Genomic DNA, 56,217 nt, shown 5'->3' with positions numbered 1-56,217 from the left:
CAAGCCGCGATCATCGCGCGGTCGGTGGCCGGTCCGCCCAGCTCCAGCAGCGCGCCGACGCGCGGCGGGGGAGCGGCCGTGGTCGGCGCGAGGACCACGTCGTACGAGGTGAAGAGGGCGCCGATCCGCCGGTGCAGGGCGGACTCCGCACGCCGGGCCAGTCGCAGCGGAGGCCCGCCGAGCAGCCGGCCCAGGCGGGCCGAGTCCCGGGTGCGCCGGTCGAGCAGCGCGGGATACGGAGCCTCGCGGACCCGCTCGGCGATACCGGCGGTGGCGCGCGGGACGAAGCTGAGCCCGATCTGCCCGTACGCCGGGTCGGCCTCCTCGACGGTGTGCCCCAACGAGGCGAGTTTCCCGGCGAGTTGGACGACCCGTGCCCGTACGTCGGGCTGGAGCCGTGCGGGCAGCGCGGTGAACGGCGGTCTGAGCGAGAGCGCGATGCGCAGCCGCCCGGGGTCGCGGCGGGCGGCCTCGGAGGCGCTGATCGTCGGCGGCCGGTGCGGGTCCCGTACGTGGTTGCCGCTCGCCGCGTCCAGGAGGAGGGCCGCGTCCGCGACCGTACGGGCCAGGGTGCCGTTGACCGTGATGCCCTGGAAGGACTCGGGGCGCGGCCAGGTCGAGATACGACCGCGCTGCGGTTTGATGCCGATCAGGTGAGTCCAGGACGCCGGGATGCGCACCGAGCCGGCGCCGTCCGAGCCGAGGGCGGCGGGGACCAGACCCGCGGCGACGGCGGCGGCCGAACCGCCGGACGAGCCGCCCGGGGTGTGGCCGGGGTGCCAGGGGTTGCGGGTCGCGCCGAAGGCGGGCCCCTCGGTGAACGGCCACTGGCCGAACTCGCAGGTGTTGGTCTTGCCGACGACGATCGCGCCGGCCGCCCGCAGCCGCCGTACCGCCTCGCCGTCCTCGGCCACCGGCGGGTGCTCGCCCCGGCAGCCGAACGCGGTCGGCTCGCCCGCCACGTCCATGTCGTCCTTCACGGCCACCGGCACACCGAGCAACGGCCGGCGCCCGCCCGCCGCCAGTTCCCGGTCGGCCGCGTCGGCCTCGGCGAGCGCGGCCACGGCCCGCACGATCCGGAAGGCGTTGAGGGTGCCCTGTGTGGCCGCGATCCGGGCGAGGGTCTGCTCGACGAGCGTCCGTGAGGTCACCTCGCCGTCGGCCAGCGCACGGGCGCACTCCACGAGCCCGGCGGCACGCTCGGCAGTCATACGGACACCCCTCCGTCGCACACGTCGCGCCGCGCCGGCGCGTTCCCCATAGCGATTTCACAGCTTCACTACCGCACGGTAACCGCTGCCGGGGCGGTGTGGTGCGAGATGTCGAATGTGCTGCGTCCTGATGGAAGTTCACAGGTCCGGAGCATGTCCGAACTATTGACGTGCGCACGCCTCGGATTTACGGTCTGACCGATTTACCGAACCGCGTTCGCAATGCCGAACACGGAGAGCCGTCGGTTGGATCACCAAGGAGCCGCACGTGACCAGTCCCCGCCCCACGCCCTCCCGTCGCAGCCTGCTGCGCGCGCTGGCCGCCCTGCCCGCCTCGGCGCTCGTCCTGGGCGAACTGCCCGGACTGCTCGGCACCGCCGCGGCAGCGGCACCGCCCAGCGGCTCCGCGACGCGCTACACCATCGTGCCGTTCCTCAACAGCAACGACGGCACGGTGAACGTCTACCAGTCCGACGACGCCACCGACTTCCGGCTCGTGCAGTCCTCGGCCTACACCCCGCCGAGCAACCGCATCCGTGACGCGAGCGTCCTCAAGCACACCAACGGCTACTACTACGTCACCTACACCACGCACACCTGGCAGGACACCAGCACCACCATCGGCTTCGCCCGCAGCTCGGACCGCGTCAACTGGACCTTCCTGTACGACTACACGGTCCCGATCGCCAACCTGTCGCGCGCATGGGCACCCGAGTGGTTCGTCGACAGCGACGGCAGCGTGAACATCATCGTGTCCTGCTCCGTCACCAGCGACGAGTGGATCTTCACCCCGTATCTGCTGAAGGCGACCAACTCCGCTCTCACGGCGTGGAGTTCACCGGTCGCGCTGTCCGGCATCGGGTCGAACCACATCGACACGTGCATCGTGAAGATCGGTTCGACCTATCACGCCTTCCCGAAGAACGAGACGACGAAGTACATCGAGTACGCCACCGCCACCAGCCTCGCCGGCCCCTACACCATCTCGAAGACGGGCGACTGGGCAGGCTGGGGCAGCTACCGCGAAGGCCCGTCCGTGATCCAGCTCGACAACGGCGGCTGGCGGATCTTCTTCGACGGCTACGGCGACGGGAAGTACTACTACAGCGACAGCTACGACACCTTCGCCACCTGGACCACGGCGAAGGCCCTGCCCTCGATCTCCGGAACCGCCCGTCACTTCACGGTGGTCAAGGAGACGGTCAGCGGCGGCCCGACCCTGTCGAAGAACGTCACCCGCTCCTTCCAGTCGGTCAACTACCCGACGCGGTACTGGCAGGTGCAGTCCTCACTGCTCAACCTCCCCGTGGTCAGCAGCTCCAGCACCACCGCGCTCAAGCAGGCGTCCACCTTCACGGTCGTCGCCGGACTGGCCGACGCCAACGGCTACTCGTTCCGCGACAGCTCCGGCAACTACCTCCGCCACTGGGACTTCCGGGCCCGCTTCGACGCCAACGACGGTACGTCGACCTTCGCGAAGGACGCCACCTTCATCGCCCGGACGGGCACGGCGTCGGGCTCGATCCGCTTCGAGTCGTACAACTACCCGGGCTACTTCCTGCGCCACTACAACTACCAGCTGCGCGTGGACGTGACCGACGGCACGGACACCTTCCGGCAGGACAGCTCCTTCGTCCCGGTGACGGCCTGGGCGTAGTCACTGTCCCCCTACGCGCGCCCCAGATGCCGCATGGTCAGGGCCAGTTGCAGCCTGAGCCGGCCCTGCGGGGTACGGACGGGCCACCCGAGCAGCGCCTCGGCGTGGCCCAACCGGTCCTGGAGCGTGGAGTGATGGACGCCGACCTCGACGGCGGCACCCCGCAGGCTCGCCGTCGAGGCGACGGCGTGCAACGTCGTCAGCATCCAGGGCGCGTCCGCGACCGCCGCCTCCAGCGCCTGCACATCGGGCGGCGGATCCGCCCCCGGTACGACGAGCTCGGCGAGCAGCCCGATACCGCCGAGCTCATCGGCGTACACGACCCGTGGTCCGGGGGAGTGCGAGGTGCCGTCGGCGGTGAAACGGAGCGCGGTGCGGGCGGCGGCCCAGGACCCCGGCAGTCCGAGCACGGGCACGGCGGGGCCGACACCGACCCGACCGGACGGAAGAGCGGGGCCGGCGGATCCGGTGTCGGCGCCGGCCGGCTTGCCGCGGGCCGCGCCCTCCGGGGCCGGGAGCCGGCCTTCGACGGGGGCCGGCCCGCGCAGGGCCGAGGCGGCGAGGACGCGGGGCGGGCCGTCGAACGGGGCGACCGCGTGAGCCCGGGCGGCCGGGGCCAGACCCAGCCGGCGCGCGGCGTGCAGCCGTACCTGCTCGGGGACGGTGGCGTCCAGAAGGGTCTCGACGAGTGCCGGGTCGTCGGCTGCCGCCGACGGCGCGCGACCTCGGGTGCGGTCGAGGACCAGGCGGATGGCAGCCGCCGCCCGCTCCAGGATGACCGCGTCGACGACACTGGGCGCACCGGCCCGCTCCAGCCACAGTGCCGGGGCACCGTCCGGCGACAGCGCGGCGGACGGCCAGGCCGGGTCCGGCGGCTGCTCCGTGTCCCGGCGGCGCCCGTCGGTCTCGACGCGCAGATGCACCCGCCGCCCGGCGTCGGCGAGCCGGGCCGGACACCCGGCCAGCACGGCGACACCACGCACCAGCGCCTCAAGACCGGCCCGGTGCTCGGCCAGCCGATCGAAGTAGGCGATGACCCGGACGGCGGCGCCGGCATCCGGATCCAGCGCGGTCAGTCGCCCCGCGAGCTCTTTCATGGCCCCATGGTGCCAGTTGCTCCGCAGGTTGTGCGGTTCCTTGGCCGCGGGCCGGGTGGGGGCTGGTCGCTCGGTTCCTCGCGCCCCTCCGGGGCTGCGCCCCCGGTCCCGGCCGGTTCCTTGGGGGCTGGGGGCTCGCGTTCCTCTGCGGGTCCGGTGGGGGCTGGCCGCGCGGTTCCTCGCACCCCTTTGGGGGCTGCGCCCCAGCGGGGCGCAGCCCTGTGCGGCCTACTCCGCGAGGAGCCTGCGCAGCCACTTCAGTTGGGCCGTCTGGCAGGCCTGGGAGAGGGATGCCTGGGGGGCGAAGCCGTCGAAGCCGTGGAAGCCGCCCGGCCATACGTGCAGCTCGGCGGTTCCGCCGGCCTGCCACAGGCGGGTGGCGTAGGCGACGACCTCGTCGCGGAACGTCTCGGCGGAGCCGACGTCGAGGAAGGCGGGGGGAAGGCCGGACAGGTCCGTCGCGCGGGCCGGGGCGGCGTACGGGGAGACGTCCGGGCCGCCGCGCCGTTCGCCGAGCAGCGCCGTCCATCCCGTGTCGTTCGCCGTGCGGTCCCATACACCGAGGCCCGCCATCTGGTGCGTGGACGGGGTGTCGTTGCGGTCGTCGAGCATCGGGCACATCAGCAGCTGGCCGATGGGCCGCGGACCCTTGCGGTCCCTGAGGAGCAGTGCCAGCGCTGCCGTCAGGCCGCCGCCCGCGCTGGCCCCCGCGATGACGATCCGCCCGGGGTCGGCGCCGATCTCCCCGGCGTGCTCGGCGGTCCACAGCAGCCCGGCGTACACGTCGTCGATGGGTGCCGGGTACGGGTGCTCCGGCGCCAGCCGGTACTCCACGGACACCACGACCGCGCCCAGCTCCCCGGCCCACCGCAGCGCGGCGTCCACGCCGACGCGGTTGTTGCCGAGGACCATGCCGCCGCCGTGGACGTGGTAGATCACCGGCAGCGGACCGTCCGTCGCCGGAGCGGCCGGGCGGCAGATCAGCAGCGAGATGTCCGGCGCGTGCTCGGGGCCCGGCACGATCCGGTCCTCGACCTCGAAGACCCCGCCCAGCGTCAGGTCCATGTCCGCCAGCATCGCTATGCCGGGTCCGTTGCGAGTGGCCTCGATCTCGTCCATGGTCAGTTTGGGCGGCAACGTGTCCTTGATCATCTCCAGGACGGCGGCGAGTTCCGGGTCGAACGGGGGCGGCGTAAGCGTCATTGCCTCTGCTCCTCTAGCTGCGTGCGGCGGCTCGTACGGCGATGATCCGGGCGTCCGCCCCCTTCCGGCACACCGCCGTACGGCGGGACTTGCCCGCCATCCGGCGGGTAGCCCGGTCGGCCCCGTCGCGGCCGGAACGGCAACCGCGTCACTGACCTGGGGATTTTGCCAGGTGATGAATCGTTGTTCACCGCATTGGGGTGGAAATGATCACGGGTGATGACAACGCTGCCATTGCCCCCCTTCCTCTGGAGTACCTGTGAACGTCTCATTCGCCGTCTGGACGCTGACAGTCGTCGGCCTGTGCGTCCTCGTAGCCGCCGACTTCTTCATCGGCCGCAAACCCCACGACGTGTCCCTGAAGGAGGCCGGCACCTGGACCGTGGTGTGGGTCGTCCTCGCCTGTCTGTTCGGACTCGGGCTGGCGGTCTACGGCGGGTCCAAGCCCACCGGTGAGTTCTTCGCCGGGTACATCACCGAGAAGTCGCTGAGCGTCGACAACCTCTTCGTCTTCGTGCTGATCATGGGCAAGTTCGCGGTGCCCTCGCAATACCAGCAGCGGGTGCTGATGGTCGGCGTCCTGGTCGCCCTCGTGCTGCGTGCCGGGTTCATCGCGGCGGGCGCGGCGATCATCTCCACGTTCTCGTGGGTGTTCTACATCTTCGGCGCCTTCCTCATCTGGACCGCCTGGAAACTGGTCCAGGACGCGAAGAAGGGCTCGCACGGGGAGGGGGCCGAGGAGTATGAGGAGAACAAGCTGCTCAAGATGGCCGAGAAACGGTTCGGCGTCGCGGACAGGTACCACGGCACCAAGCTGTTCGTCGTGGAGAACGGCAAGCGCATCATGACGCCGATGATGGTCGTCATGCTCGCGATCGGCTCCACGGACGTGCTGTTCGCGCTCGACTCCATCCCCGCCATCTACGGGCTCACCCAGGACCCGTACATCGTCTTCACCGCCAACGCCTTCGCCCTGATGGGCCTGCGCCAGCTGTACTTCCTCATCGGCGGCCTGCTGAAGAAGCTGGTGCACCTCAGCTACGGCCTGTCGATCATCCTCGGGTTCATCGGCGTGAAACTGGTGCTGCACGCGCTGCACGAGTCCGGCGTCCACGTCCCGGAGATCTCCATCCCCTTCTCGCTCGGCTTCATCGTCCTCGTCCTGGCCGTCACGACCGTGACGAGCCTGCGGGCGTCGAAGAAGCAGGAGGCGGCCGAGGCGGCCCAGCCCCGGGCTTGACTTCGCGTGCGCTCCAAGAACTAGCGTCGTTCCTGGAACACCGCTGGATGCAGGCGAACGGAGACGGACATGCGGCTCGGCGTGCACATCAACCGGTTCAACCACCCCGGAGGCGGGCCCGCGCTCGGCCCCGAGCTGGCGGCGGCCGGTGCCGCGGCCGAGGCGGCCGGTGTCCACCGGCTCACGGTCATGGACCACTACTTCCAGATGGAGTTCAACGGCGGCGCCGAGGACCCCATGCTGGAGGCCTACACGACCCTCGGCTTCCTCGCCGCCCACACCTCCACGGTCCGCCTCGGCGCGCTGGTGACCGGCGTGACGTACCGCCACCCCGGACTGCTCGCCAAGATCGCCACCACGCTCGACGTCCTCTCCGGCGGGCGGGCCACCCTCGGCATCGGGGCTGCCTGGTACGACCGGGAGCACGAGGGACTCGGGGTGCCGTACCCGGCGACGGCCGAGCGGTTCGAGCGGCTGGAGGAGACCCTGCGGATCTGCCTCCAGATGTGGGACCCGGACACCAACGGCCCCTTCGAGGGCACGCACTACCGGCTCGCCGAGACCCTCTGCGTCCCGGCGCCCGTCAGTTCACCGCGCCCGGAGATCATGATCGGTGGCGGGGGAGAGCGGAAGACCCTGCGCCTGGTCGCCCAGTACGCGGACGCATGCAACCTGTTCGCCAGTACCCCGGAGGAGGTCGGGCACAAGCTCGACGTCCTGCGCGGCCACTGCGACAGCGTGGGACGCCCGTACGACGACATCACCAGGACGCTTCTCTACATGGGCGACGCGCCCGAGAAGAACGACGTCGACGCCTTCGTCCGGGACATCGAGGGCTACGCCGGGTTCGGCATCGAGACGGTCATGCTGGGACCGCGTACGGGTGAACCGGCGGCGTGGATCGAGCAGTTCGTGGCCCCGGCGGTGCGGCGCGCGGCCGAGCTGGGCTGAGGCAGGGGGGTGCGGCGGAGGGCCGGAGCCTGTGTGGCTCCGGCCCTCCGCCGTGCGTACGTACGTCGGTCGATCAGGCGGCGGCGGACGTGGCCTCGCCGTGGACCAGGCCGATGACCTCGGTCAGCTGGGCGACGACCTCGGCGTCGTCGGAGGGGTGCGTCTCGGCGAAGCGGACCAGCGAGCCGGGGATGGCGAGCTTGACGTCGAGAACCTTGGCACCGGCGATGCCCGCGGCCTTGCGGGCCTCGTCCTGCGCCCAGACGCCGCCGAACTGGCCGTACGCGGTGCCGACCACGGCGAGCGGCTTGTCGGTGAGGGCGCCGGCGCCGTACGGGCGGGACAGCCAGTCGATGGCGTTCTTCAGGACGGCCGGAATCGTGCCGTTGTACTCGGGCGAGAAGAGCAGCAGCGCGTCGGCCGAGTTGGCGGCCTCGCGCAGTGCGACGACGGAGGGCGCCAGGCTGCCCTCCACGTCGATGTCCTCGTTGTAGAACGGAACGTCGGCGAGGCCTTCGAACAGCACGACCTCGGTGCCTTCGGGGGCGAGCTTCACGGCCGCCTCGGCGAGCTGGCGGTTGGTGGAACCGGCGCGAAGGCTGCCGACGAGGGCGAGGATGCGAACAGACATGGGTGACTCCACAGAGGGTTGAAACATTGCCGTGACGATCCGGACCGAGGTCCGTTTAGAGTTGTACCAGTGAAACGGACCGTGGTCCAGTTTTCTTCCGAGGCGTTACGCTGGCTTCATGTCCGACTCCCTGCCGCCCTTCCCGGCGCCCCAGCGGCGGCCCGGCGAGCACCTGCTCCTGGAACTGGGTGCCGGTATCGGCGCCGGCGTCGAGGCCGATGAGCCGTGCCTGCGTGCCGACGCCGCGCGCAACCGCGCCCGCCTGCTGGAGGCCGCCGCACGGCTGGTGGAACAGTTCGGCGCGGCCGGCCTGACGATGGAGGCGGTGGCCGCCGCGGCCCAGGTCGGCAAGGGGACCGTGTTCCGCCGCTTCGGGGACCGCACCGGCCTGCTGATGGCCCTGCTCGACCGTTCGGAGCGGAAACTCCAGGCCGCGTTCCTGACCGGTCCGCCTCCCCTCGGACCCGGGGCGCCGCCGGTGGAGCGGCTGCGCGCGTTCGGAGTCGCGGTGCTGCGCCGGGCCGTCGACGAACTGGAACTGCAACTGGCCGCCGAGGGCGAACCGGGCCGCCGCTTCGCTTCCGCACCGCGCCTGGTGCTGTCCGCCCACGTCACCATGCTGCTGCGCCAGGTGATTCCGGGCGCAGACTGCGAACTCCTCGCGAAAACGCTGATGGGATATCTGGATCCGGCCCTCATCCACCACCTGACCAAGCAGTGCGGGATGGCACCTGAGCGGCTGGAGGCGGGCTGGATCGACCTCGTCGACCGGATCACGGGCGGTACGCCTTCGTGTTGAGAGCGAGTTTCGGCCAACTGCACCGGTCGCACTCCGGCGTGCGGGGGTGGTCAACCGGTCGTACCCGAAAGGGACTTGACTCCGGGTGTCCGGAAAGCGCGTTCAGTGTGCGGCAGTGCCGGGTGCGGCCGTGAAGTGGTTGGACAACGGGTCCGCGGCGGCCGGGAATGATCTTTAAAGGCGTTTCGCTAAAGCGCTTTCCTGAAGCGCTTTCGTCAACCGCCTTTGCTATCGGGTCGATTGCGAAGTTCCCCCGGTCAAAACTGTGCCCCGAGCTTCTGCAAAGATGCCGTACGTCATGGTGCAGATACCGAATTCGGCCGTCCCGGCGACGCCCCAGCCGCGCTCCGTGCCCACGAGCGCGGATGTGGCACGCCTGGCCGGCGTCTCGCGCGCAACCGTCTCCTACGTCCTCAACAACACGAGTGCCGTCCGGATCAGCGAACCAACCCGCCGTCGCGTCCACGAGGCCGCGAAGGAACTCGGGTACGTTCCGCACGCGGCGGCCCGCAGCCTGCGGGCCGGACACAGCCGCCTGGTCCTGATGCCCGCGCCGAGCGTGCCGATCGGCCCGCTCTACAGCCAGTTCATCAACGAACTCCAGTGGGCGCTCAGCCGCCTCGACTACACGGTCGTCCAGTACGCCTCCGTCGGCCTGCGCGGCGACGAGGCCGCCCGGGCCTGGGCCGAGCTGCGGCCCGCCGCCGTCCTCGTGCCCGTCGGCGGGATCGGACCGGAGGGCGTGGCCGTCCTCAAGCGCTCCGGCGCCCGGGCCGTCGTCACCCTCGGTTCGGAGCGCATCGAGGGCGCGCACAGCCTGCTCGTCGACCACATGGGCGTCGGCCGCGTCGCGGGCGCGCACCTGTACGCCCGTGGCCGCCGCCGGATCGGCGTCGTGGTGCCCGAGGAGCCGGGCCTGAAGGTCTTCTCCAAGCCCCGCCTCGACGGGGTGCGCAGCGCAGTGGAGGGCACGGACGCCTCGGTGACCGTGCTGCCGCTCGCGTACGAGGAGGAGTCCGCGGCCCGTCTCGCCACCCGCTGGCCCGAACTCGGCCTGGACGGCGTCTTCGCGTTCAACGACGAGTACGCGATGCTCCTGATGCGGGCCCTGCGGGACGCGGGCGTCACCGTGCCGGACGACACCGCGCTGGTCGGCGCCGACGACCTGCTCCTCGGCCGGCTGCTGCGGCCCAGGCTGAGCACGGTGCACATCGAACTCCCGGCCGGCCGGGATCTCGCGGAACTCGTCGACCGCGCCGTGCGCAACCCCGGTGCCGACGCCGAGACCCACCACGTCCACGGAGCGACGCTCGTCCACCGCGACTCCAGCTGAACCGCCGTCCGCGCGCGTCGACTTGGGCGGCGCGGTTCTCCTACGGCGTGACTAGGATGTTGCACGCTCAACCAGTGGGGATGCCGTCGACCACCGGACGCCGCGTGCTGCTCTGCCGCGCACCGGATCACCGCATCCCGCCCCGCGGCTGACGAACGGCCGCGAACCACACGGGACCCGCGTCGCTCCGCGCGTCCCGCCGGTGACGAAACGGAGAGCCGCAATGCCGTTGCTCGACCCCAAGACCTGGCAGTCCCATTCCGCCCGTCCCCTCTCGGGCCCCGAGTACACCGTCACCGAGCCCGCCACCGGCGAGGCGCTCGGCACGGTCGTGCTCGCCACCGGCGAGGACGTCGGACCGGCCGCGCAGGCCGCCCGTGCCGCGCAGGCGGCCTGGGCGCGCACCCCGCACTTCGTGCGTGCCGGAGTGCTCCGCAGGGCGGGAGACCTGTTCGCCGCGCACACCGACGAACTGCGCGACTGGATCGTCCGCGAGTCCGGCTCGATACCCGGCAAGGCCGAGTTCGAACTGCATGTCGCCGCCCAGGAGTGCTACGAGGCCGCCGCCCTCGCCTCCCGCCCGGCCGGCCAGGTGCTGCCCTCCGAGGCGCCCAGGCTGTCCTACACCCGGCGGGTGCCCGTCGGGGTGGTCGGCGTCATCTCGCCGTTCAACGCCCCGCTGATCCTCTCCATCCGCTCCGTCGCCCCGGCCCTCGCGCTGGGCAACGCGGTCGTCCTGAAGCCGGACCCGCGCACGGCGGTCTGCGGCGGGCTCTCCCTCGCGGCGGTCTTCGCCGAGGCGGGCCTGCCCGAGGACCTGCTGCACGTCCTGCCGGGCGGCCCGGACGCCGGCCAGGCGCTGGTCGCCGACCCGCTGGTGCCCGTCATCTCCTTCACCGGCTCCACGGCGGCGGGCCGGGCCGTCGGCGAGGCGGCCGGCCGTCACCTCAAGCGCGCCCACCTCGAACTCGGCGGCAACTCCGCCATGATCGTCCTGGAGGACGCCGACCTCGACGCGGTGATCTCCACCGCCGCCTGGGGCTCCTTCTTCCACCAGGGCCAGATCTGCATGACGACCGGCCGCCACCTCGTCCACCAGTCGCTGTACGGGGAGTACGTCGAGCGGCTCGCCGCCAAGGCCGACTCCCTCGCCGTCGGCGACCCGCACCGCGCGCAGGTCCACCTCGGCCCGATCATCGACGGCTCCCAGCTCGCCAAGATCCACGGCCTGGTGGAGGCCAGTACGGCGAGCGGCGCGAGGCTCGCCGCCGGTGGCACGCACGAGGAGCTGTTCTACCGGCCGACGGTTCTCGCCGAGGTCGACGACAGCACCCCCGCGTACGCGGAGGAGGTCTTCGGGCCCGTCGCGCCCGTACGCTCGTTCGCCACCGCCGACGAGGCCGCCGCCCTCGCCGCGGTCGGCCCCTACGGGCTCTCCCTCGGCATCGTCACCCGTGACACGGCACGCGGGCTCGACCTCGCCGAACGCATCCCGACCGGGATCGTCCACATCAACGACCAGACGGTCAACGACGAGGCCGTGGCGCCCTTCGGCGGGGTCGCCGCGTCCGGCACGGGTGCGCGGTTCGGTGGGGAGTCCAACCTGGAGGCCTTCACCGACGTCCGCTGGACGACCGTGCGCGGAGACGTGGCGCCGTACCCCTTCTAGAACGCTGCGGTGCGTTGTCGACTGCGCGTCCGTCGTGGCTGGTCGCGCAGTTCCCCGCGCCCCTGAGGGGGCGCGGCCCGGCCTGGCTACTCGCCCTGCTGGGCCTGCTGTTCGGCGACCGACTTGCGGACCTCGTCCATGTCCAGCTTCCGGGCCTGCCCGATGACGTCCGTCAGGGCGGCCTCGGGCAGGGCGCCCGGCTGTGCGAACACGGCGACCTGGTCCCGGACGATCATCAGCGTCGGGATCGACTGGATACCGAAGGCCTGCGCGAGCTCCGGCTGCGCCTCCGTGTCGATCTTGCCGAACACCAGGTCGGGGTTGTCCTCGGCGGCCTTCTCGTACACCGGGGCGAACTGACGGCACGGCCCGCACCAGGACGCCCAGAAGTCGATCAGCACGAACTCGTTCTCCGTGACCGTCTGGTCGAAGTTCTCCTTGGTCAGCTCCACGGTGCTGCTCATGACCTGATTCCCCTTCTTCCCGCTGTCGCGTCATTGCCGGTGGCGCTCGCACAACACGGCCCGGCCACCGCGTATTCCGCGCCCATACCCGTGTGGCCACGGGCCACGCCACCTACCAGACTGACCCCATGACGGAAACGGAAACCAACGTGTACGACGTCGTGGTGCTCGGTGCCGGACCCGTGGGGGAGAACGTCGCCGACCGCACCCGTGCGGCCGGCCTCTCCACCGCGGTCGTGGAGAGCGAGTTGGTCGGCGGCGAGTGCTCCTACTGGGCCTGTATGCCCAGCAAGGCACTCCTGCGCCCGGTCATCGCCCGCGCCGACGCCCGACGGGTGCCCGGCCTGCGCCACCTCGTCCAGGGCCCACTGGACGCCGAAGCGGTCCTCGCCCATCGCGACTACGAGACCTCGAACTGGCAGGACGACGGACAGATCGGCTGGCTGGAGAGCATCGGCGCCGACCTCTACCGGGGCGAGGGACGCCTGGCCGGCCCGCGCACGGTGACGGTGACGGGCGAGGACGGCTCGACGCGGACGCTGACCGCCCGGCACGCGGTCGCCGTGTGCACGGGCACCAGCGCCCGACTGCCCGACCTGCCGGGCCTCGCCGAGGTCGGGCCCTGGACGAGCCGGGAGGCGACCAGCGCCAAGTCGGTGCCCGGCAGCCTGATCGTGGTCGGCGGCGGTGTCGTCGCCGTCGAGATGGCCACCGCCTGGCAGGCGCTCGGCTCGCGGGTCACCCTGCTCGTCCGCGGCAAGGGACTGCTGCCCCGCATGGAGCCGTTCGCGGGCGAACTGGTCGCCGAGGCACTGTCGGAGGCGGGCACCGATGTCCGTACCGGCACCTCGGTCGAGTCGGTGACCAGGGAGAACGGCACCGTCGTGGCGGTCACGGACACCGGTGACCGGATCGAGGCGGACGAGATCCTCTTCGCCACCGGACGCGCCCCGCGCACCGACGACATCGGCCTCGACACGGTCGGCCTGGAGCCGGGCTCCTGGCTGTCGGTCGACGACAGCCTCCGGGTCACCGGCAGCGAGTGGCTGTACGCGGTCGGCGACGTCAACCACCGCGCCCTCCTCACCCACCAGGGCAAGTACCAGGCCCGGATCGCGGGCGGCGCGATCGCCGCCCGCGCGGCCGGCGCACCCCTACTGGAGCCCGCCCCCTGGGGCGCCCACGCGGCCACCGCCGACCACGGCGCCGTGCCGCAGGTCGTCTTCACCGACCCGGAGGCGGCGTCCGTCGGCCTCTCCCTCGCCGAGGCGGAACAGGCGGGCCGCCGGGTGCACGCCGTCGACGTGGAGTTCTCCTCGGTGGCGGGCGCCGGCCTGTACGCCGACGGTTACCGGGGCCGCGCCCGCATGGTCGTCGACCTGGACCGCGAGACCCTGCTCGGCGTGACCTTCGTCGGCCCCGGCGTGGGCGAGCTGATCCACTCGGCGACCATTGCCGTCGCCGGCGAGGTGCCGCTGGGACGGCTGTGGCACGCGGTGCCGTCGTATCCGACGATCAGTGAGGTCTGGCTGCGGCTGCTTGAGGCCTACCGGGACGGGAAGTAGGACCGGCGGCCGACGGGGGCGGGTGGTCGCAGGAGGCGGGTGGTCGGAGGAGGCGGGTGGTCAGAGGGGGAACCCGAGCTCCTCGGCCGCCCGTGCCGGGGACGGCTGCGCCCACCGCTCCGCCATGGCCGCGCCGGAGGACAGTGAGCGCAGCTCGGCACGGTCGAGGTAGAGCGTGCCGTCGAGATGGTCGGTCTCGTGCTGGACGATCCGGGCCGGCCACCCCGTGAACACCTCGTCCACCGCGTGCCCGTACTCGTCCTGGCACGTGAGCCGCACCGCCGCGGGCCGGGACACCACGGCCTGCCAGCCCGGGACGCTCAGACAGCCCTCGAAGAACGCGGCCCGGTCGGCGTCGACCGCCTCGTACGACGGATTCACCAGCACCCGGAACGGCAGCGGCACGCGCCCGCGCACCAGCCGCACCTCCTCCGGCACCGGTGCCGGGTCCTCGACGACCGCGATCCGCAGTCCCACCCCGACCTGAGGTGCCGCCAGACCGACGCCCGGGGCGGCGTGCATGGTCTCGCGCAGTGCCTCGACGAAGCGGGCCAGCAGTTCAGGGGCGAGCTGCCCGTCGAAGGGCACGGTGCCCCGGCGGAGCACCGGGTCGCCGGCGGAGAAGATCGGCAAGGGGCCGCCGACGGCGAGGAGTCGTTCGACCCGGTCGGCAAGGGCGCTCGGGTCATGGGGAGTTGCCATGGCGTCAGGATGCCATGCGCCTCCGACCTCCAGTGGCCGCCGATGTGACCCACATCACTTACGGGGCCGGGAACTCGACGGTCCGGCGGCCCGACTACTGAACCGTCCCCACAGTCGTACCGCCCACCGACGCCCACCCCTACCGCCGTGCGCCCCCACAGCCGTCTTCCCCGCTCATCCTCCCCAGCCCACCGGAGAAGCCCGCCGATGTCCACCGCTCCCACGACCACGACGGACGAAGTCCCGGACGCACCGGACTCGTCGAAACCCTCCGCCCCGGCGAAACCGTCCGCAGCCGCCACACTCCGGCCGCTCGTCCTGCGGCTGCACTTCTACGCCGGCCTGCTCGTCGCCCCGTTCCTGCTGGTCGCCGCCCTGAGCGGTGCCCTGTACGCGGCCTCCTTCCAGGCCGAGAAGATCATCTACGCCGACGAGTTCACCGTCTCCGTGGGGGACACCAAGCTGCCGATCTCCGAGCAGGTGGCCGCGGCCCGCAAGGCCCATCCCGAGGGCACCGTCGCGGCCGTGCGCCCGTCGCCCGAGGACGACGCCACGACGAGGGTCATGCTGTCCGGTGTCGCCGGTGTCGGCGCGGACCACACGCTCGCCGTGTTCGTCGACCCGTACACCGCGAAGGTGGAGGGCGCGCTCGAACAGTACGGTTCGACGGGAGCGCTGCCGCTGCGAACCTGGCTCAGCGAGTTCCACCGCAATCTGCACCTCGGTGAGAACGGCCGCCTCTACAGCGAACTCGCCGCGAGCTGGCTGTGGGTGATAGCGGGCGGTGGTCTGGTGCTGTGGTTCGCCCGCCGCCGTAGCCGGCGCAAGGTGCGCGGCACCAGCGGACGGCGCCGCACCCTCGGTCTGCACGGCACCGTCGGCGTCTGGGCCTCGGCCGGCTTCATCTTCCTCTCCGCCACCGGCCTGACCTGGTCGACGTACGCGGGTGCCAACATCGACGTCCTGCGCACCTCCCTCGGCCAGTCCACCCCGTCCGTCTCGGCGGCGGCGGGCGGCGAGCACACGGGCCATGGCGCGGCGGCCGGTGCCGGGAGCACCGGTGAGCACGGCGTCGGGCTCGACAAGGTGCTGGCCGCGGCCCGCGCCGAGGGCCTGAGCGACCCCGTCGAGATCGTCCCGCCCGCGGACGAGTCCTCCGCGTACGTCGTCAAGCAGGTCCAGCGCAGCTGGCCCACCAAGCAGGACGCGGTCGCCGTGGACCCGTCGACCGGCGAGGTCCTGGACGTCCTCCGGTTCGCGGACTACCCGGTGCTCGCGAAACTGACCCGCTGGGGCATCGACGCGCACACCGGCGTCCTGTTCGGGATCGTCAACCAGCTCGTGCTGATGGCCCTCGCGCTCTCCCTCGTCCTGCTGATCCTGTGGGGCTACCGCATGTGGTGGCAGCGCGGCCGGGCCTCCGCCTTCGGCCGCCCGATCCCGCGCGGTGCCTGGCAGCAGGTGCCCCCGCTGCTCCTCGTGACGCTGATGGCGGGCGTGGCCGTCGTGGGCTACTACGTTCCGCTGCTCGGCATTCCGCTGGCCGCGTTCATCGCCGTCGACGTGATCCTGGGCGAGATCGACCACCGGCGCGGCAACGGCACGCGCGGGGAGCGGGTCGGCGCGCAGTAGGAACGTGAGACGGCCCGGCTCCCCTCCCAGGAGGGTGAGCCGGGCCGTGCTGTGTCCCGCCGGTCCTGTCCGTCGTACGGAGACCTACTCGAAGTCGCCCGCGAGGGCCGAGGCCAGCTTGATGTGCGGTGCGGCCTCCTCGTGGCGGCCCTGGCGCTGGAGGGTGCGCCCGAGCATCAGCCGGGCGTACTGCTCCACCGGGTCGCGCTCGACGAGGACACGCAACTCGGCCTCGGCGCGCTGGAGTTGGGCCGAGTGGTAGTAGGCGCGGGCCAGCAGCAGCCGGGGCGCGGTCTGCTCCGGCACCTCCTTGACCAGCCCGTCCAGGACACGGGCCGCGCCCGCGTAGTCCTTGGCGTCGAAGAACAGTCCGGCCCGCTCCCAGCGCTCGGCGGCGGTTCCGTGGTCGTAGTACGTGTACGTCGTGGTCTCCACTCGTGCCTCCTTCGGAAGCGGTAACCGGCCCGAGCGGTTATTCATTCCGCCCCTGGTCCGGCCGTGGCGGCCAGCTCCGCGTTCGCCCGCTCGTGGATGAGCGACAGCACCCGGCCGGCCGTGACCAGATCGCTGTCCGGGATACCGGCGTAGATCCGCGCGGAGACCGGGGCGGTCTCGGCGGCTGTCGTGCGGTACAGCTTGCGTCCCGCGTCCGTGATGGCGAGGGCGGTCGCGGACCCGGCTGCCAGCAGCCGGCTCTCGACCAGCTCCCCGATCACCGTGCGCACTGCCCCCTCGTCGATCTTCAGCGCGTCGACGACCTCGCCGACCAGCCACTCGCGGTCGACGGGCCCGTCGGCGACGGCCATGAGCCTGAGCGTCACCGACTGCTGGAAGGTGGCGCCGTGCCGGGCCAGCACGTTTTCGAGCACCGCACGCGCGGCGTAGTGGGTGACGGCTATGAGGCGGGGATTCAGCACGGGCGCGACGGGAGTCGCGGGCGAGGGTGCTGAGGTGGGTGCGGTCATGACTGCTCCGTCTCGGGGTCGGCGTGGAGAGGGGTGTCGAGCAGTAGTGCCAGTTCGCGGGTGAAGTCCCGGGTGCGCTCGCTGTCCAGTCCGCCGAGGGGCTCCAGCAACTGCTGGAGCAGCCCCTGTACGACCGTGATCGCGCGCCGGGTGACCTCGCCGCCCTCCGCGGTGAGGGTGAGCCGCACCGCACGTGGGTCCTGCGGGTCCCGGGCACGTTCGAGCAGACCGGCGGTCTCCAGGGCGCGGGCGAGCTTCGACACGTAGAGCGGTTCGAGCCCGGTGTGGTCGGCGAGCTGCCGCTGACTGGGGCGCGTACCGGCCCGCCGCATGCCGTGCAGCGATGCGAGCAGGGCGTACTGCGCGTGGGTCAGCCCCAGAGGGGCGACCGCCCGGTCGACGGCCACGCGCCACTTCGTCGACAGACGCCAGACCAGGTAGCCGGGGGTCGCGTCCTCGGGTGTGGGGCTCATGACGGATACAGTACATGGACACTATATCCATGGCTACTAAATTCGGCCGGGCCGATGCGGAGTCGCCGACTTCGTGGTGGGGCCGGTGACCGGCTGCGGCGACGTCGGCGGGTCGGCCGGATCGTGGGTCGGTGTCGATCGGCACCGGCGCGCCCCCGGCCGACCGACGAGAAGGCGCCGACCACGCACTCGTGACCACTGCCCCGAAGGAGGGTGCCGTCGCGGGGCGAGTGGCGGGACGAGCACAACCCCCGGGAAGGATCAGCTGTCTTCCTGATGGGCAACAGGTGTCCCAGGAGTAGGGCGGCAACCACAGGGCAGGCGTTCCATTCCGAGACGCGGCCGACGGGCGACCTGTGTGGGTCCGTTCTGCGAGGAGGCATGTGGGATGGCTGCACTTCATGACGTGCCGGACGGTTTCCCGGCGCATTCCGGCCGGCGCGGCGCGGCTCCGGTCGAGGGCTTGTGGGCCCCTGGGGAACACGTACACGTCACACGGGACGTGGTCGAACCGCTGTTGCGTCGCGCCGACTTGTTGTCGCAGATCCTGAGGCTCGGGTACGCACATGACCTGCGGGGGCAGGAGGTGTAGCAGACCCCCGGGTGGCGGCGGCTGGTCGTCGTCGACGCCGAGCTCGCGTCGTGGTCCTCCCGGACATGACCGACCACGGCTTCGCCACGGACGCCTGGCCCGCACTGTGCGAGCGGATGACGGCCGCGGACATCCTGGTACCGGCCGGACCCATCCGGCTGGGCGACGACAACAGCTCCGTCACCAAACAGACCGTCGAGCGGCTCTACAACTGCTCCAGCCTCCTCGACTCCCAGGGCCAGTAGGTCTATTACGGGCGGGTCGGCGGGTGTCTGATCACCGGCGACGAGGACGGTGTGAGGAGTCCCCGCCCACGGCAACCAGCGCACGGAACGGGACGCCGACTGCCGGCCGGGGGCGGAAGGCCCCGAGTACCGCTGAGCCCGGCCGTCCCGCATGCCGACCGGCGCGTAAGGATTCCGTCATCACCTGAGGGGTACGGAACGGCTGCCCGTCTCCGTTGAATGGAGGACAAGCGAACTCCGAGGAGAAGGGGCGGGGATGGGGCGCGTGCGGAAGGCACTGACCGGGCCGTCGGTCATCGCGGTGCTGGTGGCGGCGGTCGCCGGGGTCGGCTTCGGGCTGTACTGGTTCCAGCCGTGGAAGCTGTGGCAGGACGAGACCGTCGAGGAAGCCCTGCCGGTGGTGGTGGAGACTTCCGTGCCTCCTACTGCTGCGGCGGCCTCGGCCGAACCCGCCGAGCAGCCCTCGGCCGCCGGCCCGTGGACGCTGGCGAGTGGTGAGCTGATCAGCCACGAGCACGCGACATCGGGCACGGTGAAGCTCGTACGGCTGGCCGACGGCTCCCATGTGGTCCGGCTGGAGAACCTCGACACCAGCAATGGACCGGCCCTGCGCGTCTGGCTGACCGACGCACCGGTGAAGGAGGGACGGGCCGGGTGGCATGTCTTCGACGACGGGAAGTACGTCAGCCTCGGCGGGCTCAAAGGCAACAAGGGAAGCCAGAACTACGCCCTGCCCAGGGGCGTGGATCCGTCGGGCTACAGCAGTGTGAGCATCTGGTGCGACCGTTTCGACGTGTCGTTCGGCGCCGCGCGGCTGGCTCGCGTCCGACAGCCGTGATGATTGGTGACCCTGCGCGTCCGGTGCGACGAATGGCACCTCCCGCATAGGTATGCGTATTGCACAGGCGCACCACCGATGGGTCGGCAGGATTCCTTTTCCCAGGGGTATCGCGGCTGTCCGTACCGGGGTCCAATGGTATGCGTCAGGCCCTTCGCGCCCGCACCGGTCAGAAGAGGCACGCAATGGATCCATGGCTGATCTGGTTGATCGTCGCAGCCGTGCTGGCTGTGGCGGAGATCTTCACCCTTACCGCCGCGCTCGGACTGCTGAGCGCCGCCGCCCTGGTCACGGCGGGATCCGCCGCGGCCGGGCTGCCGCTGCCTCTGCAGTTCCTGGTTTTCACCATCGTTTCGACAGTCGCCGTACTGTTCGTGCGCCCCGTCGCGCTGCGCCATGTGCTCCGGCCCCAAGTGGAGCGATTCGGGGTGGACGCGCTGGTCGGCAAGGCTGCCTACGTCGTCTCGGAGGTGACGGGCCTAGGCGGCAGGGTCCGTATCGACGGTGAGGAGTGGACGGCCCGCGCCTACGACGAGACGCTGGTGATTCCACCTGGAAAGACCGTCGACGTCATGGAGATCAGCGGCGCCACCGCGATCGTCTACCCCCGGGACTGAAGCCATGGAAACCTCAGCGTTCCTCATCGCCGGCCTGATCGTCGCGCTGATCGCGGTTTTCGCCGTGGTGCGGGCGGTCCGTATCGTGCCCCAGGCACGCGCCCGCAATGTCGAGCGGCTCGGCCGCTACCACCGGACGCTGGATCCCGGCCTCAGTCTCGTCATCCCTTTCATCGACCGCGTTCACCCGGTGATCGATCTGCGGGAACAGGTCGTTTCCTTCAAACCGCAACCGGTCATCACCGAGGACAATCTGGTCGTCGAGATCGACACCGTTCTGTATTTCCAGGTGACCGACCCGCGAGCGGCTTTCTACGAGATCGCGAATTTCCTTCAGGCCGTCGAACAGCTCACCGTGACCACCTTGCGCAACGTCGTGGGATCCATGGACCTGGAAAAGACCCTCACCTCACGGGACACCATCAACAGCCAGCTCCGTGGAGTGCTGGACGAGGCCACCGGAAAGTGGGGGCTGCGGGTCAACCGGGTGGAGATCAAGGCCATCGACCCTCCGCAGTCCATCAAGGACGCGATGCAGAAGCAGATGCGGGCCGAGCGGGACAAGAGAGCCGCGATCCTCGGGGCCGAGGGGCAGCGCCAGTCGCAGATCCTCACCGCCGAAGGCGACAAACAGGCCGCCGTCCTGCGCGCGGAGGGCAACAGGACCGCTGCGATCCTCCAGGCCGAGGGCCAGTCCCGGGCCATCGACGAGGTGTTCCAGGCCATACATCGCAACGACCCCGACCCCAAGCTGCTCGCCTACCAGTACCTCCAGACTCTGCCCCAGCTCGCGCAGGGCCAGGGCAACAACTTCTGGGTGATCCCCAGCGAGATCACCTCCGCGCTCCAGGGCATGTCCCGCGCCTTCACCGAGGTGCTGCCCCAGTCGCCGGCCACCCGTGAGAAACCCTCGGACGACATGGTCGCCCAGGCCGCCAACGACAAGGCCCAGGCCGCCGAAGCCGCCGCCGAGGCCCTCGCCGAAGCAGCGAAGGCCGAGCGCGTCACCCCCGATGCCGGCGCGCCCCACCCGCCTCGCTGACGGCGTGCGTCGGCGTCTCCGACCGCGCTCCTCGCACAGCGCAAGCCTCCGGGCCGTACCGGGCGGCCACTGCTTCCGACCCTGAGGCACCTTCGGCGCAGCGGGCCCGGGCCTGTCTGACGCGGTCCGAGGCGGTCCGGGCGGGGGTGGGGTTCCGGTGCCGTCCAGTGGGTCCGGCGCTGCCCGTCCGCGCCCCGCCAGGACGACTCGGTCGGACCAGGTGGTGGGGCAACCCACGGTGGGGATCAGTGGTTCGGCCGGCGTGCGACGCGGAGTGGAGCGGCGGGAGTCCCCGAGGCGGTTCGAGATGTTCGGCGCGGGGATCAGGCGGGCTTCGGCGTGCCGGACGCTGCCCTGACCGTCGCGCATCCTGACGTGAGGAAGCACAGGCCCGGGAACCGATACGGCTTCCCGCTCGGGTTCCCCCGGCCGTCATTGGAATACCGCGCGGACCTCCTGCTCGGTGGCGGAGTGGGACACCAGCAGGAGTTCGTCGCCGGCCCGGAGAGTGAACGCCGGTGTGGGCTGGGTCGGTCGTCCGTCGCGGACGATGGTGGCGACGACGGTACCCGCAGGCAGTCGTACGTCGGCGAGGGCGTGGCCCGCGGTCCGGGACCGCGCGGTGATCGCGGTCTCGATGACATTGACGCCCGCCTTGCTCAGCCGGAGCAGGGCGACGGTGTCGGTGGCGCCGGTGGCCTCCTCGATGAGGGAGATCAGCGGGGTGGCGGAGGGGACCGCGACGTCGACGCCCCAGCGCCGGTCGAACAGCCAGGCGTTCTCGGCGTCGTTGACGCGGGCGGCGACGCGGTCGACGCCGAACTGTCGTTTGGCGAGCAGACTGATGACGAGGTTGTCCTCGTCGTCGCCGGTGGTGGCGATGACGAGGTCGGCGGTGAGGGCGCCCGCGTGTTCCAGGAGGGCGGGTTCGCAGGCGTCTCCGGCGACCAGACGGAGGGGGAGACGGCCTTCCAGTTCGGCGATGCGGTCGTCGTCGATGTCGATCAGCGTCACCTCGTTGTGGGCGGCGACGAGCACCTGGGCGATCTGGGTGCCCAGCCGTCCGGCCCCGGCGATGATCACGTTCATGTCCCCAGCTCCTTGTCCAGGAAGCCGCGCAGCCGCCCCAGCGCGGTGGTGGCGACGGCGAAGGTGACCAGATCGTCCGGGCGGGCGGTGGTGCTGTGGGCGGGGATGAGGGAGTGGCCGCCACGGGTGACCTCGACGACGCGGATCTCGCCGTCGACGTCGAACTCGGTAAGCCGCCGTCCGGCCAGATAGGCGGGCAGTTCGGAGCGGTAGAGCAGGGTCTCGCCGCTGCCGAAGCTGATCTCGGGGGAGAGGTGCCGGTGCAGCAGCATCTGGTGGATCCGGTGGACCGTCCAGCGGACGCTGGCGATGGTGGGGATGCCGAGTTCGCGGTAGATGTCGGCGCGCCGGGGGTCGTAGATGCGGGCGAGGACATTCGGCACCCGGTACGTCTCCCTCGCCGTCCGCGCGCTGACGATGTTGCTGTTGTCCCCGGAGGTGACGGCCACGAAGGCGTCGGCGTGGTCGACGCCGGCCGCCTCCAGTACGGTCCGGCTGTATCCGTTTCCCACGTGGAAGTGGATGCGGGAGGTGTCGGGCAGCAGCCGGGCCGCCTTCGGTCGCCGGTCGACGACGTGCACGTCGTGCCCCTCGGCGGCGAGCTGGACGGCGAGTGTGGAACCCACCCGTCCGCAGCCCACGATGATCACTCTCATCGGTTCACCCCTTTCCGGGTGGCACGGTGATGACGAAGCCACCCCTTGCGGGCCTCGTCCGCCAACAACGGCAGCACCCCGAGTCCGGCCAGGAGTGCCCAGTCCCCGCCGGCCAGGGGCGCGGTGTTGAAGACCGCCTGGAGCGGGGGGAGATAGCTGATCGCGGCCATGAGGGCGATACCGAGGGACCCGGCCACCAGCAGTGCGGGGTTGGACAGCAGCCCGGCCTTCAGGACGCTCTGCCGGTCGGTGCGTACGGCCAGGGAGACGAAGAACTGGCTGAGTACGATCCCGGCCTGGACCATGGTGACCGCCTCCCGGTAGACGGGGTTGTCCTCGGTGAAGTCACCGAAGGGGATGCCTGCGGAGTGGATGTGCCAGAAGAACACGGCGGACACGCCGAGAGCCTGGATGCCGCCCAGGAACAGGATCCGTCCCACCACCGCGGCCGAGAACAGCGGTTGCCGCCGGGAGCGGGGCGGCCGGTCCATCACATCGGATTCCGGCGGTTCCGCTCCCAGCGCCAGCGCGGGCATCACGTCGGAACCCAGGTCGATCGCCAGGATCTGCACCGCGCTGATGGGCACCAGCGGGAACCCGGCGAACGTGGCGGCCAGGATCGGGCCGAGCTCGCCGATGTTGCTGGAGAACACGTAGACGAGGAACTTGCGGATGTTCTGGTAGACCGAGCGGCCCAGCCGCACCGCCGTGGCTATGGAGGCGAAGGAGTCGTCCAGCAGCACCATCGAGGCCGCCTCCCGGGCGACGTCGGTGCCCGAGGCGCCCATCGCCACCCCGATGTCCGCGTGCTTGAGGGCCGGCGCGTCGTTCGCGCCGTCCCCGGTGACCGCCACGACCTCGCCGCGCCGCTGGAAGGCGGTCACCACACGCATCTTGTGCTCCGGGCTGACCCGGCACAGGAGCAGTTCCGAAGGTTCGGCCAGCAGCGCGTCCAGCGCGTCGTCGTCCAGGGTGTCGAGCCGGGTGCCGGTCACCACGACGGGGGTCGGCCCGAGCACGATCCCCACCCGGCGGGCGACCGCCTCTGCGGTCAGTGGGTGGTCGCCGGTGACCATGACGATGCGGATACCGGCCCGGCGGCAGGCCCCCACCGCGTCGGTGACCTCGGGACGCGGCGGGTCCAGCATGCCGACCAGGCCGAGCAGTGTGAGCCCGGACTCCGCCTCCTCCTGCGCGGGTCGCGGCCCGGACACCTCGCGCCACGCCGCAGCCAGCACCCGTAGCCCCTGGGCCGCGAGGTCGTCGCTCGCGGCGGCGACGGCCGCGCGCGTCTCCTCGGTCAGTGGGCGGCGCTCGCCCTTCCACACGATCGAGGTGCAGCGGGCCAGCAGCTCGGAGGGCGCTCCCTTGGCATAGGCGTGGTGATCGGCACCGCTGCGGTGCACCGTGGTCATCAGCTTGCGGTCCGAGTCGAACGGGAATTCCGTGACGCGTGGTGCCGCCGCCTCCGCCGCGTCCAGGTCGACACCGGCCTTGGCCGCCGCGACCAGCAGTGCTCCTTCAGTGGTGTCGCCGAGCACCCGCCAGTGCTCAAGGCCCGTCGGCGCGACGAGCCGGGCATTGCAGCACAGCCCCGCCACGCGCAGCAGCTCCCGCACCGCGGCCGGATCGTCGACCTCGCCGTCGGGCGCGTACCCCACACCCGACACGGAGTGCAGGAGACCATCGGCCCACACCCTGGCGACGGTCATCTCCGCCTGGGTGAGCGTTCCGGTCTTGTCGGTGCAGATGACGGTCGTCGAGCCGAGCGCCTCGACCGCGAGCAGCCGCTTGACCAGCGCGTGCCGCCGCGCCATGCGCCGTACGCCGATGGCCAACGACACCGAGAGCGTAGCGGGCAGCCCCTCGGGAACGAGCGCGACCATGACCCCGAGCGCGAACACGAACAGGGACACCAGCGGCTCCCCGGTGGGCAGCCGCACAGCGAACAGGAGTGCGCCGATCGCCAGGGCCGCCCCCGCCACGCGCCGTGCCATCGACGCCACCTGACGCTGCAGGGGGGTCTTCTGCCGCGGTGCCGCCGCGGCCAGCCGGTAGATCTTCCCGAACTCCGTTGCCACGCCGGTGGCGAAGACCACGGCCCTGCCCGATCCGGCGACGACGTCCGTGCCCATGAACAGGCAGTTGCGGGCCTCCAGCGGTGGCCCGGTCGACACCGCTTCGGCCGTGCGTCCGACCGCGTTGCTCTCCCCGGTCAGCGGAGCGTTGTTCACGGACAGCTCGTGCGCCTCGACGAGGCGACAGTCGGCCGACACCGCGTCCCCGGCCTCCACGACCACCACGTCCCCCGGCACCAGCTCGCGCACCGGCAGCTCCAGCCGCTCACCGTCGCGGAGCACCCGGCACGTGTGCGGAACCATCGCCTGCAGTGACTCGGCCGTACGCTCCGCCGAGTACTCCTGCGCGAAACCGATGACGGCGTTGAGCACCACCACGCCCAGAATGGCGAAGGCGAGCTGCAAGGTACCCAGGTCACGGGGCTGCTCCAGCTCGTACGCGAGGAAGGTGATCCCCGAGGCGACGATCAGCACCAGCGCGAACAGGTCCGTGAACTGGGCTCCCAGCTGCCGCCACACGCCCGTCCGCCCGGAACGGGGCAGTTCGTTGGCCCCGTACCGCTCCAGTCGGGTGCCTGCCTCCGCCGCCGACAGCCCCCGCGGCGAGGTGCCCAACGTGGTGAGGACGTCTCCGGCGGGCAGCCCCTGTACAGCCGGCTGCGTGTCCGGACCGGGCGCGGCGCCGTCCGGCCGGTCAACCCGGCCGCCGGGCTCCGCGACGTTCGCCCCGACGCTCATCATCCCCGCCCGCGGGCCGGGACCCGCCGGGCCGGAGGCCGGATCGACGGATTCCGTCCGGCTGCGGTGAACGTCTTGACCAAGGCTTCCATCGCGAGCTCCTGGGTCCTCGGGAACGTGCCGACTGCCGGCCCCTCGCGAGGCGACAAGAACCATCCTTGAACCCGCCCGCGGCGGCCACCAGGGCCGTCCGGTCCCGAAACCCGGGCCGTTCGTCGCGGCGTCGGCGAGATCCGGCACGGTCCCGAGGACCGTGGACGATCGGCGTGGGGAGGCCACGGCCTCGACCGGCCTCGGCGCCGCGCCGGGTGACGACGGACGGCCGGGGCGGCCGTCGACCGGTACCAGGAGGCACCCGCCGACTTCCGTGAGATGTACGACCGGTACACACCCGAGCCGCCCTGGATTCGACCGGCCAGGGCGTTGTCCGGCCTTGCCGCAGCCCACCCGGGGGCAGGGAGGCGCGACGACGCGGCGGACATGTCCCGCCGAGCGGTGCGGATCCGGCGGCAGTCGGCCGGGAGCGGCCTCGTCGTGAACGCTCCGGAACCGCGGCCGGACCTCGGCGTGTTCTCACGGGGCCAGCGAGAAGTAGTTCTCCTCTTCCTGCGTGAAGTGCAGGCGCAGGACGGTGTTGAGGCCGTAGAGGCTGGAGCGGAGGTCGTCCAGTTGGCCGGGGGTGAGGCCGCCGTCGGCGTGGGCCAGGCGCAGGTGGGTGGCGATACGGCGGGAGAGGCGTTCGATCTCGGTGTGGGCGCGGCTCATGGTGGCGGTGGCCTCGGGGCCGCCCAGGGTGGGGGCCAGGGCGGGGTAGAGCTGGTGTTCTTCGGCGTGTTCGTGGGGCAGCAGCCGTTCGGTGAGGAGCCGGTAGGTCTCCTCGACGGCCGCGAGGGCCTTGGGTCCGGGGCCGTCGGAGAGCCGGTCGGCGGCGTCGCGTACGGCTTCGAGGACGTCCTGCAGGTCGTCGTGTTCGGCCGCGAAGCGGTGGATGAGGGCTTCGGCGGCGGGCGTGAGGGCCGGTCGTGCGGACTGGCCGACACGCAGGGCGCGCAGGGCGTTGAGGATGACGGCGACGTCGATGCCCTCCTGGAGGACAGCGCCGGCCGCCGGTGGGAGGAGGCCGAAGGCGGCTGCCGCCATGGCGGCGAGCGACATCAGCATGCCGCCGAGCGCGCTCTGTACGGCGATGCGCCGGGCCCGTACGGCGATGGTGACGGCGTCGGCCAGACGGTCGACGCGGTCGGTGGTCAGGACGATGTCGGCGGCCTCGGAGGTGGCGGTGGAGCCGTGTGCCCCCATGGCGACGCCGATGTCGGCGGCGGCGAGAGCGGGCGCGTCGTTGACGCCGTCGCCGACCATCACGGTGACCGCGCGTTCGCGTTCGGCGCGTACGACGGCGACCTTGTCGGCCGGGCCGAGTCCGGCGCGCACGTCGTCGAGACCGAGGACGGCGGCGACCTCCTGGGCGGGTTCGGCGCGGTCGCCGGTGAGCATCATCAGCCGTTCGATACCCGCCGCTCGCAGGTGGCGCAGGGTACGGGCCGCGTCGGGTCGGACGGGGTCGCGCAGGAGGACGGCCCCGGCGGTCCGGCCGTCGACGGTCAGCCAGGCGACGGACGCGCCGTCGAGGAGGGCACGGTTGTCGACGGCGCGGGCCCAGGAAGGCAGTGACTCAGAGGGGTGGAGACGGCCGATGCGGACCTGGTGCCCGTCCACCGTGCCGGCGGCACCGCGTCCGGGCTCCTCGGTGACATCCGCCGGAACCGACAGCTCCAGCTTTCGTTCCCGGGCCGTGTCGACGATGGCGTGGGCGAGGACGTGCGGAGAGTACTGGTCGAGGGACGCCGCCAGACGGAGCACCTCCGCGGGCCTGCGACCGGGAGCGGCTGTCACGTCCAGGACGCGGGGGCGGCCACCGGTGAGGGTGCCGGTCTTGTCCAGCAGGAGCGTGCGCGCGCGGCCGAGGTTCTCCAGAGCGCCGCCGTCGCGGATGACGACGCCCAGGCGGGAGGCGCGGGAGAGACCGGAGACGATCGCGACCGGCGCGGCCAGCAGCAGCGGGCAGGGTGTGGCGACCACCAGGACGGCGACCGCCCGTACGGCGGAGCCGCTGATCAGCCAGGCCAGACCCGCCACCAGGAGGGACAGGGGAAGGAACCAGGCCGCGTAGCGGTCGGCGAGCCGCACCACGGGCGCGGACTCCGCCCCGGCCTGCTGGGCGAGGCGGACGATGCCCGCGTAGGTGCTGTCCTGCTCGGTCGCGGTCGCGCGCAGTTCGAAGGCGCCGCCCGAGTTGACCACACCGCTGCGGACCGGTTCGCCCCGGGGACGCTCCACCTGGAGGGGTTCACCGGTCAGGACCGATTCGTCGAGGACGGCGCCCGCGCTCTCCACGCGGCCGTCCACGGGGACCACTTCGCCGGGCCCCACGACGAGCAGGTCGCCGACCCCGACCTCGGCCAGCGGCACCGTGTCCACCCCGGCGCCCGTACGGCGGCGTGCCGAGCGTGGCGCGTGTTCGAGCAGGGCACGCAGGTCGTGGGAGGCACGCCGCTGGGCGGCGGCCTCCAGGGTGCGGCCGGTGGCGAGCATCAGCGCGATCAGGGCTCCGGCAAGGTACTCGCCCACGGCCAGGGTGCCGCCCAGCGCCAGCACGGCGATCAGGTCCACGCCCGCGCGCCCGTGGCGCAGCGCGTGCAGCACCCACACCACCGCGGGCGCGACGGCGGATACCGTGCCCAGTCCCCAGAACAGGTCCGCGAGGTCGCCGGCGCCGACGAGCCGGGCGATGCCGCCGGCCGTCAGAGCCGCCGCGGTGACGGCCAGGAGCGCGGGTTCCAGCCGGGGGGAGGCGACAGTGCCCGCAAAGCGGCGCAGTCGCGCCGGGAGGGTGGGGCTGGTGGAACTGTCCATGGCACACCTCGTCCGGCTGTCGCGGCGACCTTCGGTCCGGTCCCCTTCCAGCACAGCGCGGCGGCGGGCATGCGCGGCAGGGGACGAACGGCCCTGCCACCCGGGCCGAACGACAGCTTCGGCACCTGTTGGTCAGGCCGGTCGTCGTCCGTGCGCGCGGCGAGGACGGGCTGCCCCGATTGCCGGGTCCGATCAGCTCGGGCGAGGAACTCGGCGCACAGCCCTGCCCGCGACGCGTTCCCGTGCCGCCGTCGGCACGGTCGGCGGTACGACCGCCGGCACGATCCCACTGCCGGCCGGAAGGCCGCGGGTTCAGAGGAACCTGAGAGATTCCTGTGCCAGGCTGGCGCGTCCCACAGGCCGACACGCCGAGGCGTGCCCGAGCCTCTTCCTCATGGCCGTCCTTCTGGAGAACCCCTGATGAGCCTCACCGTTGTCAACGGTCTGCCGGCACACGTTCTGCTCGTGCACTTCGTCGTCGTGCTCGTCCCCCTGAGCGCCCTGGCGGTCGTGGTCGGCGCGCTGTGGCCGAGTGCGGCCCGGCGCATGGGGATCGTGCTGCCGGTGCTGGCCCTGGTGACGCTGGTGAGCGTGCCGCTGGCCACGGAGGCGGGCGAGTGGCTGGAGGAGCACGTCGACGGCAACGCGCTGGTACGCAGGCACGCCGAACTCGGCGACGGACTGCTGCCCTGGGCAGTGGGACTGTTCGTGCTGGCCACGGCGATCTGGTGGACGACCCGCCGGTCGGCCGCGGCAGAGGCCGCGACAGAAGGGCAGCGGACCCGGTCGGCGTCTCCCCGGTCCGCGCTGGTCGTCCGGGTGGCGGCGGCGGTGCTGTCCGTCGGGGTGGCCGCGGGCGCGGTCGTGGACGTCTACCGGATCGGCGACTCGGGGGCGAAGGCCGCCTGGCAGGACGGGTTCTCCAAGACCGCCACAGGTGAGGGGAGCGACAACGGCTGACGCGCTCGACCCGGCCGTCGGAGGTCCGCGTCGGGCGGCGGGCAGCCGAACAACTCGGTGTCCCAGCCCCGGACCACGCACCGGGGCCGCCGTGTCCGCCGCCGTCGCCCGGAACCGGCATCGCGGGCGGCGTCGATGGCGGCCCCCCGGGTTGGCGCCCGGTCGATGGGTCAGTTGCCTGTGCCGGGTGTGGTGAGTGAGGCGAGAGCGGCGTCGAGGCGGCGGGTGGCCTCTTCGGCGACCGGGCGCAGCGTGTCGAGTTCCGTGAGCGCGACCATCGTGTTCGGGTCGAGGACCTGCACGGCGGTGTGGTCGCCGTCGCGGCGGACGACCACGTTGCACGGCAGGAGCAAGCCGATCGAGCGGTCGGTGTCCAGGGCGCGGTGGGCCAGTGACGGGTTGCAGGCGCCGAGGATGACGTAGTCCTCCATGTCGTGGTCGAGCTTGGCCTTGAGCGTGGCGGCGACGTCGATCTCGGTGAGGATGCCGAACCCCTGCTCCGCGAGGGCGTCGCGGGTGCGGGCGACGGCGGTGGCGAAATCTGTTTCGAGCTGCACGGTCCGGTCATAGCGCATGGTGTAGGCCTTTCTCGTCGTCGCGAGGGCCGAACGGGCGTCCGGCTGTGCGGGCGGCACGACCGAGGTGATTCCCAGGAGTCTCCGGCCCGGGTGAGTACCTTCTGAGGTACCTGCTCACTCTCGAAGATGTGGTGTGGTGACGGCTGTCGCGGGGTGAGTTCTCAGGCCAGCGACAGGAAGAGTTTCTCCAGGCGGGCGCGCATCGCGTCGGTGTCCTCGCCGTTCCTGCGGCCGGACTCGATGTCGGCCACGCACTGCTGCAGTCCGGTCGCGATGATCGCGAACCCGGCCCGGTCGAGTGCGCGGGAGGCCGCGGCGAGTTGTGTGACGACCTCCTCGCAGTCCCGCCCGTCCTCGATCATCCGGATGACGCCGGAGATCTGACCCTGTGCCCGGCGCAGCCGGTTCAGCACGGCCTTCAGGTCCGCACCCTCAAGTTGCAGTTCCACGACGACTCCTCCGAAAATACCCCTAGGGGTACTGTACGTCCCGGTTCGGGGCGGCGTCGATCATCGGGGATCGCGCCTGCCGTGACCAGCACTTCCACTGCGGACCTTCGGCGCCGACCGGGCCCGCGTGGCGGGTCCGTGCCGAGAGGCCGCTGCCTGCCGGGTGCCGGCGGTCATGGCCGGGTCCTTCTCGCTGGTGTCGACCGCTGTCGGATTCCAGTCGATCGCGGACGGCGCGGCGGATCGAGAGGCCGACGGGGTGCGGCGGGGGCCTTGTGGCCCTCGTCCGAGCTGTCGTGAAGGCATACCCTGCTGGGTATTTCATCGGCGGGTTCGCGGAGGGTGAGCCGGGCGAGGGAGGGGCAAAGAGGCTGGGGGAGACATACCCCGGTGGGTACCAGTGTGGGGACCAGTGGCCCATGCCCCGCTCTCATCTGCCGGATGACAGTGGGGGTATGGGCAAACACATCGTGATTCTCGGAAGCGGAACGGCCGGCACCCTGACGGCCAACCGCCTGCAACGCGACTACGGCGAGCGGGATCTCCGGATCACGGTCGTCGACCAGAACGACGACCACGTCTACCAGCCCGGCCTGCTGTTCGTCCCGTTCGGGCTCGCCCGCCCGGACCACCTCGTCCGCTCCCGCCCGCGGCAGCTGCACGCGAGCGTCGACTACAAGTCGGCCCGGATCGAGCGAGCCGACCTTGACGAGCGGACGGTGTACCTGGCCGGTGGCATCCGACTGTCCTACGACGTGCTCGTGGTCGCCACCGGAGCCCGGCTGCTGCCGGAGGAGACCGAGGGGCTGACCGGTCCCGGCTGGGGCGAGAACGTCTTCACCTTCTACGACCTGCCCGGCGCCGTCGGCCTGCACCACGCCCTGGAGCGCTTCGACGGAGGTCGAGTCGTGATCGACGTGGCGGACCTGCCGCTCAAGTGCCCGGTGGCTCCTCTGGAGTTCGCCTTCCTCGCCGACTGGTACTTCCAGCGGCGCGGCATCCGCGACAAGGTCCGACTGACCTACGCCACCCCGCTGGACGGCGCCTTCACCAAGCCGGTCGCCGCGAAGGCGCTGGGCGGCCTGTTGGCGGAGAAGGACATCGAGCTGGTCACCGAGTTCACGCTGGGCGAGGTCGACGGCAAGGGCGGGCGGCTGGTCTCGTACGACGATCGGGAGGTGCCGTTCGACCTCGCGGTCGTCGTCCCGCTGCACGGCGGCGCGGAGTACGTCGGACGCTCCGAGGGCCTGGGCGACGAACTGGACTTCGTGCCCGTCGATCCGCACACCCTCCAACACCCCGACCGTCCCGAGGTGTTCGCCATCGGGGACGCGGCGGGCCTGCCGGCTTCCAAGGCCGGCTCGGTGGCCCACTTCGAGGGCGAGGTGCTGGTGCACAACATCGGCAGCTTCCTCGCCGGACGGCCGCTGGACGCCTCCTTCGACGGGCATGCCAACTGTTTCGTCGAGACCGGCTTCCACAAGGCCCTGCTCATCGACTTCAACTACGACACCGAGCCGCTGCCCGGCCATTTCCCGGGCCCCGTCGGCCTGCCGCTGCTCAAGGAGTCGCACGCGGCCCACCTCGGAAAGCTCGCCTTCGAGTGGCTGTACTGGCACAGCCTGCTGCCCGGACGCGAACTGCCCGGCATCGGCTCGGCGATGCCCGAGCACGGCAAGCACCACGTCCGAACCTGAACCGAAGGAGCACCGTCATGCCCACCGCCACCTACGGCGACACGACCGTCCCTGTCGACGACGAGGGCTTCTTCACCGACCCCGGCCGGTGGACCGAGCCCATGGCCGAGCAGATCGCCCGCGAGGCGGGCATCGAGGCGCTCACCGACCGGCATTGGACGGTCATCCGCTTCATGCGCGAGCAGTACACCACCAAGGGCACCGGCCCCACCGTGCGGGTGCTCGGCAAGACGTCGGGCGTCACCGTCAAGGAGCTCTACCAGCTCTTCCCCAAAGGCCCGGCGAAGACGGCCGCGAAGATCGCCGGTATCCCCAAGCCCCGCGGCTGCATCTGACCCGTCCGACCCGAAGGAGCGTGCCGTCATGACCGACACCGCCACGATCGAGAAGGTCTCGATCATCGTCTCCAAGGGATCCCTGGAAGGGATCTACCCGGCCCTGATCATGGCCAACGGGGCCCGCGCCGAAGGCATCGAGGCCGACCTGTTCTTCACCTTCTTCGGCCTGGACGCCATCACGAAGAAGCGCTGGGAGCACATCAAGCTGGCCACCGTCGGCAACCCCGGCCTGCATCTGCCGACCCTGCTGGGCGGCATGCCGGGGGTGCCGGACCTGATCACCCGGTACATGGAACGCAAGATGGACAGGCTCGACATCCCGCCGATCCCCGAGTTCATCGAGATGATCTCCGACACCGGCGCCGGGATCTACGCCTGCAAGGCGTCGGTCGACCTCTTCGAACTCGACAAGGACGACCTCGTCGAGCAGGTCCAGGGAATCATCACGGTCGGCGAGTTCTACGAGCACGCGGCCGGCGGACAGATCATCTACACCTGAGCGAGCGGCCCGCCGCGCACCCGCCCGGAGCGCTCATTGCTGCGCCGCGTTGCCTGCCTGCCGGGCGGCACGGCGTGCGAGCCGCACGGTGGGCCCGGTGATCCGTACATCGTGGGCGCGGACGAACTCGCCTGCGCCGCAAGGGAACCGACCGGTCGTCCGGACCCGCTCTCCCGTCCACCCGCGTCCACCTGCTGTTGCCCCACAGCCTGCCAGGGAGTGGTCCGTCCGACCGGCGGGCGGTGTCCCGGCCACCCGCTCGTGTCCGACCCCGGAGGCGTCACTGGGCATCGGGCTCATCGACGCACCACCGGCGCCGCATGGTTCGTCACCCGCGGGGCCGGTGCGGCGCGAGCGACGAGGCGGCGCCATCCGCTGGGACGCCCACCGGCCGTCCGGCGTTCGGCGCTCCTGCTCCGTCCGGTACTCCTCGGCGACCGGGAACACCCGCGGCCCCTGGAACGACCCGGGCCGACGGCGAAGTCAGGAGGAAGGAGCGCCCTGCCGTGACGGGCCGCCGGGCTCGGTACCGCGCTCGGCCAGACTCGCCTGCAGGAGGAGCAGGTGGGCCAGGCCGCGTGCCTCGTCGGCGGTGAGCGCCGCCCACACCCCCGGCTCGCCCCCCTTGTCGCTGCCCACGTCCAGGGTGACCCGGCGGATGGGCCGGTCCGCGGCTGCCAGCCGTAGGCCGCGCACGGCAATCCTGCGCCCGCACCTGGTCACGAGGAAGCCGTCCTCGTTCGTGGGGAGCCGGTCAGGTCCTGTCGTCTCCATCGTTCTCACACTCCTTCGCCGGGTCGGTGATGTCCCGGCGTGCGGCTTCCGGGAGTTGAACACCCGGTGGGGTACCAGTTGCAGCATCCGGTGAGGCCGCCTTGTTCCCGCGCTCGCAGGCACGCGGCCGGTCTCCCGCGATGCGGGGTGCCCCGGCCGGGTGGCCGCCGTAAGGGAGGAAGCGGCAGTCCGGAGGGTCCGTGTTCCCGGAGGGGCTGTCGTGTCGCCAAGTGCCGCTACGGGTTCCTGCGCGTCGAATGGCGACGTGGTGGTGCCATCGCTCCGGACGGTGTCGGCGGGGACGGGACGCGGGGCGGTCCGCCCGCTCGCGCCGTCCGGTGGCGCCGGGGCATCGCGCCCCCTGCCGGTGTTCGTCCGGCGGAGCCGCGCAGCATGTACCAGCTGAGCACGAGTCCCGCCGCCGTGGTCACTGAGACCCACGTCCAGGGGCCGGTCAGCAGGGTGTGGCGCAGGCCGGGACCGATCTGTCCGCCGAGGACGAACACGCCCATGACGGCGACGAACCAGCCGAAGGACTTGCGCAGTGCGTCCTGTGGAACACGTCCGGCGAGAAGGCCGCCGAGCAGGCTGCCGACGACGGCGGTCGCCGTGACGAGGGCGGCGAATCCCCAGTCGATGTGGACACTGGCGAGGTAACCGGCCAGGCCCGCGAAGGACTTCATGGAGATGACGAGCAGTGAGGTGCCGACGGCCACGGTCATCGGCAGTCCGCCCAGCAGGGCCAGCGCGGGCACGACCAGGAAGCCTCCGCCCGCGCCGACCAGGCCGGTCACCAGTCCCACCACGATGCCTTCCAACAGGACGTGGAACACGGGGAGTTCGTGGTGAACCTGCTTCGGCTGCCGCCTGCGGCCCCGGATCATGGCGACGGCGGTGGCGATCATCATGAGCGCGAACGTGAGCAGCAGGACGGTGGCGGGCACGAACTCGGCCAGTCGTCCGCCCGCGTAGGCGCCGGTCATGCCGGCGAGGCCGAACAGCAGTCCCGTACGCCAGCGGACGCGTCCGGCACGGGCATGGGAGACGACCCCGGCGGTGCTGGTGACGCCGACGACGAAGAGAGAGGTGGCGATGGCCTCCTTGGTCTCCATTCCGGCCAGGTAGATCAGGATGGGCACGGTCAGGATGGACCCGCCGCCGCCCAGGACGCCGAGGCTGATCCCGATGAGCAGGGATGCGGCGATGACGGCGGCGATCACGACGTGCCCCGCAGGGCGGCGACGACGGTGTCGAGGTCGGTGCGCGGGCCGCGGTTGTAGGGCAGCTTCGACAGCAGCATGCCCATGGCGCAGGTGTTGGTGAGCGCGGCGACGGCCAGCCCGGCCCCGACCGCCGTGCCGATCAGATGCAGTCCGGGCAGGAACAGGCCAGCGACGCCGCTCACCAGGACGAGAGTCCCGGCGACCAGGCGTACCTGGCGCTCCAGGTCCCAGCGTTCCGGACCGCGGGTGAGCGGGCCCGAGGCGGCCTCCCACGCCATGACGCCACCGTCGAGGACGCGCAGGTTGGGCAGTCCGGCCTCGGCCAGGGACTGTTCGGCCTGGGCGGCGCGGGCGCCGGAGCGGCAGATGAGGATGACGTCCTCGTCGAGGTGGTGGAGGAGTTCGGCGCGGTGCTCGCGCAGGGTGTCGAGGGGCACGTTGTAGGAGCCGGGGATGTGGGCGGTGCGGAACTCGCCGGGCGTGCGCACGTCCAGCAGGCGTGGGCCCTTCCCGTCCCGGGTGAGGTCGCGCAGGGTGGCGGGATCGAGCCTCGGTTTGTCTGCGTGGGTGGTCATCAGCGGGTTCCCTGGTGTCTTCGGAGCGGGTGGGGGTGGGCGACGGCCGGTTCCCGTGACCGCCGCCCGGCGGGTGGTGGATCAGGCGTCGGCCGATGCGGGCAGGGCGAGCCAGGCGCCGTAGCCGCCGAGCAGGTCGGAGACGTCGGTGCGGCCCTGCCGGCGGAGCAGACTGGCGGCGATGGAGGACCGGTGGCCGCCCGCGCAGTGGACGACGAGGGGCTGTCCGGCCGGGGTCTCGTCGATGCGGCGGGCGAGTTCGGCGAGCGGGATGTGCAGGGAGCCCTCGATGAAGCCCTCTTCGCGTTCGGCGGTGTTGCGCACGTCCAGGACCAGCGGGGGTTCGTCGCCGTCCAGCAGGCGGCGCAGTTCGTCGGCGGTCAGGCGGCCGGCCTGTTCCATCTCGTCGGCCAGAGCGGGGAAGGCGCCCTCTGGTTCGCGCAGGTAGCCGCCGACCTTGTCGAAGCCGATCCGGGCGAGCCGGGTGACGACCTCCTCCTCGCGGTCCTGCGGTGCGATGACGACGACGTCCTGCTCGGGCGCGACAACCATGCCGGCCTGCTCGGCGAAGCGGCCGTCGGCGGGCACGTTGACCGAGCCGCGCAGATGGCCCGGGGCGAAGTCCTGCGGCGAGCGGGCGTCGAGGACGACCGCTCCGCCCGCGCGCCGCCGCATGAACTCCTCGGCCGACAGCGGCCGGGGCGCGCTGGCCGCGTCGAACAGGCTGTGCTCCTTGCGGTTGAGGATGGCGTCGTAGACGAAGTAGGCGGGGGCGGACGGCTGGCCTTCGGTCACCAGCGCCACGAACTTCTCCTCGCTCATGGGCCGGCAGGCGTAGTTGGTGGCGCGCTGCTCGCCGATGGTGGACCGGCGCTGGGTGGAGAGGTTCTTGCCGCAGGCGGATCCGGCGCCGTGGGCGGGGAAGACCCGGACCGCGTCCGGAAGGTCCATCAGCTTGTGCTGGACGGTGTCGTAGAGCATGCGGCCGAGTTCGTCGGCGGTCACGCCGATCGAGGCGAGCAGGTCGGGACGGCCGACGTCGCCGATGAACAGCGCGTCACCGGTCAGCACGCCGTAGGGGACGGTGTCGGCGGCGTGCTCGTACACCAGGACGCTGATCGACTCAGGGGTGTGGCCCGGGGTTTCGAGGATCTGCAGCCGCACGTCGCCGAGGGTGATCCGCTCGCCGTCGGTCAGTTTGCGGATGGGGTACTCGGCCTCGGCGCGCTGTCCGTAGCCGATCCAGGCGCCGGTGCGGTCGGCGAGTTCCAGGTGGCCGGCGAGGAAGTCGGCGTGGAAGTGGGTGTTGATGACCGCCTCGATGGTGAGACCGTGCTCGGCGGCGTCGGTGAGGTACTCGGAGATGTCGCGGCGGGGGTCGACCACGACGGCCCTGCCGGTGGTCTCGTCGGCGATCAGGTAGGACGCCTGGGAGAGGCAGTCGAGGTAGTACTGGGTGAAGAACATGGTCGGTGACCTCCGTGTCGGAAGTGCCCAGGGGTTTATACCCTGGGGGGTATGCAAGAGGGTCTGGTCCACCCCGGTTCGAAGGGTGGAGCGGGTGGCCGGCCCGGGTCGGGGGATGCCCGGGCCGGCCGGTCAGAGGCGGCCGGTGAGCATGCCGCGCCAGTACACGGGCGGCAGTCCGTACCGCTTGAACAGCCACATCGTGCGCCGCTCCTTGAAGGGGTCGAGCAGCGGGAACGAGGGTGTGGGGCTGAGGTCGTAGTCGAACTCGGCGAGCAGCATCCGGTCGCGGGCGGTCACCAGCGGGCAGGACGTGTAGCCGTCGTACCGGTGCGACGCCGCACGGCCGTTCATGGCGTCGAGCAGGTTGCCGGCCACGACCGGTGCCTGCTTGCGCACGGCCGCACCGGTCTTCGAGGTGGGCAGGTTCGCCACGTCCCCGAGCGCGAAGACGTCGCCGTACGTCGGGTGCCGCAGGGTGTGTCTGTCGGCGGCGACGAACCCCTGGGGGCTGGTCGGGTCGGCGAGCGGACCGGTCTTGATCCAGTCGGGGGCGCTCTGCGGAGGCACCGCGTGCAGGAGGTCGTAGCCGATGGTCTCCTTCGTGCCGTTCGCGTGGTCCGTGACGGTCACCGTCCGGTCGTCGCCGTCGACGGCGGTCATCTCCGAGCGCAGCCGCACCTCGATGCCGTACCTGGCGGCCACCTTCTCCAGTACCTGTGACCAGGCGGGCACCTTGAACATCGCCGGCTCGGGGATCACCAGGATGACGCGGATGCCGTCCAGGACCTTCCGCCTGCGCCAGTGGTCGGCGGCCAGGTAGGCGATCTTCTGCGGAGCGCCGCCGCACTTCAACGGGGTGGCCGGATGGGTGAAGACGGCCGTGCCGGAGCGCGTCTGCTTGATCAGCTCCCAGGTGCGCGGGGCGTACTCGGGCGCGTAGTTGCTGCTCACCCGGTCATGTCCGACCGCCTCGGCCAGGCCCGGAACGCCGTCCCAGTCGAGCTGGAGACCGGGCGCCAGGACCAGGTACTCGTAGGTGAGTTCGGCGCCGCCGGACAGGGTCACCGTGCGCGCGTCGGGGTCGACGGCCAGGGCGCGGCGGCGGATCCACCGCACCCCGTCGGGTACGACCGACCCCTCGGGGCGGTGTGTCGTGCGCAGGGGCGCTTGACCGCCGCCGACCAGGGTCCACAGCGGCTGGTACCAGTGGGTGTCGGACGGTTCGACCAGGGTGATGTCGGTGACACCGGCGCGGCGCAGGCGGGCGGCGACGCTGATGCCGGCGCTGCCGCCGCCGATGACGGCGACGCGGTGTCGGCCGGTGATCGGTGCGTCGGAGGGTGAGGGGGTGGTGGCCAAGGCGGTGCTCCTTCCCGACCTGCCGAGGTGCGGATCGCGGGTGGCCTTCAGTGGCTGGTGGCTGGTGGCTGGTGGCTGATGGGCGGTGAGCGGTGGCTGCGGTGAGGCCGGAGGCGTGCTCGCTCAGGTTGCGTGCTCGTGGTGCCCGGCTTCGATCGGGTGTCCCGCCCGGGCCCAGGCGCCGGTGCCGCCGGTCACGGAGTGGGCGTCGATGCCACGGGAGTTCATCCGGTCGGCGGCGGTCCTGCTGCGGTTGCCGCCGGCGCAGATCACGAACACCGTCTCGTCTGTCGGCAGTTCACCGCATCGGGCCGACACGGAGTGCATCGGCATCAGCCGCGCGCCCGGTACGTGCCCGGCCGCGTACTCGTCCGGCTCCCGTACGTCGATCACGAGCCCGCCGTCGGCCCAGGCCGCGGCGAACGCCTCCTGTGTTGTTTCGCGAGCCACTTGATTGCCTCCTCAAATACCCCCGGGGGTGTTCTGTCTCCGAGAGTAGGGCGGCCCGGAAGGGGCGTCAAATACCCCTGGGGGTATTTGCCTGTCGGGCAACCCGAGGCTCGGCGCCGAGGCCGGAACCGTGCCGTTGCCCCCGTGACTCCGTCCTGGGCAGCCGGAGGGTCATCCGCGTCCCGCCCTTCGGTCCTGAGTCGGCGGAGACCGTTCCGCCGTGGGCGTCGACCAGCTCTTTGACGACGGCGAGGCCGATTCCGCTGCCACCCCGGGTGCGCGCGCCGGCTCCGCGCCACAGACGCTCGAAGACGTACGGCAGCTCGTCGGCCGGGATACCCGGACCGGTGTCGGCCACCTCGACCAGAGCCTCGGCGGGCGTGGCGGACGTGGTGACGGTGACGGTGTCGCCGGGGCGGCAGTGGCGGGCGGCGTTGCTCAACAGGTTGCCGAGGGCCTGGTGCAGCCGGTCCGCGTCCGCGTGGACCAGCAGCGGGGCGGGGCCCGGGACGATACGTACGGTCAGCCCCGCCGTGCGCAGCTCGGCCTCGTGCTCGGCCACGGCGGCGCCGGCCAGGGCGGTCAGATCCACCTCGGCCAGGTGCAGCGAGAGCCGGGCCGACTCGGCCTCCGCCAGTTCCCCGAGGTCGTCGATGACGCGGCCCAGCCGCAGTGCCTGGTCGTGCAGGGAGGCCAGGCGCCGAGCCGAGGGTTCGGCGTAGCCGTCCCGCAGTTCCTCCAGCCCCGCCCGCAACGAGGCCAGAGGCGTACGCAGTTCGTGGGCGACGTCCGCGGCGAGCCGATGGCGGGCCTGCTCGGAGTGGCCGACGTCGTCCGCCATGGCGTCGAAGGCGCGGGCGAGCTCGCCGAGCTCGCCGGGTGCGTCGATGCGGGTCCGCGCGGTGCGGTCCCCGGTGGCCAGCGCACGGGCGGTGGCGGCGACCCGCACCAGGGGAGCGGTCAGGCGTCGGGTGACGAACCAGCTCACGGCCAGGGCCAGGGCGACGGCACCGACGGCGGCCGCGGCCACCCAGCCCCAGGCGACGGACAGGCCCGCCGACCCGGAACCGGCCGAGAAGACCAGGTGCACGGAGCCGACGGTGTCGCCGTCGACCACCACGGGCGCGGTCGCGCCCGGGCCGGAACCTGTGCCCTGTCCCTGATGCCCGTGACCCGATCCGGACATGCCGTGGTCGTCCATGGTTCCGGAGCCGCCGGACATCATCTCGTCGTCCGCGTTCCGTACGGTGAGTACCGCCCCGGCAGCGGCGGCGACGGAGCGCGCGGCCGAGAGATCGGCCGCCGACCAGCCGCCCGCGGCCCGGTACGCGTCGGCGGCGGCCACAGCCACCCGGGCGGCGGTGCGCCGACGATCCGCCTGGTGGGCGCTGCTGATCCCGCGGTCGGCACCGACGAGCGCCGCGGCCGTCAGCAGGGCGACGGATGCCAGCGCGACCACGGCGAACGCGGCGAACAGCCGTCGCCCCAGCGGGCCGAGCCCGAGGGCCGGCCGAGCGGGTGGGGCCGGTGCGCCACGGTGCGGCGGGGGAGTCTCACGGATCACGGGTCCACCCCAGCCGATAGCCCACACCCAGCACGGTCACCACGAGGCCGGGGCCGATGCCCCCGAGCTTGTGCCGCAGGTTCTTCACATGCGAGTCGATCGTCCGCTCGTATCCGGCGAACTCGTAGCCACGCACCCGGTTGACCAGCTCATAGCGTGAGTACACCCGGCCGGGTACCGCCGCGAGCGCGTTCAGCAGACCCCATTCGGTGGGAGTCAGTTCCAGTGCCGTGCCGTCCAGTACCGCCTCGTGCCGGGTCTCGTCGATGCGCAGCCGTCCTCCGCCGTACGACGAGACCTGCGCCGTACCGGTGACCGTCCCCCGGGCACGCTGGAGGACCGCGCCCACCCTGAGAACCACCTCGGTGGGGCTGAACGGTTTGGTCACGTAGTCGTCGGCGCCCAGCCGCAGCCCGTGGATGCGGTCCTCGACGGTGCTGCGGGCCGTGAGCACCACAACCGGCACGCCACCCCGCTCACGGGCCTCGCGCAGCACCTCGTCACCGTCGACGTCCGGCAGCCCCAGATCGAGCAGCGCCAGGTCGACCGCCCCCTCGCCCAGCAGCCGTACCGCCTCCGCGCCCGACGCGGTCGTCACCACCGCGTAGCCCGCGCGCTCCAGGTATCGGCGCAGCAGCTCGCGGATCTCCTTCTCGTCCTCGACGACCAGCACGGTGACGGCCATGCCCCACATCTACGCGCCTCGGGTACGTCCCGGCGAGGGCCGAACAGCCCCAACCCCTCCGGCCGATGTCTCCATCCCGTCTCCACACCCGCAGCACGCCGACTGCAGGGCGTGGCGCGACGGTGACGGTGTGGGAACGGAGGACGTTCCCGGGAATTGCGGGAGGTTCGTCATGAAGCGCAACACCAGGATCGCGGCGGCTGTCGCCGCGGGCGTGCTCACCGTCGGCGGCCTGCTGGCCGTGGGCCCGGTGACCGCGGGCACGGGCGGTGCCGCACCGACGGCCGGGCAGACCATGTCCCAGGGCATGATGACGAACGGCCGGCACCACGCGCGCCATCATGTCGACGACGACACCGCCGGCATGCGGCACGACGGAACCTGCACCGGAGCCGCCCTCGCTTCGCAGGGCACCCTGACAGCCGCCCAGAAGACCACGCTGGCGAACATGGCGCAGGAGGAGAAGCTCGCGCACGACCTGTACACGGCATTCGCCGACCGCTACGACGCGCGGGTCTTCGAGCGCATCGCCGCGGCCGAGACCAACCACCTCACCGTCGTCCGCGTCCTGCTGGACCGTTACGACGTCACCGACCCGACAGCAGGGCAGCCGGCCGGTGAGTTCGCTGATCCGGCTGTCCAGGCCACCTACGACCGGCTGCTCGCGCAGGGCGAGGCCGGCCTCGACGAGGCCCTGAAGGCCGGGCGCACGGTGGAGACCGACGACATCGCCGCACTCACCAAGGCACTGTCCGGACTCACCGCCCCCGACGCGCGCCAGGTCTACGGCAACCTGCTCACCGCCTCGGAGAGGCATCAGGCGGCGTTCGACCGCTGGATCGCCGATGAGTGAGAGAGACGAGTGCGAGAGACGAGGGTGGCGAGTGGACCGAGGCGGGCCCGGCCTCCTGAGGCCGGGCCCCCGCACGTGTCTTGCCGCGTGTAGTCGCACGCCGCGGTGAGCGGCGCCGAGGGAGAGGGCGATCGGCGGGGCGGGGGACGGTTCCCCGCGTAGGTGCGGTCGTTGCGCGTTCTCGTGCTGCCGGTCGGGTCAGGGGTCCGGGGTGGAGCCCATTTCCGTGGTGAAGACTGCGGGGTCGCTGTCGAAGCCGCGGAGGATCTGGTGGAACTCCCACGTTCCGGAGGTGTCCCGGGTGAACTCGGCGATCGTCACGGCGGTGGATCCGGAGAGGTGGGCGAAGTCGTCCTTGAGGAGCTCTTCGTATCCGTCGAGGAGCAGTACTCCGGCGTTCGTCAGGTCGCCGAACGTTTTGGGGCCGTTGTTCTGGTGGATGGCCACGCCGACGACGACCCGGGCGAAGGAGGGGGCGAGGCGGTCGAGTTCGAGGGTCATCGCCTCGACGTAGCCGAGGCCCTGACCGGTCTGGCTGTGCCGGCTCATGTTGATGGTGCCGTCCGGTGAGCGGCTGTCGAAGTGGACGACGTAGACGGGCTGCCCGTAGAGGGCGTCCGAAGAGTAGGTCGCGGCGATGATGTCGAGATGGTGTGGCGGCCGATTCCAGGGACTGGGGTCCCATTTGAGCCGTACCTCGGCCTTCGCGACCTTCCGGCTTTCGCTGCCCACTTTATGCGGCCTCTCCCGTGCCGAGCCACCACGGGACAATCCCCCGCAAGGTCAAGTATGGCTCGTGACCGACCCGTTGAAGCACTTCTCGGCAGGCTCATTCGACAGGCGTCCGGGGTGATGGAGCATCCGACCACGCGTGGACAGCAGTCGGTGCACCGTCCCCAGCGCTCCGTGTCGACGTCTGCTCGGGAGCGGTGGTCATTGGGCTGGTGGCCGTGAGGAGCGTTCGCGGTGTCCTGCGTGTCCCTGATACGCGATGCGGGGGCAGGCAGCGCGCGGCACCGTCGCCTGTGCCGAGGCGCGGGCAACGGTGCCCGGCCCGTGGCCGGTTCGGTGTGCCGGATGACCGGATCGGTCGCGGCGGGGGCGGTAGCATCGGCCGCGCCGGGATCATGGGGGGCCACCAAGGAGGTTTCCCGGCTTGGGGATCGGCGATGCGGAAGGGCGGGGCCGGGCATGACGACGCCACCAGGAGGCGGCCGGGATCCGCAGACGAGTCTGCGTGATCTCGAGACGATGCTCGACGCGGTCACGGAACACGCGGTCGTCAAGCTGGGGCCGGGTGGTGAGGTGGTCCGCTGGAGCCGCGGTGCCCAGGCGACGACCGGCTACACGGAGCCCGAGATGCTGGGGCGGTCGGTGTCGGTACTGCACACCGAGGAGGACCATGGCGCCGGGCTGGTGGAACAGGAACTGGAGTCGGCACGCCAGGACGGGCGGCGGGAGTTTCAGGGCTGGCGGGTCCGCAAGGGCGGCGAGCGGTTCCTGGCCCACATAGCCCTGACGCCGGTGCGGGGTGAGGACGGTGCGGTGGCCGGCTTCGTCAAGGTCTTCCGGGACGTGACGGAGAGCGCGCGGGCCGAGTCGCTGTTCCACGGTCTGCTGGAATCGGCCCCCGACGCGATGGTGATCGTGGGTACGGACGCGCGGATCGTGCTGGTCAACCGACAGGCGCGGACGCTGTTCGGCTACGAGCGCGAGGAGTTGGTGGGCCGGGAGATCGAGGTGCTGGTGCCGCCGCGGTTCCGTGACCGCCACGTCGGCCACCGCTCCGGCTTTCTCGCCGACCCCCGGCTGAGGCCGATGGGTGCGGGGCTGGAGCTGTCCGGGATGCGCCGGGACGGGACGGAGTTCCCCGTCGAGATCAGTCTGAGTCCGCTGGATACCTCCGAGGGCCGGTTGGTGGCGGCGGCCATCCGGGACGTCACCGAGCGCCGGGAGACCGAGCAGCGGTTGCTGCGGCAGCGCGACGAGATCCTGGAGCTGTCCACGCCGGTGATCCAGGTGTGGGACAAGGTGCTCGCGCTGCCGATCATCGGCACGCTGGACACGCTGCGGGCCACCCGGCTGACCGAGGGCCTGCTGGAGAAGATCGCGCAGACCCAGGCCGAGGTCGCCATCCTGGACATCAGCGGGGTGCCCACCATCGACACCCAGGTCGCCCAGCATCTGCTGAAAACGGTGCAGGCGGCCGCCCTGATGGGGACGGTGAGCATCATGAGCGGGGTACGGCCGGAGACGGCCCAGTCCATCGTGCATCTGGGAATCGACATGGGGCGCCTGCGCTCCCGCAACACGTTGCAGGACGCGTTGCAGCTGGCGCTGGCGGTGCTGGCCGAGCGGGCGGGAACCGCGGCGGCCGCCGCCCGGGCGCTGACGTCGGGGGAGCCACGGTGACCGAGGACGTGGTTCCCGTCATGAAGATCGGTGACACGCTCCTGGTCGCGCTGCACGGCGACCTGGACGACACCACAGTGATCCAGATCGAGGAGCAGCTCACCCGCGAGGTCGCACGCACCGGTGCGTCGGGCATGCTCATCGATGTCAGCCGACTGAGCGTGGTCGACTCGTTCATCGCCCGGGTACTGGCCAGGATCGTCGCGATGGTCCGGCTGTTGGGCGCCCAGGCGGCCGTGGTGGGCATCCAGCCGGCGGTCGCCATCACCCTGGTGGAACTCGGTGTGCCCATGGGGCATCTGGACACCGCGCTCAACGCCGAGCAAGGCCTGGCCCTGCTGGAGCGGCTGCGCCGCGCCGATACCGGTACGGACCGCCTGTGACCGGCGCGGGTGCTGTGACGGACAGGGAACCGGCGCTTTTCGACATCGTCGACGAGTCCGACCTGATCCGTGTCCGCAAGGTGCTGCGCACCGAGGCCGAGGCGGTGGGGCTCAACCTGGTGGACGCGACGAAGCTGATCACGGCCGGCAGCGAGCTGGCCCGCAACATCCTCAACTACGCAACCGGTCGCCGTGGCCGGGTCGGCGTCGAGCAGGTGTCCCGGCAGGGCCGGCGCGGTGTGCGGGCCACGTTCACCGACGACGGTCCGGGTATCGAGGACATCGAGGCGGCGCTGACCGACGGCTTCAGCACCCGGGGCAGCATGGGGTTGGGCCTGCCAGGAGCGCGGCGGCTGGTGGACGACATGACTCTCACCTCCGCCGCCGGGTCGGGCACGACCGTGGTGATCGTGAAATGGCAGCGGTGAGGCCGGTAGGGGTGAGGCAGCCCTGAGCGAGAGCGAACACCGCCGCCATGCCGTCGCGGCGGACGAGGATGTCGGCGCCCTGCGCCGGGCGGTGTCCCGCATGACCGCCGGACAGCACGCGCTGCGCCCGGGTGTGGCCGAGCTGGTGGCCACCGAGCTCGGCACCAATCTGCTCCGGCACGCCCACCCGGGCGGGTACGTCCTGGCCCGGAACACCGGCGACGGGATCGAGCTGCTGTCCGTCGACCATGGCCCGGGGATGACCGCCGGGGCGCTCGCTCCGTCGGCCGACGGAGCCTCGTCCGTCGTGCTGCCTTCGTCCCGCGGAGGCGGTCTGAAGGCAGGGCTGAACGTCGTCCGGCGGAACGCCGCCGAGTTCGACTGGTACGCCACCCGCCGCGGAACCGTCATCTACGCCCGGCTCGGCACCCCCGCGCCGGCCGGGCAGCCGGGGTGGCGCTTCGGAGGGGTCAATGTGCCCCTCGGGGGCGACGGCGAATCCGGGGACGCCTGGGCGGTCGTGCCCGGTGCGCGGACAGCCGCGCTGGTCGTCGACGGGCTGGGCCACGGCCCGGGAGCCGCCGCAGCGGCCCGTGCCGCGATCACCACGTTCCAAGGCGCTGCCGTCACCGACCTCGACCGGCTCGTCCAGCACGCTCACGGGGCGATGCGCGGCACCCGAGGCGGAGTCCTGGGCGCCTGTCTGATAGATCCCGGGCGCGGAGAGTTCGCCTACGCGGCGGTCGGCAACATCACGGGCCGGGTTCTCACCGGCGGACGGTACACACACCTGCTGGACCGCCCCGGCACTGTCGGAACCCAGCTGTCCCTTCCCACCGTTCGCCTTCAACACGGCCCGTGGGAGCCCGGATCGACTCTCGTCCTGGTCACCGACGGTATTCGTTCCGCCTGGAGCCTGGAGGACCACCCGCGCCTGCTGGAGCAGCATCCCGCGATCATCGCCGCCGTGCTCCACCGCGAGTACGGCAGGGGCACCGACGACGCCACCGTGCTCGTGGTCCGCCAAGTCACCGCCGTGGCATGATGAACCGGTTCTCGTCACCATGTGAAGGGCGGTCAGACATGGGAGACGTATCCGGCCTCCGCACTGCCGACGGCACGGACGACGCGGCCGCGCAACAGGCCGAACTGGCGCGCCGCGCGCAGCTGTTGGACGAGCTGAGCCAGGAGCTGGACGACACCAACCGCGGCCTGATAGCCCTGCACACCGAGCTGGAGGCAGCCCGGCACGCCGAGGCCCGGCTCGCGGCCATCGTGGCGTCGTCCGACGACGCCATGATCTCCATCGGTTCCGCCCACGTCATCCAGACCTGGAATCCTGGCGCCCAGCGGCTGTTCGGCCACGCCGAGGACGATATCGTCGGCCGGGCGATCGATTCCCTCATGTCCGCCTCGGCCTTCGACGTCTTCCGGACAGTGGTGGAGCAGATCCGTTCCCAGGGGCACGCCGACTCCTACCAGAGCCGCTGGAACCGTGCCGACGGCACGGAAGTCGACGTGGCGATCACCGTCTCGCCGATGCGTGACGCGGAAGGGGCCCTGATCGGCTTCTCGACGGTGGCTCGGGACATCACCCACCAACTGGTCGCCCAGGCCGAGTTGGCCGCCGCCCGCGCCGACCGTGAGGTGATGGCCGACCGCGACCGCATCGCCCGCGACCTGCACGACATGGTCATCCAGAGGGTCTTCGGCGCCGGTCTCGCGCTGCAGAGCGTCACCGCCCGCATCACCCATCCCGACACCCCGGCACGCATCCACATGGTCATCGGTGAACTCGACGCGACCATCCGGGAGTTGCGCGGCACCATCTTCAATCTCAACCAGCCCACCCAGAAGGCGGCCAGCCTCCGTGCACAGGTCCTCGACGAGACCTCCACCGCACAGAACCGGCTCGGCTTCGCACCCTCGGTCGAGTTCGACGGTCCTGTCGACGCCGCTCTCCCCGACGAAACCGCTGCGCACCTGCTCGCCGTGCTGCGTGAGGCCCTGTCCAACGTCGTCCGTCACGCCCACGCCACCGCCGCCTGGGTCGCCGTCCGCGCCGGAGACGAACTGCTCCTGGACGTCACCGACAACGGCCGCGGTCTTGGCCGGCCCACGCGAAGCAGTGGCCTGACCAACCTGCGCCGCCGCGCGGAGAAACTGGGCGGCACGTTCGAGGTGGCCGACCGTCCCGAAGGCGGCACCCGACTGCGGTGGCGCATCCCCGTCACCACCGAAGACGCGGCCCGCACCCCCTGACCCCGTCCCGCCGGCAGTGGACAGCCCGACACACCACCCGCGCCGCGCCCACCCGGACGGCCCGACGCGACGAGGGTGGCCGTCGACGTGAGGCCGCGCACCCGGACCGGACGGGAGCCGGTCAGCCGACCCGATACCCGCTGGGCGGTGTTACGTGGCATGGCATGGCATGGCGCGGTGCTCGCGCGGGCGCAGCCGAGTGACCGACGCGACCCGCATGTGTCGGTCACTCGGGCCACGCGGCTACCGGCGGTGCATGGTTTCCAGGGCGGCGGCCAGAACATGGGGGTCGTGGTGCCCCTTGTAGACGGCCGGCGGACTCTTTTCGAGGTGCAGGAGCTGGGCCACCGCCGTCCAGGCGGTGCGTACGGAGTACTCGACGGTGAAGACGACGTCGTCGGGCACCTCGGCGAACTGGCCGATGAAGGCGAGGTTGACCGATCCCTCGGGTACGACCTTGGGCCGGTCGTCGCGGCGGCGGGCCAGGAACTGGCTGGTGATGTACGGCATCAGGCAGGGCACGACGGTGGAGGTGGCCAGTGCGCGGGCCGCGGTCTCCTCGTCGAGGTGCAGATGGTGGAGGACCTCTTCGAGGATCTCCCGGCCGGTGCACATCGTCATCGGTTTGGGCGTGTGGTTGCCCGCGCGGCCGGGGAAGAGGCCGTAGCCCCACCAGACCGAGAGGCCATCGGGCTGCTCGCGGTAGACCGGCTGGCGGTTGGCGACGATGCTGAGGAGCCAGTTGGACTCGGTGAACGTCATCAGCCCGCCCCTGCCGGTCTCGCGGCCACTGAACCTCTCCAGGGCGTCCAGGAACGCGGGATCCTTGGTGGTGACGGTGAACGACTCCCAGCGGGACTCCTTGACGTGCTTGTCGAAGGCAGCCGGGTCGCCGAAGTCGTCGCGGCCCCTGGCCAGGCGGTGCCAGAGCAGCCACGCCTCCGAGCGGTGGGGAGCCGGTGGCGGCGCGGCGGTGTGTGAACCGAGGCTTGAGGCGTCGGTCATGGAGCCGTTGGTGACCAGGACCAGGTCCTCGGGGGAGACCGCGATCCTCTCGTCGTGGCCGCCCCGGGAGAGATGGACGGTGTCGACCGTGGTGGTCCGGTGCCCGGGCACCAGGCCGAGGTCGGTGACCTGGCAGCCGGTGTGGATGGTGACGCCGCGCTCGCGGAGCCAGGCGGTCAGCGGACGCACGATGGAGTCGTACTGGTTGTAACGGGTCCGGTAGATGCCCGACATGGACGAGAACTCGGGGAAGAGGTGGATGAAGCGCCTCAGGTAACGCCGGAACTCGATCGCGCTGTGCCAGGGCTGGAACGCGAACGTGGTGCACCACATGAACCAGAAGTTCGTGGTGAAGAAGTGTTCTCCGAAGCAGTCCGTGATCCGTTTGCCGTCCAGGTGCCCCTCGGGGGCCGCCAGGCACCGCACCAGGGCCAGGCGGTCGTGTTCGGAGAACCCCATCGAGCGGGTGTCGACGATCTTTCCGTCGCCGTCGACGAGGCGTGCGATGTCGTTCCAGGCGAACTCCTCGTGTCCGGCCAGGATCTCCTCGGTCACGGACACCGAGGGGTCGTCGAGAGTGGGAATGCCGCCCAGCAGGTCGTACGTGCAACGGAACTCGGCCTCGAACATCCGTCCGCCACGCATGGTGTAGCCCGCGTCCGCCGTGCCGCCCGCGTCCAGGCTGCCACCGATGTCGCGCTGCCCTTCGAAGAGGTGGATGTCCGAACCCTGGAAACCGCCGTCGCGGATCAGGAACGCCGCCGCGGACAGGGCAGCGATCCCGCTGCCCACCAGATACGCCTTCGCCATCGCACAACTCCTCGTCCTCGCCGTCGATCGGGAACCACGTGACCCACCGTTCCCTCTGCGGCGAGCGCCGGCAGTGGGCCGATGGTCACCGCTTCGCGGTCCGACCGGACCCGACTTCGCAGGATCGAGGCAACCCAGGGCCCGGCCATCGGCGTCCGCACGACGGTGGGCGACCGGGCGGAGGACCTGTACGGGGGACGTACCCGTGCGGGCACACGGTCGACGACCCACGTACGCCCGCGGCCCTTCACGGGGCCGTCCCCCTGGCGCGAGCACCGTTCCGGTGGGGACGGGGGAGCCTCACGGTTCGGAATCCGGCGCTCGCGCCTGACTCCAGTGTCACTCCGCGGCGGCAGGGGAAAGAGGGACGATCGGACCGACTTGCGGGACATCGAGCCCCTTGTGCTTCCCGTTGCATCAGGTGATGCTCCGGCGTACCGGACGGTGCACCCGGCCGGCCAGGACGGTCCACCTGTCCGGTCATGTGGGCGTCCGGCAGCCGTACTACGGTGGTGGGTGGCGAGCGTGTGAGGAGGGTGCGATGCCCCTGCGAGAGCTCGATCCGAAGACGGTGACCGCGCTGGTCGCCGCCGCCACGGCGGCCCCGTCCATGCACAACGCCCAGCCCTGGCGTTTCCACTTCGTCGCCACCCGGCGACTGCTTCTGCTGCACGGCGATCCCGAGCGGGCCATGCCCCGTTCCGACCCCGGCAACCGGGCGCTGCACATCGGCTGCGGGGCCGCGCTGTTCAACCTGCGTGCCGCCGCCGCGCACGCGGGCCTGGTCCCGGAGGTCCGGCTACTGCCCGAGCCGGGCGACCATCTGCTGTTCGCCGCCGTCCAACTGGCCGATCCGGCCGGGCGGTCGCCCGACGAGGACATGGCGCGGCTCCACCAGTCGATCCGGCAGCGGCACACCAGCCGTCATCCCTTCGCCGACAAGGAACTGCCTGAGGAGGTGCGGGCAGAGCTGAGGGAGGCCGCGGCGCGAGAGGGAGCCGAACTCCTCTTCGCGGGGCCCTGGCATGCCGAGACCGTGCTCGACCTGGTGGATGACGCGGAGAGCCGGGATGTCCTGGACCCCGACCGCAGGGTGGACCTCGACCGCTGGACCCGGCTCGGCACGGAGGCGGACATCGCCGTGGACGGCGTCCCCGAATACGCCTTCGGACCGCGCCGCAGCGACGGGAAGGCTCCACAACGGGACTTCGCCGGACGCCGGCCGGTGGCCGACCGCGGCGCCACCACCTTCGAGCACACCCCGCACCTGGGGCTGCTCAGTACCCCGGGCGACACGCCCGCCGACTGGCTGCGTGCCGGTCAGGCGCTGGAGCGCGTCCTGCTGGAGGCCACCGCGGCCGACCTGGCCACCTCGCTGACCTCGCATCCGTTGGAGACCTCCGATCTGCGGTCGCTGGTCCGCGACCCGGTGGCGGGCACGGGCCACGTGCAGATGGTGCTGCGCCTCGGATACGGCCCACGGGGCCCCGCCACGCCCCGCCGCCCCGTCAGGGATGTGCTGGAGTTCGGGTGAATCGGGCACGCGGAGGCCACCCCGTGCCCCGGCGCCGGCCGTGACGTCCTGCGCGGGGTAACGCGCCGCCCGTAGGCCGGAGAGCACACCCTCGCCCGGTACACGGCAGGGCCGACCGGACCGGTGCGCCCGTCGTTCCATGAACCGCCGGTCGACGGCATCGGGTCGGGCGCGGCGGTCCCGGAAGCGCCGGTGCGCAGGCCGGCGGATGTCGGACAGCGTCAGTGGGCGGGCCGTGCCGTACAGCGTGCCGACGCGAGCCGGCGGACGGCGCAGAGCGGCTGCGGCGTCAGTGATGCGGGACGACCGCGACCGGCGCCGTCGCGTGGTGCAGTACGGCATGGGTGACGGGCCCGATACGAGCGCCGACCGGGGCGTGGCGGATGCGTCGGCCGACGACGACCAGTGACGCGTCGGCCGAGGCGTCCACCAGGTGGCCGGCCGCGCTCCCGACCGCGGTCTGCCCGACGACCTCGACCCCGGGAAACTTCTCGCGCCACGGCGCCAGGACCGCCTCGACGGTGCTCTCCTCCTTGCGGTCCAGCTCCCCGGTCAGTCCCTGATCCGCGCCGGGACCGTCGGCGAAGTAGGACGGCAGGCTCCAGCCGTGCACCACGCGCAGTCTCGCCGCCCGACGGGCCGCGGCCTCGAACGCGAACGCGATGACCCCGTCGTCGGGGTACTCGTGGTCGAGCCCCAGCACGACGTCCCGGAAGGGCGTGGCAGCCGAGGGACGGCCGTCGGCGTCCGGCTGGTGCTCGTCCTCGGCGCGCGCCCCGGAGCGTACGAGGACCACGGGTCGCTCGGTCTGCGCCACGATGCCGAGCCCGGCCGAGCCGACGAGGAAGCCGGTGACGCCGCTCAGGCCCCGGGAGCCGATGACCAGCGGGTCGGCGTCGCCGGACGCCGCCAGCAGTGTGGTCACGGGCGGCTGCCGGACCTGCTCCGACGTGATCTCCAGAGCCGGGTGACGGTCGTGCAGCCGTTCGGTCGCCTCCCGCAGGATCCGGTCGCCCCACTGCCGGTGCGCCTCCTCGTCGGGCACCGGCTCGGCGTGCGGCTGCCGGTCCCACGCGTGCACCAGGTGCAGAGCCAGGCCCCGCAGTTCCGCTTCGCGCGCGGCCCACTCGGCCGCGGCCAGGCTTTCGGGCGAGCCGTCAAGTCCAACAGTCACGGTACGGGGCATGCCGAGGACCTCCTTGGGTCGGACGGGGCCCTGTGCGGCCCGGTGCCACGGTGTCAGCCGGGGCCACCGCGACGGCAGGGCCGAGTGGCCCGCTGCCCGGTGGCGTACGGCCCTGATGGTCCGGAGGCAACGCACGGGGCCGGATCCGCCGGCGTGGCGGCCCCGACCGTGGGGCGCGGGGCCGGGGCACCGGCCGAGCGGCGCCCGGCGCAGGGACATCACCCGACCCTCCGGCCTACGAGGCCGACTACGACCACGCGCCGACCACAGGACGCCGTCCGCCCGCCCGGCCACACCCACCGCCCCGGCCACGCAGGGCCCACTGGTCCCGGCAGGGGACCTGCGGCCCCTGCACCACAGGTCTCGGGACCACAACGCTGGGTTCACATCCCCGTCGAGGAGGCAGAAACCATGGTCCGCAGTGTTGTCGTAGGTCTCGACGGCTCGGCCGAGAGCCGCGCCGCCGCCGAGTGGGCGGCCCGTGAGGCGAAGCGGCGTTTCCTGCCGCTCAGGCTGGTCCACGTCCGGGAGACGGTCCCCGCCCCCATGACCCTGGCACCGCTCCTCGGCGCACCCCCGGCCGAAGACCGGTGGGACATCCCGCGTGGGGCGGCCGAGGAGCTTCGGTCGCGGCATCCCGGGTTGGACGTGACCGTGGATCAGGTCCCCGGCCGGCCTGCGGACGTGCTGACGGAGGCGGCGAAGGACGCCGTACTGCTGGTCCTCGGCTCCCGGGGGCTCGGCGGCGTCGGCGGATTCCTCGTCGGCTCCGTGGGCCAGGCCGTCGTGGCGCACGCCGAGCAGCCGGTGGTCCTGGTCCGTGCGGGTGAACGGGTCGCGGACGGGCAGGCGGCGGATCCGTCCGTGATCCCGTTCGCCGGGACCCCGTTCGGGCCCGTTGTCCTCGGGCTCGACACCGACAGCCCCGACGAAGCGGTGATGACCTTCGCCTTCGAGGCGGCCGCCCGTCGGGTAGCACCCCTGCGGATCGTCCATGCCTGGGACCTGCCGCCGTACTTCGCGTACGGTCTGCCCGCCGACCCCGAGCTCAACGCCCTGCTGGCGAAGCAGGAAGCCGTGGCGGTGGCCGAGGTGCTGCACCGCTGGAAGGAGAAGTACCCGGCCGTCACGGTCGTCGAGGAGTCCCGGGCCGGCAATCCCGCCGTCCACCTGGTCGATGCCTCCCGGGAGGCGTCCTTGGTTGTCGTCGGCCGACGGATCCGCCGCAGTGCGTTCGGCGCGCACATCGGCCCCGTCACGCACGCCGTCCTGCACCACGCCGCAGCACCGGTCGCCGTCGTCGCGCACGACTGACAGGACGCCCCCAAGGAGCGCCGGCACGATCCGGGCGGCCCGCGGGTCGGGATGTTCCGCGGGCCGTTCGCCGGTGCCGCCCGTGCCTGCCCGAGTACCGCCCCTCGAACAAGACGGCCGGGCGGGCGCCCTCCGCACGTACCCGCTCCCGCACCGTGACCAGGCCTGACCGGCGGCAGCCGCCACGCGGAGCGCACAGACCTGCCGGGGTCGTCGGACGGTGGCCCGGGCAGGCCCGGCGGCTTCGCGGCCCGGATTACGGTGTGTGCCGGTGCGCGCTCCTGGGTTGGTTGGGAGCGGTTACCCGGCCCGTCCCTGTTCCGCTGTTTCCGCTGTCCTGCGGGGGGAAGGCGGTCCCTCCGGCCCGTATCCGAGGCGGAGCACCATCTGGGCGTGCGCGCGCCGGTCGCCGTGAGCGGTTCCGAGCCGGTCGCGCAGGTCGGGCCACTCCAGCGCCTGGTGCAGCAGGGACGCCCGTACGCCGTGCGCGGTGGCCGTGAGCAGGACGCGTTCGAGTGCCTGGCCGGCCCGCAGCCAGTCGGCCCGCCGGTCGTGCCCCGTGGAGAGCACCACCAGGATCGGCCGGGTCTCGAAGGGGCGGGCGGTCAGCACGGCCGGGTGCCGGTGGGCTCCGAAGTCCCGCATGGGGATCCGGTCCCGGAAGTCCTGCGGGCCCAGCGTCCCCGGCGGCATGCCGAGGGCCGCGTCGTTGGGCTCGTGCACCCAGCGGCGGCTCTCCGCGGCCCGGTCGGGGTCGGCCGTGGTGCGATGCTCGGCCTCCCGGGTGAGCTGCAGCAGGCCGTCGGTCCCGGCCGGCCCCGGACGACTCAACAGGGCGCCTTCGGCGTGGGCGGCCTCGGCGAGCTCGGTCAGGACGGTCGTGGGCAGCGGCCGATCCGAGTACGGGAAGCGGCTGCTGTGCCTGCGCCACAACGCGTCGTACAGGTGCGGTGTGGAGGAGGCGGCGGCGGGGCCGCCGAGCCGCACGGTCGCGAGCAGATCCGGCTCGTCGGGCCTGGGCAGCAGCCTGGTCACCGGCTCCCGCCCGAAGTGGGCAGCCGCCACCCGGAGGTTGAGCACCGCGCAGCCCACGGAGAGGTGCAGGGCGCGCCCGGTCGGGTCGATGTGGCGCAGCCCGCGCTCCGCCGCGGCACGGATCTCCAGCGTGACGGCGTCCGGAGCCACTCGGAACCGCCAGGGCTGTGTGTTGTGGATCGACGGGGCGGCTACGGCCGCGGAGACCAGGTCCTCCATGGTCGGTACAGCGAGAACCGCAGAGCGCATCGGGAACTCCTCCCCGCCCTACGCCGACGGGGCGGCGGGGCTTGTCGTGAGCGGATCCCAGCGTGACGTCCGTGGGCGCGGCGGCTGGATGGGCCGTACGGCCCTATCGGGTTCCGAAGGGCCCGGCTGCGTCGTCCCGCCCCGGGGGGATTCGGTTCTGGTGACGCGGTGACGCGGTGACGCGGTGACTGGAGGCTGCCGCTGCCTCAGGGGGCGGACAGGTCCAGCAGCCGGGTCCGGGCCGAGCGCAGGCGGTGGGCGAGAATGTCACCCACCCATTGGGTGACGCACCGACCGAGCGCGGGGTCGTCCTTGCACATCGACCGGATCGTGGTGGCGTCGAACTCGTATGCGTGTACCGGGCTGGTCGCCTCGGCACCCAGGTGCCAGGCGTGCGGGACGAACAGCCAGGACCAGCCGATGAGTTCGTCGCGCCCGAGGGTCTCGATGACGGCCGTGCGGCGGCCGGGCACTTGCATGTCCAGGTCGACGGTGCCGGTACGGATGATCCAGAACCGGTCTGCCCTGCCGCCTTCCTCGAAGAGACGGGCGCCCTGGGAGAACGAGACCTCCCGGGCGAAGCGCATCAGCCGGTGCCGGTGCTCGGCGGGCAGCGCCCGCAGCATGCCGGCCGTGGCGGGAGCGTTCACGACGTGCCTCCGATCGGGGCGTACGAACCTGGCGGGTCCAGCGTGGTCCCGTGGCCCCTCGCGGACCATGGGCCGTCGGGTCCCATCGGCCGGGGGCCGCCCGGCACCCCGTGAGAGCCCTTGGGCCCCCTGTGCCGGAACGGGCCCCGCGGTTCGATGGAATCGGAAGACAACCCGTCGGAAAGAGGTGTTCATCGTGGGTACGTCACTGACCCCGGAGTTCTGGAGGCTGTTCGCCGTCCTCCTGGTGACCTCCATGACGGTCACCTTCTTGCTCAGCGCCGCGCTCGACGCGCTGGCGGTACGGGCACAGCGGCGCCACGCCCGTCGTCGGCAGACAGTCGCACGGACGACCCGACGGACGACCGAGGCGCCCCACGAGCCCGTTCGGACCCTGGTCGGTCGCTGAGCGGATGCCGGCCCGCGTGGTGAGCCCCGCGGACAGGGGAGTGGGGCCGAAAGGGCCCATGAAGGGCCTGTACGGCCCCTGCGTACAGGGCCGGTTCTGCACAACGCTCGGACCGGAAGAGCAAGCAGGCTCGGACGGAGGAGGCAGGCGGCATGATTCGGCAGGTCACCGCAGGAGTTGACGGTTCCACCGAGAGTCTCGCGGCCGCGCACTGGGCGGCCAGGGAAGCCCTGCGTCGCGGAGCCTCGTTGAGGCTGGTGCACGCCTGGACGTGGCACCCCCGCCCGTCCGCGTCCGTACCGGCGGACGCGAGTGAGGGCGACTGGGCCGAGCGGACCCTGGACCAGACGGTCATGAGTGTCCGCGCCGCGCATCCAGGGCTGCGGATCGTCGACCAGCTCGTGTCCGGCTCCACAGTCGCCGCCCTGCTCACGGTGGCCGAACAGTCGGAGCTGCTGGTGCTCGGTTCCCGCGGGCTCAGCGGGGTCGCGGGTTTCCTCGTCGGCTCCGTGTCCCAGCGGGTCGTCGCCAGGTCCCCGCGCCCCGTGGTGCTCGTCCGCGCGGGTGAGTCCGCGGCCGATGAACACCTTCCGGCCCCGGACGGCGTCTCGCCGGACGAGATCCCCGAGATCCCGTACCGCAATGTCGTCCTCGGGCTGGACGTCC

General features: G+C 71.8%; 52 protein-coding genes and 2 pseudogenes (2 of these 54 running past the window's edge). 26 read left to right on the top strand and 28 right to left on the bottom strand.

The window, feature by feature from the left end; all coding sequences use genetic code 11:
• Window positions 1–1,211: the 5' portion of an amidase gene (locus OG595_RS04325; RefSeq protein WP_329267950.1), read on the bottom strand. 232 nt of this gene lie to the left of the window's left edge; the window shows 1,211 of its 1,443 coding nt (coding positions 1–1,211); its start codon is at window positions 1,209–1,211; the stop codon falls past the left edge of the window.
• Between the two features lie 268 nt (window positions 1,212–1,479).
• Here OG595_RS04325 and OG595_RS04320 point away from each other — a divergent pair, with 268 nt between their 5' ends.
• Window positions 1,480–2,868, top strand: a complete 1,389-nt coding sequence (locus tag OG595_RS04320) for a glycoside hydrolase family 43 protein (protein ID WP_329267949.1) — start codon at window positions 1,480–1,482, stop codon at window positions 2,866–2,868.
• Window positions 2,869–2,879: 11 nt separating this feature from the next.
• Here OG595_RS04320 and OG595_RS04315 read toward each other — a convergent pair whose 3' ends face one another.
• Together OG595_RS04315 and OG595_RS04310 are read right to left on the bottom strand one after the other, a co-directional pair.
• Window positions 2,880–3,965 carry a helix-turn-helix domain-containing protein gene (locus OG595_RS04315; RefSeq protein ID WP_329267947.1) on the bottom strand — a complete coding sequence of 362 codons (1,086 nt, stop codon included), beginning with the start codon at window positions 3,963–3,965 and terminating at the stop codon, window positions 2,880–2,882.
• A gap of 228 nt (window positions 3,966–4,193) precedes the next feature.
• Window positions 4,194–5,168 carry an alpha/beta hydrolase gene (locus OG595_RS04310; RefSeq protein ID WP_329267946.1) on the bottom strand — a complete coding sequence of 325 codons (975 nt, stop codon included), beginning with the start codon at window positions 5,166–5,168 and terminating at the stop codon, window positions 4,194–4,196.
• A gap of 259 nt (window positions 5,169–5,427) precedes the next feature.
• Between OG595_RS04310 and OG595_RS04305 the strand changes: the two genes are divergently transcribed.
• A complete protein-coding gene (locus OG595_RS04305; RefSeq protein WP_329267945.1) occupies window positions 5,428–6,408 on the top strand; it encodes a TerC family protein in 981 nt (326 codons plus the stop codon).
• Between the two features lie 69 nt (window positions 6,409–6,477).
• On the top strand, window positions 6,478–7,359 hold the full coding sequence (locus tag OG595_RS04300; RefSeq protein ID WP_329267944.1) for an LLM class F420-dependent oxidoreductase: 882 nt from the start codon (window positions 6,478–6,480) through the stop codon (window positions 7,357–7,359).
• A gap of 73 nt (window positions 7,360–7,432) precedes the next feature.
• On the opposite strand, the gene OG595_RS04295 is transcribed toward OG595_RS04300, so the two are convergent.
• Window positions 7,433–7,990, bottom strand: a complete 558-nt coding sequence (locus OG595_RS04295; protein WP_329267942.1) for an NADPH-dependent FMN reductase — start codon at window positions 7,988–7,990, stop codon at window positions 7,433–7,435.
• A gap of 118 nt (window positions 7,991–8,108) precedes the next feature.
• On the opposite strand from OG595_RS04295, the gene OG595_RS04290 reads away from it, so the two are divergent.
• The 3 genes from OG595_RS04290 (at window position 8,109) to OG595_RS04280 (ending at window position 11,791) form a co-directional block, all read left to right on the top strand.
• Window positions 8,109–8,789 (top strand): TetR/AcrR family transcriptional regulator, encoded by a 681-nt coding sequence (locus OG595_RS04290; protein ID WP_329267940.1) that lies wholly within the window; start codon window positions 8,109–8,111, stop codon window positions 8,787–8,789.
• Between the two features lie 298 nt (window positions 8,790–9,087).
• Window positions 9,088–10,122 carry a LacI family DNA-binding transcriptional regulator gene (locus tag OG595_RS04285; RefSeq protein ID WP_443072957.1) on the top strand — a complete coding sequence of 345 codons (1,035 nt, stop codon included), beginning with the start codon at window positions 9,088–9,090 and terminating at the stop codon, window positions 10,120–10,122.
• A gap of 223 nt (window positions 10,123–10,345) precedes the next feature.
• Window positions 10,346–11,791: an aldehyde dehydrogenase family protein gene (locus OG595_RS04280; RefSeq protein WP_329267936.1), complete on the top strand. Its 1,446-nt coding sequence runs from the start codon at window positions 10,346–10,348 to the stop codon at window positions 11,789–11,791.
• Window positions 11,792–11,877: 86 nt separating this feature from the next.
• On the opposite strand, the gene trxA is transcribed toward OG595_RS04280, so the two are convergent.
• Window positions 11,878–12,255, bottom strand: coding sequence for a thioredoxin (trxA, locus tag OG595_RS04275; protein WP_006376459.1), 378 nt, complete (start codon window positions 12,253–12,255; stop codon window positions 11,878–11,880).
• A 128-nt stretch (window positions 12,256–12,383) separates the two neighbouring features.
• Here trxA and OG595_RS04270 point away from each other — a divergent pair, with 128 nt between their 5' ends.
• Complete coding sequence (locus tag OG595_RS04270; protein ID WP_329267933.1) at window positions 12,384–13,820, top strand: dihydrolipoyl dehydrogenase family protein; 1,437 nt, start codon at window positions 12,384–12,386, stop codon at window positions 13,818–13,820.
• Window positions 13,821–13,880: 60 nt separating this feature from the next.
• Here the strand turns inward: OG595_RS04270 and OG595_RS04265 are convergent, their stop codons facing one another.
• Window positions 13,881–14,522, bottom strand: a complete 642-nt coding sequence (locus OG595_RS04265) for a peptide deformylase (RefSeq protein WP_329267931.1) — start codon at window positions 14,520–14,522, stop codon at window positions 13,881–13,883.
• A 207-nt stretch (window positions 14,523–14,729) separates the two neighbouring features.
• Here OG595_RS04265 and OG595_RS04260 point away from each other — a divergent pair, with 207 nt between their 5' ends.
• A complete protein-coding gene (locus OG595_RS04260) occupies window positions 14,730–16,154 on the top strand; it encodes a PepSY-associated TM helix domain-containing protein (protein ID WP_329267929.1) in 1,425 nt (474 codons plus the stop codon).
• An 84-nt stretch (window positions 16,155–16,238) separates the two neighbouring features.
• Here the strand turns inward: OG595_RS04260 and OG595_RS04255 are convergent, their stop codons facing one another.
• Genes OG595_RS04255 through OG595_RS04245 form a run of 3 tightly spaced genes read right to left on the bottom strand, consistent with a single transcriptional unit; the run spans window position 16,239 to window position 17,592 of the window.
• The gene (locus OG595_RS04255) at window positions 16,239–16,589 is read right to left on the bottom strand and encodes a tetratricopeptide repeat protein (RefSeq protein ID WP_329267927.1); all 351 of its coding nucleotides are present in this window, start codon (window positions 16,587–16,589) and stop codon (window positions 16,239–16,241) included.
• A gap of 41 nt (window positions 16,590–16,630) precedes the next feature.
• Window positions 16,631–17,119: a MarR family transcriptional regulator gene (locus OG595_RS04250; protein ID WP_329267925.1), complete on the bottom strand. Its 489-nt coding sequence runs from the start codon at window positions 17,117–17,119 to the stop codon at window positions 16,631–16,633.
• Window positions 17,116–17,592 carry a MarR family winged helix-turn-helix transcriptional regulator gene (locus OG595_RS04245; protein WP_329267922.1) on the bottom strand — a complete coding sequence of 159 codons (477 nt, stop codon included), beginning with the start codon at window positions 17,590–17,592 and terminating at the stop codon, window positions 17,116–17,118. Before OG595_RS04245 ends, OG595_RS04250 begins: the two co-directional genes overlap by 4 nt.
• Window positions 17,593–18,237: 645 nt before the next feature.
• Here OG595_RS04245 and OG595_RS45295 point away from each other — a divergent pair.
• From OG595_RS45295 to OG595_RS04225, 4 genes and pseudogenes are all read left to right on the top strand, one after another.
• A pseudogene (locus OG595_RS45295) lies at window positions 18,238–18,426 on the top strand (flavodoxin family protein); the annotation flags it as partial.
• 259 nt (window positions 18,427–18,685) lie between these two features.
• A complete protein-coding gene (locus tag OG595_RS04235; protein WP_329267918.1) occupies window positions 18,686–19,267 on the top strand; it encodes a DM13 domain-containing protein in 582 nt (193 codons plus the stop codon).
• Window positions 19,268–19,452: 185 nt separating this feature from the next.
• Window positions 19,453–19,884, top strand: coding sequence for an NfeD family protein (locus tag OG595_RS04230; protein WP_329267915.1), 432 nt, complete (start codon window positions 19,453–19,455; stop codon window positions 19,882–19,884).
• 4 nt (window positions 19,885–19,888) lie between these two features.
• Window positions 19,889–20,926 (top strand): SPFH domain-containing protein, encoded by a 1,038-nt coding sequence (locus OG595_RS04225; RefSeq protein WP_329267912.1) that lies wholly within the window; start codon window positions 19,889–19,891, stop codon window positions 20,924–20,926.
• 432 nt (window positions 20,927–21,358) lie between these two features.
• On the opposite strand, the gene OG595_RS04220 is transcribed toward OG595_RS04225, so the two are convergent.
• From OG595_RS04220 to OG595_RS04205, 4 genes are all read right to left on the bottom strand, one after another.
• Entirely contained in the window at window positions 21,359–22,015 is a 657-nt protein-coding gene (locus tag OG595_RS04220) for a potassium channel family protein (protein ID WP_329267910.1), read from the bottom strand.
• Window positions 22,012–22,671: a potassium channel family protein gene (locus OG595_RS04215; protein ID WP_329267908.1), complete on the bottom strand. Its 660-nt coding sequence runs from the start codon at window positions 22,669–22,671 to the stop codon at window positions 22,012–22,014. Before OG595_RS04215 ends, OG595_RS04220 begins: the two co-directional genes overlap by 4 nt.
• Window positions 22,668–25,487, bottom strand: coding sequence for a cation-translocating P-type ATPase (locus OG595_RS04210; RefSeq protein WP_329267906.1), 2,820 nt, complete (start codon window positions 25,485–25,487; stop codon window positions 22,668–22,670). The genes OG595_RS04215 and OG595_RS04210 overlap by 4 nt, the downstream gene beginning before the upstream one ends.
• A gap of 573 nt (window positions 25,488–26,060) precedes the next feature.
• Entirely contained in the window at window positions 26,061–28,400 is a 2,340-nt protein-coding gene (locus OG595_RS04205) for a heavy metal translocating P-type ATPase (protein WP_329267904.1), read from the bottom strand.
• Window positions 28,401–28,820: 420 nt separating this feature from the next.
• On the opposite strand from OG595_RS04205, the gene OG595_RS04200 reads away from it, so the two are divergent.
• Entirely contained in the window at window positions 28,821–29,360 is a 540-nt protein-coding gene (locus OG595_RS04200; protein WP_329267902.1) for a DUF2231 domain-containing protein, read from the top strand.
• Window positions 29,361–29,530: 170 nt separating this feature from the next.
• Here the strand turns inward: OG595_RS04200 and OG595_RS04195 are convergent, their stop codons facing one another.
• On the bottom strand, window positions 29,531–29,935 hold the full coding sequence (locus tag OG595_RS04195; protein WP_329282627.1) for a DUF302 domain-containing protein: 405 nt from the start codon (window positions 29,933–29,935) through the stop codon (window positions 29,531–29,533).
• Window positions 29,936–30,099: 164 nt separating this feature from the next.
• Entirely contained in the window at window positions 30,100–30,387 is a 288-nt protein-coding gene (locus OG595_RS04190; protein WP_329267900.1) for a metal-sensitive transcriptional regulator, read from the bottom strand.
• Between the two features lie 455 nt (window positions 30,388–30,842).
• Between OG595_RS04190 and sqr the strand changes: the two genes are divergently transcribed.
• Genes sqr through OG595_RS04175 form a run of 3 tightly spaced genes read left to right on the top strand, consistent with a single transcriptional unit; the run spans window position 30,843 to window position 32,921 of the window.
• A complete protein-coding gene (gene sqr, locus OG595_RS04185) occupies window positions 30,843–32,084 on the top strand; it encodes a type III sulfide quinone reductase, selenoprotein subtype (RefSeq protein ID WP_329267898.1) in 1,242 nt (413 codons plus the stop codon).
• Window positions 32,085–32,101: 17 nt separating this feature from the next.
• Window positions 32,102–32,419: a TusE/DsrC/DsvC family sulfur relay protein gene (locus OG595_RS04180; protein ID WP_329267896.1), complete on the top strand. Its 318-nt coding sequence runs from the start codon at window positions 32,102–32,104 to the stop codon at window positions 32,417–32,419.
• A gap of 28 nt (window positions 32,420–32,447) precedes the next feature.
• Window positions 32,448–32,921 (top strand): DsrE/DsrF/DrsH-like family protein, encoded by a 474-nt coding sequence (locus OG595_RS04175; protein ID WP_329267894.1) that lies wholly within the window; start codon window positions 32,448–32,450, stop codon window positions 32,919–32,921.
• A 483-nt stretch (window positions 32,922–33,404) separates the two neighbouring features.
• Here the strand turns inward: OG595_RS04175 and OG595_RS04170 are convergent, their stop codons facing one another.
• The 8 genes from OG595_RS04170 to OG595_RS04135 form a co-directional block, all read right to left on the bottom strand.
• The gene (locus tag OG595_RS04170) at window positions 33,405–33,695 is read right to left on the bottom strand and encodes a hypothetical protein (RefSeq protein WP_329267893.1); all 291 of its coding nucleotides are present in this window, start codon (window positions 33,693–33,695) and stop codon (window positions 33,405–33,407) included.
• Between the two features lie 236 nt (window positions 33,696–33,931).
• Entirely contained in the window at window positions 33,932–34,915 is a 984-nt protein-coding gene (locus OG595_RS04165) for a sulfite exporter TauE/SafE family protein (RefSeq protein WP_329267891.1), read from the bottom strand.
• Window positions 34,912–35,493 carry a rhodanese-like domain-containing protein gene (locus OG595_RS04160; RefSeq protein ID WP_329267889.1) on the bottom strand — a complete coding sequence of 194 codons (582 nt, stop codon included), beginning with the start codon at window positions 35,491–35,493 and terminating at the stop codon, window positions 34,912–34,914. The genes OG595_RS04165 and OG595_RS04160 overlap by 4 nt, the downstream gene beginning before the upstream one ends.
• A gap of 81 nt (window positions 35,494–35,574) precedes the next feature.
• A complete protein-coding gene (locus OG595_RS04155; RefSeq protein WP_329267887.1) occupies window positions 35,575–36,960 on the bottom strand; it encodes a rhodanese-like domain-containing protein in 1,386 nt (461 codons plus the stop codon).
• 132 nt (window positions 36,961–37,092) lie between these two features.
• Window positions 37,093–38,322: an NAD(P)/FAD-dependent oxidoreductase gene (locus tag OG595_RS04150; RefSeq protein ID WP_329267884.1), complete on the bottom strand. Its 1,230-nt coding sequence runs from the start codon at window positions 38,320–38,322 to the stop codon at window positions 37,093–37,095.
• Between the two features lie 123 nt (window positions 38,323–38,445).
• A complete protein-coding gene (locus tag OG595_RS04145) occupies window positions 38,446–38,772 on the bottom strand; it encodes a rhodanese-like domain-containing protein (protein ID WP_329267881.1) in 327 nt (108 codons plus the stop codon).
• A 67-nt stretch (window positions 38,773–38,839) separates the two neighbouring features.
• A complete protein-coding gene (locus OG595_RS04140; protein ID WP_329267878.1) occupies window positions 38,840–40,336 on the bottom strand; it encodes a HAMP domain-containing sensor histidine kinase in 1,497 nt (498 codons plus the stop codon).
• Window positions 40,326–41,021 (bottom strand): response regulator transcription factor, encoded by a 696-nt coding sequence (locus OG595_RS04135; protein WP_329267875.1) that lies wholly within the window; start codon window positions 41,019–41,021, stop codon window positions 40,326–40,328. Before OG595_RS04135 ends, OG595_RS04140 begins: the two co-directional genes overlap by 11 nt.
• 172 nt (window positions 41,022–41,193) lie before the next feature.
• Here OG595_RS04135 and OG595_RS04130 point away from each other — a divergent pair, with 172 nt between their 5' ends.
• Window positions 41,194–41,874, top strand: coding sequence for a DUF2202 domain-containing protein (locus tag OG595_RS04130; RefSeq protein WP_329267872.1), 681 nt, complete (start codon window positions 41,194–41,196; stop codon window positions 41,872–41,874).
• 198 nt (window positions 41,875–42,072) lie between these two features.
• Here OG595_RS04130 and OG595_RS04125 read toward each other — a convergent pair whose 3' ends face one another.
• On the bottom strand, window positions 42,073–42,606 hold the full coding sequence (locus OG595_RS04125) for a TerD family protein (protein WP_329267870.1): 534 nt from the start codon (window positions 42,604–42,606) through the stop codon (window positions 42,073–42,075).
• A gap of 459 nt (window positions 42,607–43,065) precedes the next feature.
• Here OG595_RS04125 and OG595_RS04120 point away from each other — a divergent pair, with 459 nt between their 5' ends.
• From OG595_RS04120 to OG595_RS04100, 5 genes are all read left to right on the top strand, one after another.
• The gene (locus tag OG595_RS04120; RefSeq protein WP_329267867.1) at window positions 43,066–44,286 is read left to right on the top strand and encodes a PAS domain S-box protein; all 1,221 of its coding nucleotides are present in this window, start codon (window positions 43,066–43,068) and stop codon (window positions 44,284–44,286) included.
• The gene (locus tag OG595_RS04115; RefSeq protein ID WP_329267864.1) at window positions 44,283–44,669 is read left to right on the top strand and encodes an STAS domain-containing protein; all 387 of its coding nucleotides are present in this window, start codon (window positions 44,283–44,285) and stop codon (window positions 44,667–44,669) included. The genes OG595_RS04120 and OG595_RS04115 overlap by 4 nt, the downstream gene beginning before the upstream one ends.
• Complete coding sequence (locus OG595_RS04110; RefSeq protein WP_329267863.1) at window positions 44,666–45,097, top strand: ATP-binding protein; 432 nt, start codon at window positions 44,666–44,668, stop codon at window positions 45,095–45,097. Before OG595_RS04115 ends, OG595_RS04110 begins: the two co-directional genes overlap by 4 nt.
• Window positions 45,098–45,197: 100 nt before the next feature.
• Window positions 45,198–46,142, top strand: coding sequence for a SpoIIE family protein phosphatase (locus OG595_RS04105; protein ID WP_329267861.1), 945 nt, complete (start codon window positions 45,198–45,200; stop codon window positions 46,140–46,142).
• A 38-nt stretch (window positions 46,143–46,180) separates the two neighbouring features.
• Window positions 46,181–47,359, top strand: a complete 1,179-nt coding sequence (locus OG595_RS04100; RefSeq protein ID WP_329267860.1) for a PAS domain-containing sensor histidine kinase — start codon at window positions 46,181–46,183, stop codon at window positions 47,357–47,359.
• Between the two features lie 243 nt (window positions 47,360–47,602).
• Here the strand turns inward: OG595_RS04100 and OG595_RS04095 are convergent.
• A pseudogene (locus OG595_RS04095) lies at window positions 47,603–49,189 on the bottom strand (oleate hydratase); the annotation flags it as partial.
• Window positions 49,190–49,715: 526 nt separating this feature from the next.
• On the opposite strand from OG595_RS04095, the gene OG595_RS04090 reads away from it, so the two are divergent.
• Window positions 49,716–50,708 carry an Acg family FMN-binding oxidoreductase gene (locus OG595_RS04090; protein WP_329267859.1) on the top strand — a complete coding sequence of 331 codons (993 nt, stop codon included), beginning with the start codon at window positions 49,716–49,718 and terminating at the stop codon, window positions 50,706–50,708.
• A 289-nt stretch (window positions 50,709–50,997) separates the two neighbouring features.
• Here OG595_RS04090 and OG595_RS04085 read toward each other — a convergent pair whose 3' ends face one another.
• On the bottom strand, window positions 50,998–51,894 hold the full coding sequence (locus OG595_RS04085; RefSeq protein WP_329267857.1) for a universal stress protein: 897 nt from the start codon (window positions 51,892–51,894) through the stop codon (window positions 50,998–51,000).
• A 411-nt stretch (window positions 51,895–52,305) separates the two neighbouring features.
• Here OG595_RS04085 and OG595_RS04080 point away from each other — a divergent pair, with 411 nt between their 5' ends.
• Entirely contained in the window at window positions 52,306–53,208 is a 903-nt protein-coding gene (locus OG595_RS04080) for a universal stress protein (protein ID WP_329267855.1), read from the top strand.
• A gap of 300 nt (window positions 53,209–53,508) precedes the next feature.
• Here OG595_RS04080 and OG595_RS04075 read toward each other — a convergent pair whose 3' ends face one another.
• Window positions 53,509–54,492, bottom strand: coding sequence for an Acg family FMN-binding oxidoreductase (locus tag OG595_RS04075; protein WP_329267854.1), 984 nt, complete (start codon window positions 54,490–54,492; stop codon window positions 53,509–53,511).
• A gap of 206 nt (window positions 54,493–54,698) precedes the next feature.
• Entirely contained in the window at window positions 54,699–55,142 is a 444-nt protein-coding gene (locus OG595_RS04070; RefSeq protein WP_329267852.1) for a cyclic nucleotide-binding domain-containing protein, read from the bottom strand.
• A 196-nt stretch (window positions 55,143–55,338) separates the two neighbouring features.
• Between OG595_RS04070 and OG595_RS04065 the strand changes: the two genes are divergently transcribed.
• Together OG595_RS04065 and OG595_RS04060 are read left to right on the top strand one after the other, a co-directional pair.
• A complete protein-coding gene (locus OG595_RS04065) occupies window positions 55,339–55,551 on the top strand; it encodes a hypothetical protein (RefSeq protein ID WP_329267850.1) in 213 nt (70 codons plus the stop codon).
• Between the two features lie 152 nt (window positions 55,552–55,703).
• Window positions 55,704–56,217, top strand: the 5' portion of a protein-coding gene (locus OG595_RS04060; RefSeq protein WP_329267848.1) for a universal stress protein. It continues 395 nt past the right edge of the window; only the first 514 of its 909 coding nucleotides appear in the window; the start codon lies at window positions 55,704–55,706; its stop codon lies off the right edge, out of view.

Origin of the sequence: Streptomyces sp. NBC_01451 (assembly GCF_036227485.1) — a bacterium.
GTDB lineage: Bacteria > Actinomycetota > Actinomycetes > Streptomycetales > Streptomycetaceae > Streptomyces.
Note: the sequence above shows the minus strand (reverse complement) of the source record. Positions and strands in the feature narration are given on the sequence as shown.

Excerpts from the sequence above, each read along its gene's own strand:
- OG595_RS04315 (WP_329267947.1), bottom strand. The coding sequence starts at position 3,965 with ATGAAAGAGCTCGCGGGGCGACTGACCGCGCTGGATCCGGATGCCGGC.
- OG595_RS04310 (WP_329267946.1), bottom strand. The coding sequence starts at position 5,168 with ATGACGCTTACGCCGCCCCCGTTCGACCCGGAACTCGCCGCCGTCCTG.
- OG595_RS04300 (WP_329267944.1), top strand. The coding sequence starts at position 6,478 with ATGCGGCTCGGCGTGCACATCAACCGGTTCAACCACCCCGGAGGCGGG.
- OG595_RS04295 (WP_329267942.1), bottom strand. The coding sequence starts at position 7,990 with ATGTCTGTTCGCATCCTCGCCCTCGTCGGCAGCCTTCGCGCCGGTTCC.
- OG595_RS04290 (WP_329267940.1), top strand. The coding sequence starts at position 8,109 with ATGTCCGACTCCCTGCCGCCCTTCCCGGCGCCCCAGCGGCGGCCCGGC.
- OG595_RS04285 (WP_443072957.1), top strand. The coding sequence starts at position 9,088 with ATGGTGCAGATACCGAATTCGGCCGTCCCGGCGACGCCCCAGCCGCGC.
- OG595_RS04280 (WP_329267936.1), top strand. The coding sequence starts at position 10,346 with ATGCCGTTGCTCGACCCCAAGACCTGGCAGTCCCATTCCGCCCGTCCC.
- trxA (WP_006376459.1), bottom strand. The coding sequence starts at position 12,255 with ATGAGCAGCACCGTGGAGCTGACCAAGGAGAACTTCGACCAGACGGTC.
- OG595_RS04270 (WP_329267933.1), top strand. The coding sequence starts at position 12,384 with ATGACGGAAACGGAAACCAACGTGTACGACGTCGTGGTGCTCGGTGCC.
- OG595_RS04265 (WP_329267931.1), bottom strand. The coding sequence starts at position 14,522 with ATGGCAACTCCCCATGACCCGAGCGCCCTTGCCGACCGGGTCGAACGA.
- OG595_RS04260 (WP_329267929.1), top strand. The coding sequence starts at position 14,730 with ATGTCCACCGCTCCCACGACCACGACGGACGAAGTCCCGGACGCACCG.
- OG595_RS04250 (WP_329267925.1), bottom strand. The coding sequence starts at position 17,119 with ATGACCGCACCCACCTCAGCACCCTCGCCCGCGACTCCCGTCGCGCCC.
- OG595_RS04245 (WP_329267922.1), bottom strand. The coding sequence starts at position 17,592 with ATGAGCCCCACACCCGAGGACGCGACCCCCGGCTACCTGGTCTGGCGT.
- OG595_RS04235 (WP_329267918.1), top strand. The coding sequence starts at position 18,686 with ATGGGGCGCGTGCGGAAGGCACTGACCGGGCCGTCGGTCATCGCGGTG.
- OG595_RS04230 (WP_329267915.1), top strand. The coding sequence starts at position 19,453 with ATGGATCCATGGCTGATCTGGTTGATCGTCGCAGCCGTGCTGGCTGTG.
- OG595_RS04225 (WP_329267912.1), top strand. The coding sequence starts at position 19,889 with ATGGAAACCTCAGCGTTCCTCATCGCCGGCCTGATCGTCGCGCTGATC.
- OG595_RS04220 (WP_329267910.1), bottom strand. The coding sequence starts at position 22,015 with ATGAACGTGATCATCGCCGGGGCCGGACGGCTGGGCACCCAGATCGCC.
- OG595_RS04215 (WP_329267908.1), bottom strand. The coding sequence starts at position 22,671 with ATGAGAGTGATCATCGTGGGCTGCGGACGGGTGGGTTCCACACTCGCC.
- OG595_RS04210 (WP_329267906.1), bottom strand. The coding sequence starts at position 25,487 with ATGAGCGTCGGGGCGAACGTCGCGGAGCCCGGCGGCCGGGTTGACCGG.
- OG595_RS04205 (WP_329267904.1), bottom strand. The coding sequence starts at position 28,400 with ATGGACAGTTCCACCAGCCCCACCCTCCCGGCGCGACTGCGCCGCTTT.
- OG595_RS04200 (WP_329267902.1), top strand. The coding sequence starts at position 28,821 with ATGAGCCTCACCGTTGTCAACGGTCTGCCGGCACACGTTCTGCTCGTG.
- OG595_RS04195 (WP_329282627.1), bottom strand. The coding sequence starts at position 29,935 with ATGCGCTATGACCGGACCGTGCAGCTCGAAACAGATTTCGCCACCGCC.
- sqr (WP_329267898.1), top strand. The coding sequence starts at position 30,843 with ATGGGCAAACACATCGTGATTCTCGGAAGCGGAACGGCCGGCACCCTG.
- OG595_RS04180 (WP_329267896.1), top strand. The coding sequence starts at position 32,102 with ATGCCCACCGCCACCTACGGCGACACGACCGTCCCTGTCGACGACGAG.
- OG595_RS04175 (WP_329267894.1), top strand. The coding sequence starts at position 32,448 with ATGACCGACACCGCCACGATCGAGAAGGTCTCGATCATCGTCTCCAAG.
- OG595_RS04170 (WP_329267893.1), bottom strand. The coding sequence starts at position 33,695 with ATGGAGACGACAGGACCTGACCGGCTCCCCACGAACGAGGACGGCTTC.
- OG595_RS04160 (WP_329267889.1), bottom strand. The coding sequence starts at position 35,493 with ATGACCACCCACGCAGACAAACCGAGGCTCGATCCCGCCACCCTGCGC.
- OG595_RS04155 (WP_329267887.1), bottom strand. The coding sequence starts at position 36,960 with ATGTTCTTCACCCAGTACTACCTCGACTGCCTCTCCCAGGCGTCCTAC.
- OG595_RS04135 (WP_329267875.1), bottom strand. The coding sequence starts at position 41,021 with ATGGCCGTCACCGTGCTGGTCGTCGAGGACGAGAAGGAGATCCGCGAG.
- OG595_RS04130 (WP_329267872.1), top strand. The coding sequence starts at position 41,194 with ATGAAGCGCAACACCAGGATCGCGGCGGCTGTCGCCGCGGGCGTGCTC.
- OG595_RS04120 (WP_329267867.1), top strand. The coding sequence starts at position 43,066 with ATGACGACGCCACCAGGAGGCGGCCGGGATCCGCAGACGAGTCTGCGT.
- OG595_RS04105 (WP_329267861.1), top strand. The coding sequence starts at position 45,198 with ATGACCGCCGGACAGCACGCGCTGCGCCCGGGTGTGGCCGAGCTGGTG.
- OG595_RS04100 (WP_329267860.1), top strand. The coding sequence starts at position 46,181 with ATGGGAGACGTATCCGGCCTCCGCACTGCCGACGGCACGGACGACGCG.
- OG595_RS04090 (WP_329267859.1), top strand. The coding sequence starts at position 49,716 with ATGCCCCTGCGAGAGCTCGATCCGAAGACGGTGACCGCGCTGGTCGCC.
- OG595_RS04085 (WP_329267857.1), bottom strand. The coding sequence starts at position 51,894 with ATGCCCCGTACCGTGACTGTTGGACTTGACGGCTCGCCCGAAAGCCTG.
- OG595_RS04080 (WP_329267855.1), top strand. The coding sequence starts at position 52,306 with ATGGTCCGCAGTGTTGTCGTAGGTCTCGACGGCTCGGCCGAGAGCCGC.
- OG595_RS04075 (WP_329267854.1), bottom strand. The coding sequence starts at position 54,492 with ATGCGCTCTGCGGTTCTCGCTGTACCGACCATGGAGGACCTGGTCTCC.